Origin of the sequence: Vibrio sp. SCSIO 43137 (assembly GCF_028201475.1) — a bacterium.
GTDB lineage: Bacteria > Pseudomonadota > Gammaproteobacteria > Enterobacterales > Vibrionaceae > Vibrio.
Genome location: NZ_CP116384.1, coordinates 749727 through 807225, shown reverse-complemented (window position 1 = coordinate 807225; position 57499 = coordinate 749727). Strand labels below are relative to the sequence as shown.

Genomic DNA, 57499 nt, shown 5'->3' with positions numbered 1-57499 from the left:
CTTATCGCCGTCTCTCCCCAACTGAGAGCGCACCGTTGCGGCGTATTTTTTGCCGGCGGTATCACCGTCAGTAACGACATGCCAGTCAATTTCGTACGCTTTGGCCACCTTTATCAAAGATTTAAGGCCGGATTGGGCAAACTCAATTATCTGCACCCCTTCGGAGGCAAGGTTATAGCCACACAGTTTAGCCAGTTCGTTAAACAGCCAGACTTCGGTTTCACCTTCTACCAGCAACCAGCAGCGGGCAAACAGCGCACTGGAGCGGTGGAAACGGATATGAAAACCAACGCGGCGAACCTCATCCTTACTCAATAACTTTGCCGGAATGGACTTAGCAATGGTTCTGTCCGGTTTACGCACCAGTCGGCGAATAGATTGCAAAGGGACAGAGGCGAGCAGATCAGCACTGTTGGTGGTGAGTATTTTCTGGGTCGGAACCAATTGAAGTAAGCTCCACGCCCGTGAAAGATGAGTGGGATGAAGGCGCCCTTCCGGGTCTTCCAGAATCAGTATCGGTCTGGCGCAGCGTCTAAGCTCATTGGGTCCTTTCGCCTGCAGATAAGAGTTAAGCAGGATAAGAACCAGCAGCCGCGTTTGGTTATCTTTGGTTTCTTCTATTACCTGATTAAGGCCGCCGGAGTTATTGCCAGTAGTGGTCTGTAAAAGACTGTCCCGTTGTCTTCGCGGATTCTTACGGCTGGTATTTTTAAATGAGAAATAGTGATCCACCAGACTCTGCATTGAGGTCAGGCTGCTCTTAATTTCTCCTTTGTTAACATGGCCGGGTTTAGCCAGCAAGCGTCGGCAGGTGTTTTCGATTCTCCTTTCAATTCTGGAATTCTTTACTTCATCATTCGCACTTATGCTTTTACGATCAAACCGCCTTGCATCCCGCAGGCGAATCACAGGGTGCAGGGTCATTAGCTCCTGAGCCAGTTTTTCTGAATGATGCAACATCAAAGGGTTACCCTGATTATCTAAAAAGCTGTAACGGGTAGTGATTTTATATTGATCACGGGTAGCGCTTACCCGGTAGATAATACGCTTTTGTCCGTACTCATCTTCAATCCATATCGGTTTAAGACGCTTATAGCGGCCTGATAGTTCTTCTCCGTCAAAGCTTGGATAAAATGAGATAATGATTTGTAGATGTTGAGTCTGAGGATGGGCGATAGAGTAATCGACATGAAAATCCTGCATCTCAAACTCATAAAGTTCCGCCTCTGCTGGCAGAGCCACGGCTAAAGCGTCCAGCAAAGAAGATTTACCCCAGGTGTTTTCCCCGATTAGGGTGGTAAGTTCATCGAAGTTAAGTGAGAGCCGTTTAATTCCACGAAAGCCTGATATTTCTATCCGTTCTAACTGCATACATGCTCCTTCTTACACTTAAAGCATAACCGAGATCGTGAGATTTCGCCTAAGTGCCTATCACACTTCAAGTTTATGCCAAAAAATAAAAGTTGTGAAAAAGAGATGTGAAAGGAGTAAGATACCGGACTTAATAATCCGTGCGGCTATCATAAGCTTGTCACAAAAGGTTACCAACATAGCCCTCTTATCAGGGTTTAAGAGAAAACGCAGTAGATGAACGCAGCCAACAAGCCGGTAAAGATTACGCTGGCGCATATCAATGACACTCACTCCTACTTTGAGCCCCAGTCATTGCAGCTCTCTATGCAGATAGAGAGTCAGACCATTCAGCCATTTGTTAGTAATGGTGGTTTCGCCCGCATCGCAAGCCGTGCTAAGCAGTTAAAACAGAGCGCGACAGAGCAGGGGCGTGAGTTTATCTTTCTCCACGCAGGCGACTGTTTTCAGGGCACACTCTATTTTTCTCTATTTAAGGGCGAGGCTAATGCACGCTTGCTGAATGCTCTTGAACCGGATGCAATGGCGTTAGGTAATCACGAGCTGGATATGGGTAACCAACCGGTCGCTGAGTTCTTAAACCGCATCCGGTTTCCGTTACTGGCAGGAAACTGGGATTTAAGCAATGAAAACCCACATAAGCCTCTTCCTATCAAAGGGCACGACAAACTTTATGCTCTCGACTCTTCAGGCTGCGCGCGCTACCTGATTAAACAAGTAAACGACGAGAGGATAGCCATTTTTGGCGTGTCATTGGATTTAATGGCAGAGATTTCCAATCCTGATCCGGATACCTCTTTTGCCGAGGTTTATAGCGTAGTGAAAAGTACGGTAGAGCATATTCGCAGTCAGGGAATCAATAAGATCATCCTGTTGAGCCACCTGGGTTTCGAGGCTGATGTTGAGCTGGCCGGTAAGGTTGATGGCATTGCTGTTATTGTTGGCGGTCATTCCCATACTTTGATGGGTGATTTTTCTGATCTGGGTTTAGCAAAAGAGTGTGACTACGGTTTTAAGGTAAATAATACCCGTATTGTTCAGGCTGGGGGTCATGCGCAAGCTATCGGCCACTGCGAAATAGATTTTGCCGCTGACGGCAGTGTTGAAGCTTTCAGGGGCAAAAACGAGCTGTTAATCGGTCGTCGTCTCTGTCTGGATGCAACATTAACTCAAAGCCACGACGATGATGTTCATCAACAGGCTAAAGACAAATTAAGCCAACACCCCAATGTGCTTATCTGCAAAAAAGACGCTGATGTGCACGCTTTGCTGTGCGACCGGTACCAGCCACAGGTGCGTAAGCTGCAACAAACAGTATTAGCGGAAGCACGCTATCCGTTACGCCATGTGCGTATACCTGATGCTCTGGGTGGTAGTGAACTTGTTCCGCTGGTGGCGGAGTCTTTCCACTATATGATGGAGCAGCAGGGCTTTGAGGTTGAATTTGCCATTCATAACGCAGGAGGGATAAGAACATCTCTCAATCCGGGCAAAATTACAGAGGCAGATATTGCCGGAAAGCTATTGCCTTTTGCCGTTCCAATCGGTGTTTATCAGATAAAAGGCAAATACATTGCTGAGATGCTGGAAGGGGCGATCAACAATGCCACTAATAATGGCGTAGTCGGTACTGGTTCAGGCAGCTACCCTTATACCTACAACCTTGATTTCACTTACCATGCCCACCTTCCGGCCGGCGAAAGGATCTGTGATCTTAGCATTTACAAGCAAGGTGAGGGCTGGCAGAAAGTAGAGCCAGAGAAGCTATATAACGGCACCTCCTCTGCTTATACCATGAAAGGCAAGGAGGGTTATTCGGCCATTACTAAAATGGAAGGTGACTGCACCATTAGCGGATTTTCCATGGCAGATTGCTTTACCGAGTTTCTCAGGGCTAATCCCGACAGGTTAAACAGTGTTGCCGCAAAGCAGCGCGCTGGTGATAATCTGGCTTAATTAATTCTGGCACACAGTTTGCTTATTAAATAACCGTATTGAAACGGTTACCGGCATTAAGGGTAAAACCGAATAGCAAATTGATTCCGGAGTAGCTTATGTGGATTAAAGACTGGATGGATACCGCCGTGATAGTCGGCTGGGTAAGTGCATGGTCTGCACTGGTGTATTTAGTTCCCCTCGCAGGAATGTAAAAAGAGAGCCGTAAGGCTCTTTTTTTGTGTCTGATGGCGGTTGAATACTGCTCTCCTTGCTTACCTGGATAGAAAGACCATTGCAACAGCATTTAAAGCCAGTGGTTAATGTGTGAGATTGTGTCAAAAAGCAAATGTGATTTGGATAACCTTTTATTATCCAAATAAGTTTGGAAAGAAATATTTTAGGTTAATAAAATGTTTCTTTCTGGAGGTGTTATCAGCCAATAAATCGCAATATGCATAAAAATAACTAGATAATGAAAAAAAACAGCTTAATGGGAATATATATTCACTTGTGTGTTGCGTAATTGTAACATTAGAAAAACTTATCTGGATATCCAAATTTTGTCACTTAATTTTACCCCTGATTAGGCCTAAAATTCCTTTATCAAATCAGTAATCAGAATTAAATCAGAGAGGCGCTTATGGCTCAGGTAATGCACGCGAACGACATCGTAGTTCCAACCTCTATGGATAAGAAAACCTACGCGGTTAACATCAAAGGATTGATTGCTCATATACTAGATATTCTTGTAGGTAAGGGTGAAGTAGAAAAGTCTTACTATTCAAGTGAACTATCTGGTCACATGCAGAGAGATTTGGGTATTTACCGATAACCTGCATAAACTAATTTTAAAAGCCCCGTGCAATTGTTGTGCGGGGCTTTTTGCTTTTCAGGACAACAGCATTTAGTTTTTTGCTTAAAGCAATATAATGCCCGCTGATGCAAATAATCGAAAAATAAAATGGCACAAAAAATCATATTGATTCGTGGACTGCCGGGCTCAGGAAAGTCGACTTTAGCTAAAAAACTGGCAACTGAGCTGGATGCTGCTCATCTTGAAGCAGACATGTATTTTATAAATGAACAGGGAGAATATCTTTTTGATGCCGAGAAGCTGCCACAAGCCCACTCATGGTGCCAAACCAGCACGGAGCAAGAACTAACACGGGGCAGAACCGTTATTGTGGCGAACACCTTTGTGCGCAGATGGGAGATGGATGCCTACCATCAGTTAGCCGCAAAGTTAAATGTGCCGATTGAAGTAAGAGTCTGCACTGGTCGCTTCAAAAATATACACGGTGTAAGTAAGCAAACCATCAGCAAAATGCGCCAGAGATGGCAGAAATAAGTAAAAAGCCCGCAACGACAATGTCACTGCGGGCTTTTTGCGTTAGAAACCTTTGAGAGAAACTAACCAGGCAACTCTAACATACAATCTCATTAATAAGAAAGAGAAATGTCTTAAAAATGAAACTGTTGTGAGAGTTATCATTTGTTACGGGTAAACCTTCTGCTGGAAAATCTGCTTGAAACTTTATAAGTATAAGAAATACCCACTATGAAATGGGCATTTTGAAAAACTAGTTAGCTAAAATTAACAAGCGATTTTTTGGTACTTAACCTTTTCTGTACTAATTTCCATATCACTTCTGAATCTCAGCTTTTTGTGTTTGTGTCGATTCTTCAGATATTTCTTTTTCGCTTTTTCAGAGTCTTGGATTACTTTTTTAACATCGATTGGCGGAGCTTCTGGTGCAGAGGAAGTCGTGCAGCCAGAGAATTTCACTTTACTCATGTCTCCTCCCAGTTCGCCAGTTTGCATGGAAATAATAAGCTGTTCTGCTAATGAGTATATATTTTGCACAGTCTGATTTCCAGCTTGCTCTATGTGCTCAAAGTAATTGTCGCCATCTAGGGTATTGCGATAATAAGACACAGGTTCTGCTGATTGCGGGTCAATCTTTATCGCTTCATGTACCGACTCGACAACATTGTAGGAGTTTTGATAGTGGTGAATAGCATGGCCGCCTCCTGAACCGCCATAAATGGCTCCGTGACGATTTAGCACACCAATTTGATTAACTGGCTCCCAACCTTCGAGAATTATTTCGACATAACCAAACTCAACATATCCAAGATTAGCAGCGTTTTGAGACTGTACTTCATATTGGTCAGGATTAAGGATAACTAGCGAAAACGCTTGATGCAAAACTATCTGTTCGTATGATCCACAATAAAATATGACTTTCGGAGCACCTACCTTTTCAACTTGTTCATCGTTTTCGAACACATCGAGTGAAGGAACAAATAAATACTTGTTAAGCGTAACGTCTATAGGTTTTCCAAATTTATCCGACCACATGGAATCGCATGCGCCAGTGCTGTCATCGATAAGTAATGTTGTCATTGCAACTCCATAATTACCTACTACACATACCCTACGATACGGCGTTCACCTGAAATGGGAATATATCGGTAGGGCTCTTTCGGTTCACCTATCAACATGGAATGAAAAATACTACTTTGGTGAGCGGATTATATGATGGTTACTTTTTATTTTTTGCTCATTAGACGTACTGAATGCCTTCAAAATTCGTTAAAAAAGGCGCTAATCAGCGCCTTTTCTCTAATTTAGTTTTAGCTTAAGACTTAGGAGGCCCTGCGAGGCGTCCCTCTGTGGAAGGGGGGTTGACTTTAAGTGACTTGGAAAACTCATTCTTACTCTCAGACGCATGCTTACGCATACGCTTAAGTGCCTTGTCCAAGCTGAGATCATTATTGTCTTGTACTTTAGTAGTTAACATACGGTACCCCCTAGTTACCTTGACTATAACTGATAGATGTTATGTTTGGAAGTTTGTCGTTGCTCATCTGTAATTCGCTTAAATAGAGCTTTGTTTCTTGGGTCAAACGGGTCGGGCTGGTCAAACCCTAGTTCTCTGTAATACTTCAAGAGCTCATCTTCATCCAAAGGATCCTGAATCCCAATCCAGTCTGCCTCGATAGCAATCGCGAACAATTCTGCGCATCGGGAAGAGATTGGCACAATATGCCCTTTTATTGGATTTTTCAGGCCATTGCCTTGCATATAGTTTATTTTAACTACGAGCCTTCCTTCGCTTGCTTTACCAAGCATTAAACCGCAGAGTTGGTTATCGTACCAAACAGCCACTTCAACCCTAGCTGGGTAATTTCGACGATATTGATCTCTGATTACTCGCCAATTCCAGCCAACTTGCCTTTCTAAAGGTTGATGCCACATCTCTTGATACAGTAGGGCGGTTTCTGTTATCTCGGTTAAATTTACACGATTAATAAAATCGGGCAGTAACTCTAAATAATCTGCCTGAACCTGCCGGAGAGTTTCCAGCCTGAGTCGTCGATATAGATGAGCTATACAGGGGCTATTCATGCAAGTTAAAATTATTTTCACTGTGTGGTGAGATGTTTTGTTGCGGATATTGTAGATAACAGTTCGATATGTAACTACTCAATTTAGTTTGTGTTTTGCATGATTGTTCGAGTATTGAGTGTCCAATTCAATTGCGTCACGGATAATTACAAACTAGGTTTTCAAATTTTGTAATGGGTCGCAGAAATTGAATCAAAAAAGGCGCTAACCAGCGCCTTTTCTCTATTTCAAATTTAGCTCAGTGAGATTACTTCTTACGGCTGAATTCGCAACGTAACCAGATAGACTGACCGTCCACTTTGCCTGAGAACAGGTCAACATCATCTTTCGCCAGGCCAATGTTTCTCACTACTGTACCTTGTTTTACTACCATGCTGGAGCCTTTTACCGGCAGGTCTTTAATGATAGTTACGTCGTCACCTTTTTTAAGCTCATGGCCGTTGCAATCGACGTGTTTCTGGCCGTCTTCGTCCATACCAATCTCCGCCCACTTGGCCACGTCTTCTTCAAGATACATCATATCCAGCAGGTCTGTTGCCCATGCCTCTTTTTCAGATAGACGCTTTAGCTGACGCCATGCGGTAACCTGAACAGGGGGAACCTGGCTCCACATGCTGTCGTTCAGGCAGCGCCAGTGATTTACATCTACTGTCTCCGGGTTCTCGATTTGGCCCTTACAAGTGTCACAAAGCATAATTGCGTGGTCCACGGTTACCTGAGTGTGCGGTGCAACAACGTATGGGGTAAGAGAAGATGAAGAGCTGCATAACTCGCACGTTGAGCCGCAGCGCTCCAGCATAGTGGTTTCTGTAGACATAAAAATACCTATTAATCTATTTTAACAACAGGCCATAAGTACATGGGATATACCCTTGTTTACATATGGTCTTTAGTGGGCGGCATACTATATGACCCGCTTTCGTTTTTCCAGAAAAATCAGGATGAAAAAGCGGGTAATAATTTTACGGCTTTTTACATTGCGGCCCGCTACCTGCTTGTTTAGGCAAGGTGTTGGCTTTTTGGGTCAGATCCGCAATTCGTGTGCTGTGAGAAGGGTGAGTAGATAACAGCTCGGGTGGTTGGTTGCCGCCGGAGGCTTTAGCCATGTTTTTCCACAGGGAAATGCTCTGGTACGGGTCAAAGCCCGCTTTTGCCATTAATTCTAAGCCGAGAATATCAGATTCTGACTCCTGTGCTCGCCCATAAGGCAGTAACACACCATATTGCACGCCAAGGCCGAGAGCTGCCATGGTAGCGGATTTATATTTTGAGTCGTTTAACGCGATATTGGAGAGCTGCAATCCGGCGTTTGCCAATTGAGCCTGAGATATGCGTTCGTTACTGTGGTCGGCAAGAACATGGGCAATTTCATGACCGATAACGGTAGCAAGCTGATGCTGATTCTCTGCAACCTTCAGAAGGCCTGTGTATACGCCAATCTTACCGCCGGGCAGGGCAAAGGCGTTGACCTGATCACTGTCGAATACCACCACTTCCCATTCTGAAAAACCGGGTTGCTTAGGCACAAAAGGTAAAATGGCGTTAGTTACGCATTGAACATAGTTTATTGTGGCTTTATCCTGACTGATAAGCTGCTCTTTTTTCATCTGCTCAAAAGACTGAGAGCCAAGAGAGCTCATCTGCTGATCGGAAAACAGGATCAATTGATTTCTTCCGGTAGGAGAGGCAGTACAGGCCGCTAATGAAATGGCGAGTGCCGCAACGGAAAGGCTTTTGCATTTTTTCAATGTTAATCATCCAATTAAAATCAGGTGCTGAAAGAAATGATACCATTTTGTACCTGAACAGTTTATAGCAACTAAAACAATTAAGGTTAGAAAATGTCAATCTGGCAAAAAGAGATCAGCCTTCAGGCGCTGAACAACTCATCAAAAAACACCCTAATCGAACATCTGCAGATAGAGTATACCGAAGTGACCGAAAACTCAGTTACTGCCACTATGCCGGTTTGCAGCTTTACCCACCAGCCATTAGGCATGTTACATGGCGGAGCATCAGTTGTTCTGGCAGAAACGCTAGGCTCGGTAGCTGCCAACTTTTCCGTAGATGACGAGCACTTCTGTGTCGGGCTTGATATTAACGCCAACCATATTCGCGCTATGAGAAAGGGCTATGTAACAGGAAAAGCTGAACCCTTACATATGGGAGCGACAACGCAGGTTTGGCAGATCACTATCTGCGATGAAAGGGGAAGACTGGTGTGTACCAGCCGCCTTACCATAGCGGTCAGAAAACATAAGCGATCAAACTAGTGGTTATTGTATTTAAAGGCGGAAAGATCATAGCCAACGCGCTTGATCTTGTTGTTCGTCTGGAGGGTGAGCATCAGGCAAACCTTCAGGCTCATGTTGATGCGGTGCAGTTGATTGGGAGGGGTGCGAATGTTATTTCTGTTAACTCGGGTGAGTGCAAATGGTCATTAAAACTCGACTCTGAGCAGCAACTAAAACAACTGGCGGACGAGATGAGTCTGGATATCAATTAGTGCAATAATAAGCGTTTATATGGCATGGGTTGCCGTGATAAAATAGGGAAATTCTCTAATCCCATAACTTATGAGATTTCCCCTTTATGAGCAGCCCAAGACTCCGCAACCAGTTCGAAACTCTGTTTGAACACTTTAAAGGCAGAAACAGTGATATCCGTCTGGAGGATATTACTGAAATCCTTTACTGCACCCGCCGTAATGCCCGTATAGTTTTAAATAAGCTGGCTGATCAGGGCTGGATTGAATGGATACCGGCTGCGGGCAGGGGCAATCTCTCCCGCCTTAACTTTATTCAGAACCAAAACGATGTCAGCGAGAATCTGGCAAAACGCCACCTTGAAGAGGGAAGGATAGAGCAGGCCCTTGGGGTATTGGGCAAAGATGTTTCCCGCCTGACCCATATTATTCATGACTATCTTGGTATACAGCATGTAGCCGGCCGGCAGGTAGTCCGGCTACCTTATTATCGGCCTCTGTCTATGCTTAACCCGCGTAAGCCTCACCGCCGTTCAGAGCAGAATATTATCCGTCAGATTTTCAGCGGCCTGACAAAGCTCAATGAAGATGAGCAACTCGAGCCGGATCTGGCCCACTCGTGGGAAGCGATTAACGCCAGACATTGGCGTTTCTATCTTCGCTCCGGCGTGAAGTTTCATAACGGTAAGTTGCTGGCAACAGAGCATATCCGCGACTCCCTGCTCTCATTAACCGATTCACTGCTTTATTCTCATATCGAACAGGTAGAGACACCGGATGCCAGTGTTGTGGATGTCCTTCTTAACCGTGATGACTGGCATTTCCCACTGCTATTGGCAGAATCTATGGCAAAGATCCTTCCACCTCAACAGTGGCTAAGCGATGACTGTGATATCCGTCCTGTCGGCACCGGGCCATATAGGGTGGAAGTCAATGACGACAAACGTCTTATTCTGCAAGCATTTGACGGTTACTTTGGTTACCGGCCGCTGGTGGATCGTGTGGAAGTGTGGGTGATCGATGAATCCTACTCATCATTGGTGTTTCCAAGCCTGACAGACCCAACTAAGCCTGTGGTTCCCGCTGATAATGAAGTGGAGCTTGATCCCGGCTGTACTTATCTGCTGCTGAACAGAAAGAGCGGTATTGCCAGAGACGACAAAGCGGCGGCTTATATTGCTTCTGTACTAAACTCATTTGCGCTGTTTAAAGCCTTGCCTGAAGAGACGGTTGTAGAGTTGGGCTTGTTACCTGCCCACGGCCTGAAACCGGGTTGGTACCATTCGTTGCCGGACAGAATAGCCTATAGCCCGGAGGAGGGGCAGAAAGTCACCGTTGCTTACCTTGCTGAGCACCCGGTCTTTCCACTGCTTGCTAAGGCGATTAAGCGCCTCCTGAAACAAGCGGGCTTTAGTGTTGAACTATTAAAATATCAACATAAACCGGACAAGCCGGATGAAATCGACATCTGGTTAAAACCGATGGGCATAGGTACCTATCGTGATGATGCGTTAGCAGGCTGGTTGCTGGATTATAGTGATATACACCGTTTTAGTGAGACAACATCATTTGCACACTGGCAGGAGTTGGTAACTGAATGGAGAGAAACTCAGGATTCCCCTTTCCCTGCTAAAGAGCTGGGTAAATCACTGGTCGAAACGCGTCAGATTATCCCGATGTTTCACTGTTGGCTTGGTGTCAGTAAAGATCAGTGCGGAGCGCTGCAGAATGCAAAGTGCAACGCTCTGGGTTGGTTTGATTTCAGTAAAGTCTGGGTTAAACCTGAATTGAACTAACTTAGTAGAGGACGGGTTAGAAGAGTGATATCTGATTATTACTCGTCTTCTTTATCATGATCAGCTATAAACTGCTTAATGAAGCGTCTGACCTCTCTTGCTGCAGAGGTATCCATATCTTCACACAGAGAGACAAATTTATCCCGCTGTTCACCGTTGATACGAATGATCAACTGACTATCTTTTTTATTTGATTCTTTTTTTTTCTTAGTGCTCACAGGGACACCTTGAGTTACGAATAAAAGCGGCTAGAACTTTATATGCGTTCAACATTTAGAGTCAATACCGGAATGAAAGAAATGATGATTATGTATGATTTGCAAGCAAAATCAGATGAAATAACCATCAAAACACCTTTTTCTGTAGAACAAGATCGGGAAGATCTTCTTCATTATCTGAACCGTCCCGTTCTTCTACCACCTGAAAACCGTGCTGCTTATAAAACTGCTGTGCAGGCTGGTTCATCTTAAAGCAAACCACTTTAATATGCTGAAATTTGGCATAACTCACTGCAGAGTTAAGTAAAGAGCTACCTATGGTATTTCCAGTGTAACCTGGCAGGATATAGAGTTGATCTATCCAGGTACTAAAGCCACGACTACTGCTGGAACAGATTCCGACAATCAGCTTGTTAATAACTGCGACCCATACGTCGGACTTAGCAAGCAGGATCTCCCTTATCCAGTAACTGATTTCCTGTTCTGAGTACTTAATCGGCGCATAGGGCAGATATTCAGCCCGCGACTCCGTTAATACTTTCTGAATGCATTCTGTATCTTTGCTATTGGCTTTTCTTATTTCAAAATCCATAACAGTTTCAGTGTATAGACATTGTCTATATAACGTAAATCTCGTTTCGGCTTTTGTCAATTGAGTGAACGCTCAATTAAATGACGTTCACTCTATATAATGGCTTTGGTTACTTGGCAAAGACGTCTTTAAAGTCTCGTTTAAGCACCGCATCACGGCGGGCCTTTTTAACTTGCTTAACCATATCTTTTACACAGTTATGCAGAACTTGATCAAGTAATTGAGCGCGGTATTCTTCCTGCTCGCTGTCACTCATCTCTTTAGGAAGTTCAAGAGTTTGGTACTCTTCCATAAAGTTAACACCGGCAAACGCCTGACTGACAGAAATTAAAGCGTGGAACTGCTCGAAGTTATCAAGCACATTCTGTGCACTGGCTGGCATAGTATCCCATGACTCACGGACGGCTTGTTCGGAAACCTCATGGATTGAGACGACCATACTAAGCATCTGCTCAGGTACCTGATCAAACTCGATTACCTTTTTCAGTTCGGCAGAAATCTGATCTAGATCGACAGTCTCTGTCTGCTGTGGGCTGTTTTCGTTGCTCATAAATGGTCTCGTATAGATAAGTTGGCTGGTAATGCTAAAAAGAACAATAAAAATGTCAATGAATAATAGCGCGTTACTTGATGTAGCAGGGGATTGTGACAAAAGGTTGCTGAATAGGTAACCAATAAAAAAGCCATCTTATAAAAGATGGCTTCGATACTTGTATAACTAATCAGATGGCGCTGACGTCTTCTGCTTGCGGACCTTTTTGTCCATTAGTTACTACAAACGATACTTGTTGACCGTCCTGTAAGTTTCGACGACCAGTTCCATTAATCGCTGAGAAGTGAACAAACACATCCTTCCCACCATTTTCTGGTGTAATGAAGCCGAATCCTTTGTCTTGATTAAACCACTTTACAGTGCCATTGATTTTTTCACTCATAATAAAACTCTATTTCAGGTAAGTAACTGATGCAAAAAGCACATCAACAAAAATACGTTACATTAACTAAAGCGTATAAAATATGGTCAATTTATTAAGATGTGATCAATACATGCCCTGAGGTAACATTTTAATAAAATTGTTTGAATTCAATTCATTATTGATAAAACAGCCAGAAACTCACAGCACAGTTATCTGGAGATTTTCTGATAAAGTTTAGCAAACTCATCATAGCGGGCACGGTTTAGGCCGGCATCACTGTAACCAACACGAGACTGGGATCGGTAATGAAGCTGTTTAGATGAGTCATCAAGGTAAAGCTCAAGATCATCTTTATACTTCATGGTTGGTGTGGTGAATACGACGTGCAGGTAGTTACCGTCGGAAACCACAACCTCATTTCCGGACATTTGGGAAAGAACGCGGTTGATGTCCTGTATCGCTTTGTCAGAATCCTGAAACGGGAGTGGTTCTACGAACTTCTCTTCCATATCAGTCTGGCTGGATACAGCGTTAGGGCTGGATGGCATTTCGGCGAACTTGCCGGAGTTAACACCCAGATAGCTAGGGGTGACACTGTTTTTATAAAACATATAAGCAACCAGTGCTAATACGACTGCAATGACGATTTTGTAAATCATTCGCCTGTTCCTGTAAGTTAAATTGTCTTGGCTTAACTTACCTTGTTTACTTTGATTTAACAATATTAAATCAAAATAATCACACTTTAAGTGGCGGATTTATAAAAGAAAATAGTACTAAGTGTTGGTTAAGACGCAACCCGGTTTCTGCCGGCCTTTTTGGCTTTATACAGAGCTTTATCAGCCGCTTTCATGGTGGACTGAGGGGATTTGTGATCGTAGCTGTCTGCGACACCAATACTGATGGTTACGGAAACACGTTTGCTGTTCTGACCTTTGCCGCGATTGATTAAACCGAGTTTGTTCTTCGGCCTCTCGTCGTACTTACGTATAGCCATCTGATAATTGGCGATATTTTCTCGCAGTTCATCAAGATGAATCAGGGCTTCTTCAATACACTTACCTTTAAACAGAACGGTGAATTCTTCTCCGCCATAGCGATAGACGCGCGCTTTACCGCCTATTTTACTCATTTGGCTGGCTACCAACCTTAGTACGTCGTCGCCGACGTCGTGTCCGTAGGTATCGTTGAACTTTTTAAAGTGATCCACATCCAGCATGGCGATGGTGTACTTTTTGCCAAGGTGTTTAAATTCAGCCTCCAGTGCGCGGCGGCTGGGGATATTCGTCAACTGATCATTGTAAGCCAGCTCATGGCTTGTGGTCATAATGCCGATAATCAATAGGAAGCCGGCCAGTGTATAGAGAATGGTCGATATATAAGGCATTTGTATCAGCAGCAGTGTTAGTGTTGAAACACACAAGGCGGTATAGATGGCCACATCTATGACCATATTTTTACGCAGAACAAAGACAGCAAATAACCCTACAAAAAAGGTGTTATACAGAATAACGATAAAAGGTAACTTAGATACCTGAGGAAGCTCGAACAGAAATTTCTGCCAGCCCTCACTTATCCCGTTAATTTCAATATGTTGTATAAACAGGCTGCTCCAGGCTAAAAGCAATACCAGTAAACCGCAGTAAACCAGCCCGCCTATGGAAAATATGCGCTTTTCAGGAAAGATATAAACGGCGATACAGGCGGTCGGAAAGGTAAACGCCAGAAGAACATACTCAATTTTTGTTGTGCCATAACTAAGAGGCTGTTGCAGCCGTGACTGGATAATCCAATAGGCGATGGCCAGAGCGGTGGCTATCATGCCCATGCGGCTTTGATTGAAACTCTGGCAAAGAAGAATACATACGGCAAACAGAAGATAAGGGAGTTGAGCTGCTAGATTAAAGTTGGTCTGAACCAGTAAGGCAATGTTATCCATATCCAGAAACAGGATACTAATAAGTATCAAAGGGAACAGAAGTCTGAATAGGTTGGTATGGATAAAGGACATCTTTTACAAATCACATGCTAATCTAAACTAAAAGTAATTACTTAAAGCTCGGTAGCATAGGATAACGGCTTTAAGGGGAATTAAAAACCTCTAACTGATTCAAATTGTGGTTAAAGCAGCAATAATTAAATAAAAGTGCTAATGAAAGTAGGCGATAACCTTTTGAGTTTCATATCATAGTGTTAGTTTTACTATGAATTATTCATGGAGATTGAACATGCAGATTAATGTCGACGTGCACAATTATATGGAAACCCTTGTAGGTAACAAGCTGGCGGAAGAGCGATACACAGAGCAGTACGATAATGATCAGCTTGCTGATTTAGCCTGTCTGACACTGAATCAGTTGAGGCCTATCTATATCCGGTTTGATATTGATTTCCTTTCACGGCTGGAAACGGGTAAGAGAATTCAGTATGAAGAGCAGGTTGCTGTTGCAGTTGAAGCGGCGGAGACAATGATCAAGTCAGATCGTCGCACAGAGCGCACAGAAGAAGAGGTGATCTTCGCCGATAGTGACGAAGAAAAAGAGAACCGCGAGTTAGAGTGGTATGAAGAGCCGATTTTAAAACCCAGATCACGATAGAAGTAAGGAGTTCTGAGTGGGATTTTTTTCTAATTTATTCTCTTCAAAAGAGAGTAAAGCAAAACAAGTTGAACCCGTAGAGTACAAAGGTTTTTTGATCTATCAGGAATCCATTGCTGAGTCTGGTCAATACCGGATTGCCGGCAGAATCACCCAAGAAGTTGACGGTGAGGTGAAGGAACATAGATTTATTCGTTCTGATGTAGTGAGTTCTGAGACTGATGCCAACGATCTGATGCTAAATAAAGCAAAAATGTTTATTGACCAGATGAACGGTAAGATCTTCAGTTAAAAGTTTGGCGTTGGGTCACGACTTTTACACTAAACAGTTTGATATTTATCATGATTGTGAGAGCCATTAGCGTTTATGCTGATGGCTCTTTTTATAATAGCTCGCGAAAAATACGTAATAATTCGAGCGATAAATAACCTCTATTTTTATCCGTTATCTGGTTTGACCTCAGCCCAGTAGTGAACTTGTTGTTTTTTCACTGACTTAAAGAGAGAATTCAAGGCTATTCAGGATTAGATGTAATCAAATAATGTATTTTTATTACAAAAAACTTGAAGTTATACGTGTCGTTAGATAAAAACAGATTATTCATTGTGCCAATAGTAGGGAATAACTATGCAAATTGGTGTACCTAGAGAGATACTCGCAGGTGAAACTCGAGTGGCTGCTACGCCGAAATCGGTAGAACAGCTGTTAAAACTAGGATTCGACGTTGCCGTTGAATCCGATGCTGGTCTGTTAGCCAGCTTTGATAATGCTGCTTATGAAGCAGCAGGGGCTTCAGTAGTTTCTGCTGAAGAGATATGGAATGCAGACCTGATATTTAAAGTGAATGCACCTTCTGATAATGAAATTGAATCAATTAAAGAAGGCGCTAGCTTAGTTAGCTTTATTTGGCCGGCTCAGAGCCCTGAGTTGATGGAAAAGCTATCAGCTAAGAATATCAATGTTATGGCGATGGACTCAGTACCGCGTATTTCTCGTGCTCAGGCACTTGACGCGTTGAGTTCTATGGCAAACATAGCCGGTTATCGTGCAGTGGTAGAAGCCGCACACGAGTTTGGTCGATTCTTTACCGGTCAGATTACCGCAGCGGGTAAAGTACCCCCTGCAAAAGTTCTTGTTGCAGGTGCGGGTGTTGCCGGCCTTGCTGCTATCGGTGCGGCCGGTAGCCTTGGCGCTGTTGTTCGCGCATTTGACGTACGTCCTGAAGTAAAAGAGCAAGTCCAGTCCATGGGTGCTGATTTCCTTGAAGTTGATTTCGAGGAAGATACAGGCGCTGGTGACGGCTATGCCAAAGAGATGTCTGACGAGTTCAACAAAAAAGCAGAAGAGCTTTATGCTGAACAAGCGAAGGACGTGGATATCATCATTACCACGGCTCTTATCCCAGGCCGACCAGCTCCAAAGCTGATCACCAAAGAGATGGTTGATAGCATGAAGGCCGGCAGCGTTATCGTTGACCTTGCTGCGGCTAACGGTGGTAACTGTGAGTACACTATCGCTGATAAAGTGATTACTACTGAAAATGGCGTAAAAGTTATTGGTTACACCGACATGGTGGGTCGCCTTCCTACTCAGTCTTCTCAGCTTTATGCGACTAACCTGGTTAACCTTGTAAAACTGCTTTGCAAGGAGAAAGACGGCAATATCGATATCGACTTTGAAGATGTTGTTCTTCGCGGTGTTACGGTTGTCAAAGAGGGTGAAGTGACCTGGCCGGCTCCGCCGATTCAGGTATCTGCACAGCCTCAGGTTAAAGCCGAGCCTGTTAAACCGGCGGAAGAGAAGGTTGAAGAACCTGCTTCTCCGGTTAAGAAAATTGTCGGATTGGTTGCTGCGGTAGGTGCGTTCGCATGGGTTGCGAGTGTTGCTCCGGCTGCATTCCTTTCTCACTTTACGGTGTTTGTTCTGGCCTGTGTAGTAGGTTACTACGTGGTATGGAACGTAACTCACGCTCTGCACACCCCGCTAATGTCAGTGACCAATGCTATTTCAGGCATTATCGTTGTGGGTGCGTTACTTCAGATAGGACAGGGTAATACTGCTGTTTCCGTTCTGTCGTTTATCGCCGTGTTAATTGCAAGCATAAATATCTTTGGTGGCTTTACCGTAACCAAACGTATGCTTGAAATGTTCCGTAAAGACTAAGGAGATTGAAATGTCTGCAGGATTAGTACAAGCCGCATACATTGTTGCTGCGGTTCTCTTTATCATGAGTCTAGCGGGACTTTCTAAGCAGGAGTCTGCCCGTGCAGGTAACTACTACGGTATTACCGGTATGGGAATTGCGTTGATCGCGACGATCTTCTCTCCTGACAGTTCAGCATTTGGCTGGATCATCCTTGCTATGGTGATCGGTGGTGGTATTGGTATCCACTATGCCAAGAAAGTTGAAATGACCGAAATGCCGGAGCTGGTTGCTATCCTACACAGCTTTGTAGGTCTGGCTGCGGTTTTGGTTGGTTATAACAGCTACATTGATCATGGTGTTTTCACCGATCAGGCACTGCTTAATATCCACCTTGTAGAAGTATTCCTTGGTGTGTTTATCGGTGCGGTTACCTTCACAGGTTCTATCGTTGCTTTCTGTAAGCTAAGAGGTCTGATTCCTTCTTCACCACTAAGTATTCCACATAAGCATAAGTGGAACTTAGCGGCTGTTGTTGTTTCGTTCCTGCTAATGCTTCATTTCGTCAACGTTGAAGGCAGCATGTTTGCCCTTATCGTGATGACCCTGATTGCCTTTGTATTCGGTTACCATCTGGTTGCATCAATTGGTGGTGCGGATATGCCGGTTGTGGTTTCCATGCTGAACTCATACTCTGGCTGGGCAGCGGCGGCCGCAGGTTTCATGCTGGCCAACGATCTGTTGATCGTAACTGGTGCACTTGTTGGTTCATCAGGTGCCATTCTTTCCTACATCATGTGTAAAGCGATGAACCGTTCGTTCATTTCTGTAATCGCTGGTGGTTTTGGTCAGGAAGTGGTGTTGGACACTGACACTGAATACGGTGAGCATCGCGAAACCAACGCAGAAGACGTTGCTGATATGCTGAAAAACTCTAAGTCAGTAGTGATCACTCCGGGATATGGTATGGCGGTAGCGCAAGCGCAATATCCGGTATATGAAATCACTGAGAAACTGCGTGCTCATGGCGTTGATGTTCGCTTTGCTATTCACCCTGTAGCGGGAAGGTTACCGGGTCACATGAACGTACTGCTGGCGGAAGCTAAAGTACCATATGATATCGTTCTGGAAATGGACGAAATCAATGATGACCTGTCTGAGACGGATACTGTTCTGGTTATCGGTGCTAACGATACGGTTAACCCGGCAGCACAAGATGATCCTAACAGCCCGATCGCAGGTATGCCTGTTCTGGAAGTATGGAATGCCAAAGATGTTATTGTCTTCAAGCGTTCTATGAACCCGGGCTACGCAGGTGTTCAGAACCCGCTATTCTTCAAAGAGAATACACAAATGCTGTTTGGTGATGCGAAAGAGAGTGTAGAGAACATCTTTAAAGCACTTTAAATAACCGTTGAAACAACAGATAAAACCAGCCTTTATTAAGGCCTGTCTCTTGATCACAAGTCCTGCTCAAGAGACAGAGCGAGTTCGTAGCCTTCAAGGATGGCTTGTAGTTTGAGCCATCCTTCCCAGAGCGTCTTAACTGACGCTCTTCCATTTCTTTTGCTGTCTTTCCAACCGCCAAGTCTTGCGAGGTGTTCATAAGCCCATTTTGCTGTTGGAACCTCCTTTGGAAGTGGTGTCTTTACTCTTTTCAGCCAAAGCAACTTCCATGCTCTTGAGGACAAGATTTTCTCACAACTAACGTCTTCGATTTGCTCATTGGCAAATTTCAATTGGAAAATTCTTACTGCTAAAAACGCATAAATTGTTGCTAACCTATCTAAGTTATCTTTACTTTGTAACCGAAGCTCTTCAACTCCTGTCCCTTCAGTTTTCCAGACCTTGTGATACTCCTCAATCAACCAGCGTTTTTCGTAGTAACCAATAATTTTTAATGCATCTTCTGCACTATTAACTGGCTCATTAGTTAAAATATGCCAATTGAGCCTCTTTTCTCCATCACCGATTTCGGAGCAGCCAACATAGTTGAGAGAAATAGGAGCTCCTTTTTTGTTTGAGGGTGTTTTTAAAGTCACTGCTGCATATTTTACATCCAGAGTGACTTCACGAGCTTTCCGGCCACCCCTTTGAGCTATTTGGATTTGACGTTGCTTCACACTTTGAAGTTCTGATGCAAAGTGATAAAGCTTGTCTGAGCCTTCTTCTATATGACGGCTCATCATCGACCGCACAACAAAACGTTGCTGATTCGCCATTTTATAAATGAGGTAATCGTAGATATCGGCCTCGCGATCGCAAACTGATATTACGTTAACCATCGAGGTACCTAAACGGGCTGCCATATTGCGTGATGCTCTTTCCCATTTATAACCTTCTTTTTCTTCATAAGGTCGTTTCAACCCCTTACGACGGATACCTCGAGTCTTGATATCTCTCGTCCATCGTTGTTGTTCAACTAACCCAATAACGTCGAGAGTTTCAGGAGCAAACAGCAAAATACTATGGGCAAACAACCCCCTATAACGATTACCTTGGTTTACATGTCCTAAGTCCGCTCTAATAGAGCGATGTTTGTAGCTTAAGGTAGTTGTATCTTCTAACGCGAGAAGGAGAGGGTAACGATGAACTTGATCTGCAGTTGCTTTAAAGCCTGCTTCGGCAATATCGTCTGATGAGACATTGTCGTTCCGAATAAATCGGTAAGCGCCCTCCATACTTGCTGGAGAATGAGATGATTTCACTACCGATTTACCTGGATGCTGAGCTAAGTCTGATGCCATTTTTACAAGTCTAGCCGTTCTTCTTGGGTCTCCAAGTTTAGCATGACCAAATTGCTCTTCAGCCCAATCACTATTGCTTTTAATCATCTCAAAACCCTCAACTAAGTCCGTTAAAGATCTGATCGTAAACCAAGAATTAAGTTCAAAAAAAATCCCTCACATTATGCGAGGGACTTCTGTATAAAAGACAGGCCTTTATTAAGGCTGGTTTTTTTATGTCAGCAGTTTGCAAAATAATGGCTATCTGATTGAGTGATATGTGATTTTGCTAAGATATTGGGCTATATTGAACTACATATAATAATAACTCCGGCAAAGTTTTTTGGCTATTCGCACCCTTATCTTTTTGACTCTGGTTCTGGCGCACTTTTCAGCGTCAGGCGCGACGTTGCCCGAAAGATTAGCCGGCTTTATCAATTTGTTTGATGAGTCATCTGCTACTGAAAAGTATGATATCAGGGTTCTTCAGACAGACTTCCCGACCAAACTTATTGCTCCTGAGTACATGTTGCCTCAGACATCCCGTTATCCTTTAAAAGACCTTCAGCAACTCTACCGGCTTGCAAAATCCTGCTCTGGAAAACTGCCGCTGAGTCCTTTGGTAACTGAACCGTTAGTATTTATCCGTGCGCTATGTAATAACACTCCATTGTCGGTTAAGTGGTTTGCCCGTACCGGATTAATTCATCCGGGAGGTGGAACCTATGCATACCGGTATGCCAAACGGAACCCGGCTTCTTTTGAAAGACTTCAGTCATATATGCATATTAAAGAACGCCCTCTTGCGGATAAAGCGACCATGTTAGGCCGGTTACAGAGAATGCCGTATGACGCCCTTGAATCGTTAATTGCCGGAGAAAAGATGTTTCTGGAAAACCACCGAATCTGGATCAGGAAAGGAGATACTTATTATATTTACCCTTCATCAGTATGGAAGGTGCATGCGGAGGCGGTCGAACTAAAATATAAACTGGTTTCTGCAGATGATTACTGTTTTGTACGCAGGGGGAATATTTGCTGGGAGGCGGAAGGGGGCTCACAACTAGTCCGCTACAGCATGATTGTACTGGCAGTTCTGGATATTTTCTTAGTGTTTGGTTGGTTTGCTTACCGTTGGAACGTTAAGCGTCAGGAACTTAAAAAGCGTGTGTTAGTGCTGCAGATTCTTACTCATGAGTTGCGGACTCCTATAGCCAGTTTATCCATGACCGTCGAAGGTTTCAGGCGTGAGTTTGAACATCTACCTGAATCAGTCTACGAAGAGTTCAGAAAGTTATGTGAGGACACCCGAAGACTAAGGCAACTGGCTGAAGCGAGTAAAGATTATCTTCAGTCGGAGCATGAGAGTCTGGCCACCGAATGGATACCATCACTGAGGGAGTGGATTGAGTACCGTTTAGAAGAGTATCAGCAAAATATTAACCTGGAATTTGCAGAAGACTGTGCGGTAAAAGTTAATATCTATTGGTTAGGCACATGTATAGATAACTTGATTTCTAATGCGGTGAGATATGGAGTGGAACCGATCAAAATCAGGTTAGTTGTGATAGAAAAACGTTTGACTGTTTATGTAATTGATCAAGGCGGCCTGAGCCAGAAAGAGTGGCGAAAGTTAAAGCAACCTTTTGTCAGTAAATCAGGTCTTGGCCTTGGACTGACGATTGTTGAATCTATGGTAGGCCGAATGGGAGGGACATTAACCCTTCAGGGGCCACCAACAACGTTTAAAATGGAGATACCTTGTGAAACAGACGTTACTACTGGTTGAAGATGATAAGAATTTAGCTGATGGACTGCTTGTCAGCCTAGAACAGGCCGGTTACCACTGTTACCACGCGGAGACGATTGCTAAAGTTGCGGGCTTGTGGGATAAGGCAGATCTGGTGATACTGGACCGCCAGCTACCCGACGGTGACGCTGTCACCATGTTGCCTCGATGGAAAGAGATCAAAGCTGTCCCTGTGATACTTTTAACTGCTCTGGTGACAATAAAAGATAAGGTATCCGGCCTTGATGCCGGCGCAAATGACTACCTGACTAAGCCTTTTGCCGAAGCGGAGCTGTTTGCCAGAATCAGGGCTCAGTTAAGATCGCCTTCCGGTGAGGAGACGCACAGCGATAGTCAGGTTATTTGCAATAATCTGACTATCGATAAATCAACCCGAGAAGTATTTTACCAGACTGAAGCAGTGAGCCTGACACGTACTGAGTTCGATTTGCTGTTATTTCTGGCCAGTAACCTTGGTAAGGTTTTCACCCGTGACGAGTTGCTCGATCATGTATGGGGTTATAACCACTTTCCGACAACCCGAACTGTTGATACCCATATACTTCAGCTAAGACAAAAACTGCCCGGACTGGAAATAGAAACACTACGGGGCGTTGGCTATAAGATGAAAGCAGAATGAGCAAGTTAATCTGCGTTGGCATTACTGTTTTATTCTCCCTGTTGAATGTTCAGCAGGCTTATGCCTGGTTTGAAGATAAGACGCCTTTAAGCCGGGCTCACCAAATGATGTTGGAGAAAAATTATAGCGCAGCGTTTTCCTCAATAATCCAAGTGTGGCAAAGTGAGAACGATGAATACTTTAAGAGCCATCTTAATGATTTACTTGATACTTCTCTTGAACATGATTGCGGCAAAAGCTTAACGACAGAACCATTGGCTTTCTGGCTTCAGGGAGTAGTGATACGCCGCCAGTCACTGCAGAGCCCCGGTCGGATTGCTTCTAAGCTGGTTGTTGAAACAAGTAGCTCGGAAAAAGTGAGCTCAATTACGCTGTTAAATAAATCCGGCAGAGAAATATCTGATGATAAAAGCATAGAAGAAGACGGAAACGGCAGGCGTAACACCTATCAAGTCCAGTATGACCTGAACCAACCTCTGTCCGCAGGGTTATATAAAATTATCGTGGAACGGAAAAAGGGGGTTAGCTGGAGCTCATGGGTAGTAATGGGCAAAGAGCAGAATACTCAGGTGGTAAGGTGGGAATCTCAGGATTCCTGGGCGGTAGACCGAAATGGTTTACTAAATCCATATTGTTCCCTTCCAACTCTGTCCGCGTCGCTATATGACTTTGTTGATGACTCGTATGTACGGGTATGGAACCGGGAATATGAAAAAAATTATCCGAAAAGGCTGCCGCCGGGCACTCTTAAACCTGATCGTTATGTACTCGCTATTTCGTTAACGTTAAAACGTTGGCAGGGTGTGATTGCGATAGAAGATCAACAGGTTATCAGCAAAACCTATGATATATCTGCAGATTAATATATAAAGTTTATGTAATAATAGCCGACATAAGATTAATGGATTACGTCTGGGCACAGAACTATGAAAAATATTCGTTTACCGATTGCTATTGCAATCGCTGTATCATCTTCCGCCGCTTATAGCGCAACTTATGCCGTAGATGCCCGTGGTGCCGCTATGGGTGGAGTCGGTGTTGTCGCAGGTACTTATTTAACTTCTCCTTTTTATAACCCTGCGCTGGCTGCTATTTATCGTCGTAATGATGATGCCGGTATGCTTCTTCCCGGAGCGGGACTCATGTATAACGATGAGCAAAAGCTGATCGAAAATGTAAAAGATACCGCCAGCTTGCTGGACGGGATTGATTTTGGCAATCCGGCTTCGATAACAGCTGATAAAGTTACCAAGCTTGATAGTTTACTAACTGATATGACCGGGGATCGTGCTAACGTTGAAGCCGGATTAACTGCCGCATTTGGTATTCCTAACTCTTTCCTTTCTATGACCGCATTTGGTAAAGCCTATACAGAAGCATTTGTCGCGCCAGACATTTACAATGGTAGTACCGCTACAAATGCTGATCCTACAATCCAGAATGCTTTGCGTGTGTCTGAAAACGCGCAGTTAAGTGCTGTTAATGTTGTTTCAATCGCAGTACTTGAAGCCGGCTTAACCATGGCCAAGTATCAGACAGTTCTGGGACAGCATATGTCATTTGGTGTAACGCCTAAGATTCAGCGAATTAACACCTATGTATATACTGCATCAATGCAGAAGTATGAGTTAAAAGACATTCTGGAAAACAGCACTTCCGATGCAACGTTTAATATTGATGTAGGTGCCTTGTGGTTCTACGGACCATTCCGTATCGGCTTTAGTGGTACTAACCTGATATCACGAGATTTCGAGACTAAAGAGATCACCACCACACTTACCAGCTCACTTAACAACACAAGACCGGCTATTGTGACTAACTACACTTATGAGTTAAGACCGCAATATACCATTGGTGCCGGTTTTGTTTCTGACTACTTCTCTTTGAGTGTTGATTATGATGTTAATGAAGATGAGAAGTTTGATCAGTTTGAAGATAATACTCAGTGGTTAAGAGCCGGTCTTGAAATTGATGTGATGAGACAACTTCAGCTTCGTGGCGGTTATAAAAAGAACTTAGCTTACAGTGACAGCGAAGATACCATCACAGCAGGGGTAGGGATCTCTCCTTTAGGTTTGTTTGAGTTAGACCTAGCCGTGAGTTACACCAATGCGGATGCATTGGGAGGATACGTTAACTTCCTTGCGACTTACTAATAAAAACTTTATATTCAGCCCTTCGATTAGAAGGGCTTTTTTATGTTTGATGACTTTCCACCATTAACTCACCAACAGCAACAAGAGGCTGTAGAACAAATTCAGCAATTGATGAAGCAGGGGATTAGTACTGCAGAAGCGATTAGAATCGTTGCGGAACAAATACGAAAGGAAAACAGTGAGCGGCCAGAGTAGCCGCTTATTTTTTACCTCCAAATGCACTATAACTAAATTAATTTGACTCAACAAAACACTACTTCCTTACCTAAATTTCCCTACATATCAAAACCCCCTTGAGCTACTTACGAAAGTAGCTTGTTATCCTATTGAATTACAAGGCTTTTATTTCTACTTGAAAGGGTAGTCAAAGCGCTCTTTACGTATTTTTTGTAAGAATATTACAAGCCGAAAATGTTCAGAGAATAATATTCTCCTGCTAAAGTTGGTTGGCGCTTACTATTCCTTAGGGGAATACTCTGCGTGGAAGAGTGACAAATCTTGATATGATCTGTAGGAATAACAGCGCTTCTTTAGGCAAATTCAGGTTTTCTGACTGGTAACGACTCTTATCGTCGCCTTAGACAGGCTATCAAAGGTTAAGATTAAATCAGGCTGGTAGTCAGGCGTAGCAATCCTTTTGCTTCTACAATGCCTATAAACTGCATACTGTCGTTAACGACAACCCAGGGTAATGTGGCTTGCTCATTCACTAGCTCTAACACTTCATAAGTAGACATATTTTCATTGACGGTGACAAACTTTGTCTCCATAACCTGACTGACTTTCTTTTTCAGCACGTTGCGATCACGGGTGTTCTCTACAGGAGTATCAAGAGTCGGAGGGATTGCTTTACTGTAATTAACTCTGTTTACTAGCCCAAGACACCGCTTTTTCGATATGACAGGTAGATAGTTAATATCTGTGTGGTCAAATAGTTGTTTAACGTCTTCTAAATCGTTGTCCGGAGTCAATGTCATCGAGCTGTCAATAATCGTATCTATCTCTTTAGCACCGACTTCTTTTTTGATTTTGTACAGTAAATTGCTGATAGAGTTACATTTGTTAAGAGGCATAGGCTTTGAAAATAAGTAACCCTGTAACATATCTACGCCCATCGAGTGTAGCAGCAGAGCTTCCTGTTGTGACTCTACACCTTCAGCGACGGTTTTTACATTCAGTACCTTGGCCAGTTTTACTATCATTCTGATGATATGGTAGTTTCTGGTATTTTCCTTAAGGCCAGAGACAAACTCCTGATCGATTTTCAATACATCGAATGTTTGTTCTTTAAGATAGCTAAAGGAAGAGTAACCGGTACCAAAATCGTCTATTGCTACGCGGATATCGTTTTTCTTCAATAGTTCGGTAATGTCTGAATCATCGCTGTCCTGATTAAAATAGGCACTCTCAGTAATTTCTATGGTGACGTAGCGGAACTTATCCTTCTCTCTATGAATCAACTTTTTAAGATTTAGCAGCAGAACCTCTCTTTTGTTGCTGCTATCTAACGAAATATTGATAGTTATGCCGATATCTTTGCCGAATTTCTCAGCAAGTACTTCTCTGTCTTTAATCGCTTTTTCTGCCACTATCAGGTCTAACTCATGAACCAAGCCGAGAGATTCGACAATTTTTACCACTTCCTGTGTGTTCATAATGGCGCCATTGCGATCCCTAAAGCGACATAGAGCCTCAAATTTGGCGATGCGCCAGTTAGACGCATCAATGATAGGCTGATAGTAAACTTCTACCAGTCTGCCTTTGATGGCCTTTCTGGCAATGATTTCGAGTTTTCTTCTGCGCAGATACTGGTGATGTTGTACTGGGTCATACACATGAATCTGCCCATAAGCACGGTGATTTTCCTTTAAACTACAACACGCCTCAAATATAAGTTTTCCACCATCGCTCAAGTTTTCGTCTCTGTAGGATATGCCGATTTTTGACTTAGTAAAAATGCGTACAGACTCGGGCGACAACTGCTGTTTAAGATGAGCATTAAGTTGGCGAACCTGACTTAGTATTACTTTAAGGGTGTTTTTGGCGTTCTTTTTCAATGAAACAGAACCGGACAAGGCAAATTTATTGTCACCCAGATAACCAAAGCTAAAATGTTTGCCATATTGCTGTATGCACTTTGAGGTTTCACTTTTAAAATTGCCGGACGCACTGTTGCTTATATCTGGTTCCAAAATAGCCACATAAACAATCTCATTTTGACTCTGATTTGATAGCGACCGGTTTAGATTTGCGACAAAATGCTTTTCGTCGGGTAGTTGAGTGACAAGTTCTACACCGCCAAATACTTGTCCGGTTAGCTTGTCAGCGACACCGGAGAGATCACGTGTGATACCCAGGTAGTAAACGGAATGCTCTGAAAAATTTAGTGCTTGTAATGTAAGTTGCTGAGGAATAATCGTGCAAGCTACTCCACATGTCTGTGTAAAACGTGTCATCAAGCTTTTCAGACTTAAATATACTGGTTTTTTTACCAAGCAGTTCATCAAGCTCATAACCCATGGTTTTTTCGTAAAACTGATTGGTGGCAACAATGTGAGAGTTTTTATCCGTCACTATCATGCCATGGTGGTGATTATTAAAAATGTTTAGGAACAGGGCAGAAAGCTGGCTGTTTTTCGGTAGTGTAAATAGAAGAATAATTGAGCCTTTAAGTTGCTCTGAATTTTGTTTCTCTGCTCTAATTACACAGTACATCATATCAACTTCATCAAAGCTAAGGATCACCCGGATAGGCTGAGCGGGCTTATCATTCATTACAAACCTGAGGTAGTTGTTGATCCTGTTTTGATCGACTTTTCCAAAGCACAGTAACAGGTCTTCGTATTCTGTAATCGCTTTAATTTGGTTGAGTTTACTATCGTAACACGTAGCGGAAGTCGCAAAGGCACCTGTTTTATAATTGAGGTTCCAGGTTATAACAGAGCCATTTAACCCAATCTTAGAACTGGATTGAAACTCCCTTGTTTCACCAAGCAAACTAGCCATGACATATTCCTTTATTATGCGGGTATAAATGGGATATCGCTTCCATCACCCATATGAAACAAGAGTAGTAGCCAGATTATGATTACACAAGGAATCGCTAATAGAACATTGAATAAGCTCAAGAAATCTTTCCGTCAAGAGGTAACTAGTGCATCTTTAATAATTATTTGGTCGATAAATTGAAATCATATTGTTAAATATCAATAGGATGGGAGGATATAAGAGTTGTCGGTATCAACTGCATGGCAGTTTGTTTAAAGGCTTATATTTCAGTTAGCATCTGATGATTTATTTAAGTGCGTATTATGTGTTTTCGAATTATGTTGAGTGGTTTGTCGTCAGTACTATTGCGCCAGCACTGACGACCTTGAAGCGGTAAAGAGTGGGTGAGGAACTTACTCATTGTCGTAGCTTGCTACGTACATGTTAGTAACGAGAATCGCTTTGCAATGAAAGCCCGTACACATAATTTGCATAATGCGTCACTGTAGATTGTATAAACTCAATGCATATTCTCTAAATAGCTTTTCAGACTCTGCTTTGAGAGCTCTAGCGTTTAGGTTATTTATGCTTACAAATGCGCTGCGCTCGTCATAAAAAAGATCTGGATACTTGTGTATAAAGTATTGCTTTGTAAGAGTTATATTTGTTTCGTACAAACATAGTTTTCCAACAAGTGCTTGATAATCTTCTTTACTTAAATAACGTCTTAATAGCTTAATTTTATGTTTATGCTCTATTATTTCATCAACTAGCTTTCGGTACCTATCCTGATAAGTTTCGGCATGAGGCTCCCATTCCAAAGCATCCTCTTCATACCTCATGTGCATAGCTAAAACTGAATGGGAACATGCTAACTGAATTTTTTCTAATGGTGATAAAGTCTCTAACACTTGATCTATCTTTAGATTCTTAGCTTGAGCCTTCCAATTATTGAGTGCTAAAACTGCAATTAAAACAGTACCTAAGCTACAAAGAGTCATCGTTAAATCTTTGATAACTGTCCACTCTGCAGTGTTATTGCTATTTGTTGCGCGTCCTGCCCAGAAAAATATTAATAGCAGGAGGACAACAATAGCGCATTTTACTCTATCAATATTTATGTCCATTGTTTTCCTTATGACGACGAGTAGCGCCGACGAGACTGAGGAGAAGTTACGAGGAGGAAGGCTGGCTGGGAGGTGCCTTTTAGGAGGTATCCGCGCAGCGGATGGTACCTAAATGGAGGGTACCAGACAGAACTGACGAACCAGAACCCCCGTCTAGTAATACGGGGGTTTATTCCACGTAACAATCAGGCCTGAGAGGGCTATTCGCTTTGATTTACAATATCTATAGCCTTTTTGTAACCATGGGCAGATATCTTTTCATCCTCACTTAAGTACTTAATTTCATCACCTGTAAATCCGTGAGTACTCTTAATTTCCTCTTCGAGTTTGTCGATAAAGTCACTTTTATCTTCTATGTAATCAAAAAGTATTGATGTGAAGGTGACGCTATCTATATATCTTTGATATTTAGCAATATTTTTCATGAATTCTATAGGGTGATAACTTTCCGAATTGCGTTTTCCTCTACACATTTCAATTTCAGATACCTTGAGGATCTCAGCTAGTTTTTTCAGGTGGCTCGCTTTGGGTTCATTCTTCCCGTTTTCCCATTTCATATAGGTTTGAGGAGTTACACCTACATACTCAGCGATTTCACTTTGTTTTAATCCTCTAATCTCTCGTGTTTCTTTAAGTACATCTTGAAGCATGATTTTCATCTCTTAGGTTTCCTTTTCTGTAATTATACATATGGTTTTTAACACCCAAGACTTTACATATCCATTTGTGTTGTTTAAAGTATGAAAAATCATACTTGACAGAATTTTAGAGTGACCAGAGTTTTCTACGACATGATGCCCGATTACACCGTCTCGGTTTTCCTTGACGGTCATTGGGATTTTTCAAGTCGATGCCTAATCTGGTTTCTTACTGTGATTCTGAATACGCTGATTATGAGCTGATATCTATTGATGATATGACTCGTGAAGAGCGCGTTGATGCGGGGCTTCTCAATGCACATGAATGAGGCTCAGCAAATCCAAGCTAATTTAACAGGGCAGGGTAACCATAATGATTCCGGCATACAGCTCGATTGGTTGGCTTTTACCTTCAAGATTAAAGACCTTCGCCACTGTGAACGTGCTGGCTTTATTGGCTTCACCAGACAGACTCAACCTCACTTTCCTCAGGCTCCGGTTATTAATCGTCAGATAATCAGGGATGGTCAATCCTATGAGGACTATAAGGCATACACCGATTTTGTCATGCGTCAGTACTTTGAGGAGTGCTTGCGTGTGTTCGTCAACAAGGTGCTTGGACTATCCATGTCTGCACCACTGGATAAGCAATTTCAGTTCTATGAAAACTCTTTTAACTTACTGTCTCCATGTGGAGAGTCTTACTGTGGCCGCATCGGCATTGGCGGTAATAACGATACTATACATATCTCGATAAACGGCACTGGTTGTAAACATGTGCTGGCTGTCCGCTCCCTGTTTTCTCTGTATCACTGGCTTAATAACGTTTTGCACATTACGCATGTTAAACGTGCGGATTTAGCCTTTGATGACTTCCACGGCCTTTTTGATTGCAAATACGCGCTAACAGCCGCCTATGAGGGCGCATTCAAGCCTTCTGTCAGGGGCAAAAATCCCAAGGTCAAAGAGGACTATGAGTATTCATGGTTGCCTGACGGCTCCAGAAAGTATGTTAAAGAGCAAATCAGCGTTGGCTCCCGTAGCTCTCGTATTTATTGGCGTATCTATAACAAGGCTCTTGAGCAGAATCTGACAGATACGACCGTTATCTGGTATCGCTCTGAGGTAGAGCTGAAAGAATGGTCTATAGAGATACTGCGTAACCTTGCAGGGGCTTTTGCAGCAATCAACGCCTATGCCGCTTCTATCGAGTCTTCAGAGCCATTTGATACTAAACCAAAGCCTGAAAAACGTGCCGCTTTGGAAGTCCTTTCCTCTACCTATTGGCTTCGCCGCCAGTGGGGTCGGGTAATCTCAGACCTTTCTCGTCTTTACAACGGAGACGCAAACAAGGTCATAGAAACCATTGCAAGGGGAGACCCTAAGCTTGGTTATCCATGTACATACAACCGTTTGGTTGATGAAATATTAAGTAGCTATTAGGTGACATTATGAAAAAAGGTTTATTCGTTCTGGGTATCACGTTTATGGATGGTGAGCGTGGCAAATCTGCCATTCTGAATATCAGCCGTCCGCTTAGAGACCTTGATACTGGTTCTTTTAAGCGTCAGGTGTTTGGTGAGTCCGGAGAAATCAATCTCAAGTATGACCAGCCGTTGTATATGGATTACAACTACGCTTGTCAGCTTCGTGATACTGGTGCTTTGGTTCCCAGACGTGAATATGAAGTTGATACCGCGCTGGATTATGACGACCCGCTTGCAGGCTCCAAGGTTATTGAGCTTATCCCTGTTGATGAGGATATAAAGGCTCACTTCAAAGCATCCATGAAACAATAATAAAAAGGATCAGCTATGGATAACGTCAGTACGGCAACAACAGAACTACAGGCCAGCGAATGCTCTTTCTCTGATTTGCTGGTCAAGCGTCCCATAGATACTTCAGAGCCTAAGCAAACTAGGTCATATCGATATTGGACGGATGAAGATAATAAGACTCTCGAGTCGATGTATAAAAAGGGCTGCTCTCTTGATGAGATTGGGGCGTTTTTTGAAAAGTCTCCCAATACAATAGGTGACAGGTTAAGAAAGTTAGGGATTAAACGCTGCAAGGCTTTGTCAGTCAAACAAGAGCTTTTTCTTATCAAAAACTACTGGCTTCTCGGTACAAAGGGCTGTGCTAAAAGGCTTAATCGTAGCTGTAGTTCTATTGCGTACTATGCTCGGCTTTTAAAACTCAAAATTCCGACCAGAGACCAGTATGACCCACCAATTTACAGAAAACTGTTGCCTTACGATATGGCGAAACGTATTTGTATTCTTGAGCGTAAATCACCGACATCAAAAGATAGAGTAGAGGATTCAATAGTCATTCTCTATGATAAATACCGTCCATCTAAACACATGGCGGCTTTCCATCTGGATGAGTTGTGCTTGGCTTTGGATAGACATTTCGGTCGTCGTGATGGGGTGACTGCTTCAGCACTTACCCATGGGTGGAAACGATGAGCAGAGATATCAATAATAATCGAACCCGACGCTTTAAACGTCGGGATTGCTGTCCTCTTTGTGGAGACATTGACTTTCTTTGCACTGAATACATTTCCAACAATCAAATTTTTCTTTATGAAGAACAATGTCCTAGGTGCCATGACTTTTGGCAGATTGGATTAGATGATACTCTCAGCAACTGCGATAAGTATCTGAATAAGGACTTGATATGAAGGTTTATTATGATGCCTCTTGTGAGGAAATGATTTCTACTTTTACTCCGGATGAAGGCTGGTATACATTCAAATCATTAGGGGAAATGCATCAAGTATTGTCATTTGAACATGGTGACGATTTGGAGTTGATTGAGCTAACACCTGAGCTTCATAAAAGCATGTTGGATGCCGGTGATTTCGATGGTTATGAACCATAATTAAAACTTCATTTTGATTCATCAAATATCGATTTTGATTTATGTGACTTCCCAGGTCCTGAAAGCTGTGACAACTGGGCATCGCCCCGAGCGCAGCGAGTCACCGAGATATAAGGGCGCGTGATACTGTCTGTAGGTTCGACAGACAGTGAACGCCCGAAACAGTCTTTTGCCAGTCTTGGCCATTCCAAAAAACACCTTCTTTCTGCTAGGCCATAGCGAAACTCCAAGTAAACACCAAAATGAAAATCTGTGGTTCGGAATGTACCGGAGCATCAAAATTCAGTGTGCGTCACTGGTGACGCTTAAATATCTCATTGATTTAATTAAATAAAGCAACTATTAAAGTGCGCATTATGTGTTTTCGAATTATGTTGAGTGGTTTGTCGTCAGTACTATTGCGCCAGCACTGACGACCTTGAAGCGGTAAAGAGTGGGTGAGGAACTTACTCATTGTCGTAGCTTGCTACGTACATGTTAGTAACGAGAATCGCTTTGCAATGAAAGCCCGTACACATAATTTGCATAATGCGTCACTGTAGATTGTATAAACTCAATGCATATTCTCTAAATAGCTTTTCAGACTCTGCTTTGAGAGCTCTAGCGTTTAGGTTATTTATGCTTACAAATGCGCTGCGCTCGTCATAAAAAAGATCTGGATACTTGTGTATAAAGTATTGCTTTGTAAGAGTTATATTTGTTTCGTACAAACATAGTTTTCCAACAAGTGCTTGATAATCTTCTTTACTTAAATAACGTCTTAATAGCTTAATTTTATGTTTATGCTCTATTATTTCATCAACTAGCTTTCGGTACCTATCCTGATAAGTTTCGGCATGAGGCTCCCATTCCAAAGCATCCTCTTCATACCTCATGTGCATAGCTAAAACTGAATGGGAACATGCTAACTGAATTTTTTCTAATGGTGATAAAGTCTCTAACACTTGATCTATCTTTAGATTCTTAGCTTGAGCCTTCCAATTATTGAGTGCTAAAACTGCAATTAAAACAGTACCTAAGCTACAAAGAGTCATCGTTAAATCTTTGATAACTGTCCACTCTGCAGTGTTATTGCTATTTGTTGCGCGTCCTGCCCAGAAAAATATTAATAGCAGGAGGACAACAATAGCGCATTTTACTCTATCAATATTTATGTCCATTGTTTTCCTTATGACGACGAGTAGCGCCGACGAGACTGAGGAGAAGTTACGAGGAGGAAGGCTGGCTGGGAGGTGCCTTTTAGGAGGTATCCGCGCAGCGGATGGTACCTAAATGGAGGGTACCAGACAGAACTGACGAACCAGAACCCCCGTCTAGTAATACGGGGGTTTATTCCACGTAACAATCAGGCCTGAGAGGGCTATTCGCTTTGATTTACAATATCTATAGCCTTTTTGTAACCATGGGCAGATATCTTTTCATCCTCACTTAAGTACTTAATTTCATCACCTGTAAATCCGTGAGTACTCTTAATTTCCTCTTCGAGTTTGTCGATAAAGTCACTTTTATCTTCTATGTAATCAAAAAGTATTGATGTGAAGGTGACGCTATCTATATATCTTTGATATTTAGCAATATTTTTCATGAATTCTATAGGGTGATAACTTTCCGAATTGCGTTTTCCTCTACACATTTCAATTTCAGATACCTTGAGGATCTCAGCTAGTTTTTTCAGGTGGCTCGCTTTGGGTTCATTCTTCCCGTTTTCCCATTTCATATAGGTTTGAGGAGTTACACCTACATACTCAGCGATTTCACTTTGTTTTAATCCTCTAATCTCTCGTGTTTCTTTAAGTACATCTTGAAGCATGATTTTCATCTCTTAGGTTTCCTTTTCTGTAATTATACATATGGTTTTTAACACCCAAGACTTTACATATCCATTTGTGTTGTTTAAAGTATGAAAAATCATACTTGACAGAATTTTAGAGTGACCAGAGTTTTCTACGACATGATGCCCGATTACACCGTCTCGGTTTTCCTTGACGGTCATTGGGATTTTTTCAAGTCGATGCCTAATCTGGTTTCTTACTGTGATTCTGAATACGCTGATTATGAGCTGATATCTATTGATGATATGACTCGTGAAGAGCGCGTTGATGCGGGGCTTCTCAATGCACATGAATGAGGCTCAGCAAATCCAAGCTAATTTAACAGGGCAGGGTAACCATAATGATTCCGGCATACAGCTCGATTGGTTGGCTTTTACCTTCAAGATTAAAGACCTTCGCCACTGTGAACGTGCTGGCTTTATTGGCTTCACCAGACAGACTCAACCTCACTTTCCTCAGGCTCCGGTTATTAATCGTCAGATAATCAGGGATGGTCAATCCTATGAGGACTATAAGGCATACACCGATTTTGTCATGCGTCAGTACTTTGAGGAGTGCTTGCGTGTGTTCGTCAACAAGGTGCTTGGACTATCCATGTCTGCACCACTGGATAAGCAATTTCAGTTCTATGAAAACTCTTTTAACTTACTGTCTCCATGTGGAGAGTCTTACTGTGGCCGCATCGGCATTGGCGGTAATAACGATACTATACATATCTCGATAAACGGCACTGGTTGTAAACATGTGCTGGCTGTCCGCTCCCTGTTTTCTCTGTATCACTGGCTTAATAACGTTTTGCACATTACGCATGTTAAACGTGCGGATTTAGCCTTTGATGACTTCCACGGCCTTTTTGATTGCAAATACGCGCTAACAGCCGCCTATGAGGGCGCATTCAAGCCTTCTGTCAGGGGCAAAAATCCCAAGGTCAAAGAGGACTATGAGTATTCATGGTTGCCTGACGGCTCCAGAAAGTATGTTAAAGAGCAAATCAGCGTTGGCTCCCGTAGCTCTCGTATTTATTGGCGTATCTATAACAAGGCTCTTGAGCAGAATCTGACAGATACGACCGTTATCTGGTATCGCTCTGAGGTAGAGCTGAAAGAATGGTCTATAGAGATACTGCGTAACCTTGCAGGGGCTTTTGCAGCAATCAACGCCTATGCCGCTTCTATCGAGTCTTCAGAGCCATTTGATACTAAACCAAAGCCTGAAAAACGTGCCGCTTTGGAAGTCCTTTCCTCTACCTATTGGCTTCGCCGCCAGTGGGGTCGGGTAATCTCAGACCTTTCTCGTCTTTACAACGGAGACGCAAACAAGGTCATAGAAACCATTGCAAGGGGAGACCCTAAGCTTGGTTATCCATGTACATACAACCGTTTGGTTGATGAAATATTAAGTAGCTATTAGGTGACATTATGAAAAAAGGTTTATTCGTTCTGGGTATCACGTTTATGGATGGTGAGCGTGGCAAATCTGCCATTCTGAATATCAGCCGTCCGCTTAGAGACCTTGATACTGGTTCTTTTAAGCGTCAGGTGTTTGGTGAGTCCGGAGAAATCAATCTCAAGTATGACCAGCCGTTGTATATGGATTACAACTACGCTTGTCAGCTTCGTGATACTGGTGCTTTGGTTCCCAGACGTGAATATGAAGTTGATACCGCGCTGGATTATGACGACCCGCTTGCAGGCTCCAAGGTTATTGAGCTTATCCCTGTTGATGAGGATATAAAGGCTCACTTCAAAGCATCCATGAAACAATAATAAAAAGGATCAGCTATGGATAACGTCAGTACGGCAACAACAGAACTACAGGCCAGCGAATGCTCTTTCTCTGATTTGCTGGTCAAGCGTCCCATAGATACTTCAGAGCCTAAGCAAACTAGGTCATATCGATATTGGACGGATGAAGATAATAAGACTCTCGAGTCGATGTATAAAAAGGGCTGCTCTCTTGATGAGATTGGGGCGTTTTTTGAAAAGTCTCCCAATACAATAGGTGACAGGTTAAGAAAGTTAGGGATTAAACGCTGCAAGGCTTTGTCAGTCAAACAAGAGCTTTTTCTTATCAAAAACTACTGGCTTCTCGGTACAAAGGGCTGTGCTAAAAGGCTTAATCGTAGCTGTAGTTCTATTGCGTACTATGCTCGGCTTTTAAAACTCAAAATTCCGACCAGAGACCAGTATGACCCACCAATTTACAGAAAACTGTTGCCTTACGATATGGCGAAACGTATTTGTATTCTTGAGCGTAAATCACCGACATCAAAAGATAGAGTAGAGGATTCAATAGTCATTCTCTATGATAAATACCGTCCATCTAAACACATGGCGGCTTTCCATCTGGATGAGTTGTGCTTGGCTTTGGATAGACATTTCGGTCGTCGTGATGGGGTGACTGCTTCAGCACTTACCCATGGGTGGAAACGATGAGCAGAGATATCAATAATAATCGAACCCGACGCTTTAAACGTCGGGATTGCTGTCCTCTTTGTGGAGACATTGACTTTCTTTGCACTGAATACATTTCCAACAATCAAATTTTTCTTTATGAAGAACAATGTCCTAGGTGCCATGACTTTTGGCAGATTGGATTAGATGATACTCTCAGCAACTGCGATAAGTATCTGAATAAGGACTTGATATGAAGGTTTATTATGATGCCTCTTGTGAGGAAATGATTTCTACTTTTACTCCGGATGAAGGCTGGTATACATTCAAATCATTAGGGGAAATGCATCAAGTATTGTCATTTGAACATGGTGACGATTTGGAGTTGATTGAGCTAACACCTGAGCTTCATAAAAGCATGTTGGATGCCGGTGATTTCGATGGTTATGAACCATAATTAAAACTTCATTTTGATTCATCAAATATCGATTTTGATTTATGTGACTTCCCAGGTCCTGAAAGCTGTGACAACTGGGCATCGCCCCGAGCGCAGCGAGTCACCGAGATATAAGGGCGCGTGATACTGTCTGTAGGTTCGACAGACAGTGAACGCCCGAAACAGTCTTTTGCCAGTCTTGGCCATTCCAAAAAACACCTTCTTTCTGCTAGGCCATAGCGAAACTCCAAGTAAACACCAAAATGAAAATCTGTGGTTCGGAATGTACCGGAGCATCAAAATTCAGTGTGCGTCACTGGTGACGCTTAAATATCTCATTGATTTAATTAAATAAAGCAACTATTAAAGTGCGCATTATGTATCTTATGTTAAATAGGATTTTATAACCAAAGCCGACAAACGTCGGCTTTACTAATTTAAGGCTTAACCACCCGCTAGTTTAACGGTCAGTCCCTTCTTCTCAAGGTGAGCTTTGATTTTATCCCGGTTGTCACCTTGTATTTCAATATCGCCTTGTTTAACGGCACCACCACAACCACAGACTTTTTTAAGCTCTGCTGCCATTAGTTTTAGTGCCTTATCATCTAGGTCAAGGCCGGTAACAATGCAAACGCCTTTACCTTTTCGCCCTTTAGTCTGGCGTTGAATTCTAACGATACCATCGCCTTTAGGGCGAGCTACTTTTTGTTCTTCTGGCTTAATGCGGCCGGTTTCTGTTGAGTATACGAGTGTCATGACTTGTTTCTTGTTGCGTTAACTTCGCTGTGTTTATCGATATGCTTTTTGATCGCGTCTTTAGAGCCTTTCACTAACTTGCCATTGAAAAAGCAGTACCAGCTGTTTTTAGCTCCGCTGTCACTCTTAAGCAAGTGGCCATTGTAGTCTTCCTGCTGTTCGTTCACTTCTTCGTCTTTCTTCGGTGCCAGTGAAGCAAACTCTTTCGGATCAATAATTGTGGCAGTATCACACCACCAATCAATAGATTTCTTAACCGCGGGCAGGTTGCCGCTGAGAACTTGTTTTTTTACGCGTACGTGCCATACATCTTTATCAGCTCCAGATTGTATGCAGTACCCTCTGTGAAACGTAGTAGCCATTGATGTTTATTCATTAAGTATTGTTTTCTTATATAATAATTGTATTTATCGTATATTCAAGCGTATTATTTTGTTACGTTTATAGAGTTATAGTGCTTTAAAGATGAGAAAAAAAGTTTCGCCAATAGACAATCCCAAACACTGCGCATCAAGCGTAAAGCGTTGGTCTGAAACGGTTACAGAGCAAGACGTTGTTCAACTGACCCAAGGAAAATACTCCCGTAGCTCTGTTTTGGCGATGAGAACAGACTGGAATAGATTTGTGTTATTTTGTGAGTCAAAGCATGTACGCCCCCTTCCCGCTTCTGTTACTGCCGTAAGGCTTTTCTTAGAACATGAGTGCAGAGACCGAAAATTCGCGACTCTTCGGCGTTACAGTATCACAATAGGCATAATTCATTTTATTCACTGCTATAGTGATCCAACTAATCACAGGCAGATTAAGTTTACATTGCAGCAGTTAAGGCTTAAAAAGCATGGGGATGCAAAACAGTCATCACCATTAACAAAAGAACATCTGTTACAGCTAAACATAATGTTATCGTCATGCCCGGAGATAAGAGGCATCAGGGACCTTTCTATCTATTTCGTTATGTTTGAGTGCGCTTTAAAACGCTCAGAACTAAAAAAACTGCAAATTGAAGATATTTCGTTACAAAAAAGTCACGCTCTATTACGGGTTGGTGAGAACAAGTATCAACTCTCTGAACTTGCCTGCAAGGCAATATCAAAATGGGTACGGCTGTTATATGGCTCTCAAGGTGTTCTTTTCAGGAGAATTGATAAGCACAGCAATATAGGTACGGGGCAACTTGATGACTCCTCCATTTATCGCATATTAAGAAGAGCCAGTGACCTGCTAGGCTTACCAGAACATATGAAGTTTAACGGCCAGTCTGCACGAGTCGGTGCCACTAAAGAGTTGCAAACTCAGGGATATAAATTAAAAGAGATACAAGACTTCGGTCGCTGGATGAGTCCGGCAATGCCGGCTCAATACTTAGAGAAAACCAGCACTGCCGAAGGGGAAATGGCTAAATTCAGGGCGATTAAACCCTGGAGTTAACGGCTCTTCTGATAGCAGACGCCAGATAGTCACTAAACTTATGGCCATTATGTTCCATCATCTTAGGAAACATGGAAATAGGCGTCATTCCGGGGAAGGTGTTCACTTCGTTAAGGTATAGCTCCCCTTCTTCGGTTAAAAAGAAGTCGATGCGAGACAAATCTTTAAGTTTCATCTGGTTAAAGACCATCTTAGAATATGTTGCTATCTTGGCAGTCATCTCTTCAGACACCCCTTGAGCCTCAACTTCTGTTACAGAATGGCTGTCTGCACTGTACTTCTCTTCATAAGAGTAGAAGTCCCCTTCTGGCGCAATGACTTCCCCCGGAGCAGTGACATATAACTGGCCTTCGTATTCATAGGCAGCTACTTCTAACTCACGTGGTTTCAGTGATTTCTCTATTAGCACCTGATCGGAATAACCGAATGCGCTATCAATAATGTCTGAAAGCTCGTCAGAATTTGTGACACTGTAGCAACCAACTGATGATCCCTGACTTGCAGCTTTAACAAATAGCTTACCCCACTTATCAAAAGCGTTATAAGCACTCTGTTTGGATTGCGGGTTGTTTTCGGTAAGAAACAGGTAGGGAGTATTAGGTATACCCAGTGCGTCATACCAAAGCTTAGAAGTGATTTTATTAAAGCTATTCTTACTAGCTTCAGGATCACAACCGAGGTAAGGAACACCAGCCAACTCAAACATTGACTGAAGGTCACCGGTTTCACCGGGATAACCATGAACACAAGGCACGATATAATCTATTGCTATATCCAACTCTTCTGCCACCAGGGCTTTCTTACTGATATCAAAAACAACCTGTTGATCGTCGTAAATCCAGCCATCTTTGGTTATTTCAACACGGACAATACTGAAGTCTGAATGTTTAGAAAGTTGCTGGAAGATATACTCAGCTGAAATAAGCGATACTTCATGTTCAGAAGAACCGCCGCCACATAGAAGAGCTATAGTTGTTTTAGTCATCTACCTGTATCCATGGAACAACAAAAATAGTATCCGCACATCATAACCTTTTGACTGTTAAGGTACAGGAAAAACTGGCGTGTTCCCGTTTCGGGGGAGTTGAATGCGCGAATAATCACCAAAAAGAAAGGACCCGAAGGTCCTTGAATTATCTAAGTTTAATCAGTTTCGGATAAGGTGAGTTCTTCACCTCATCAAGACTCTTAACAAAAGGCTTCAGATCACGGAACATCTGTGGAAGGGTCTGAATCGCCGCTTTAGCTTCAGAGCGGGTTGCGTAATCACCGTAAAGTAAGGTGTACCATTGCGTTCCGTTTACTTGCTTGTAGTTTTCCCATACCGGGTGGTCGCTAGGTAGCTTCTTAGCCAGATTTGTCGCCTTTGCAGAGCTGTCGACCGCGATAACCTGAATAGTAAATCCGTAACGCTTGTTGCTTTCAACCTGCTTTCTGGTTGGGGCAATAATTCTAACCGTTTTATTGTTAGAGGCAGCCGGTGTCACCATTCTTGGTTGCTGTTGCATCTGCTGTTGCATTGGTTGTGTACGTGTTACACGAACCATATTTTGCTTTTGAGTCATGGCAGGTTCTGCCTGCTGAACAGGAGCCTGTTCCATGGTACTTTCAGTCATGCTATTTGCAGCAATCGCCTCCACTACCGGCTCAGTTTTATACTCTTCGCGGAAGCTGTCAGAAGTAACTTCCGTAACGTAATCGCCTGAAGTAGAACAAGCCGCCAGGAGTAATGAAATACTGATTATGGAAATCTTTTTCATAATTTATTTAATTAGCTGTATCAATAGAATCCTGTTGGCATCATGCCCTTGGATTTCAATAATATCAAGGGGCTATTTCTAATTTACCCTGATTTGATGTGAGCTATTGCACGTTATAAGTGATGGTTTAGCAAGAGTTACTTTACCTCATGCGCAATCGGTTAAAATTCGATTATGATTCTATTACGTGCATCTCTTTGAGGTATCTATGAACAATATCGCCAAGTTGCTAAAACCAACATCTGTTGCCGTTATAGGAGCATCTAATACCCCTTTCCGTGCCGGTAAGGTGGTGATGACCAATCTGCTGGAAGGAGGGTTTCAGGGAGCGATTATGCCCGTCTCTCCGAAATACAAGGCGGTATGCGGTGTGCTGGCTTATCCGGATATTAACTCTTTACCCATTGTTCCGGACGTTGCCGTTCTCTGTACTCACGCAAGCCGCAATAAACAGATATTTGAGCAACTGGCGGAAAAGAAGGTCTCCACCGCTATAGTGCTTTCATCAGATATGCATACCCCGGTTGAAGGGTCAAAAACCATTGAAGAAGAGTGTATAGAGATAGCGAAGAAAAACGGAATCCGCGTTCTGGGTTCAAACAGTCTTGGCATTATTCTGCCATGGAAGAACTTTAATGCGTCCTTTTCACCCGTCAGCGCAGCGCAGGGAAACATCGCATTTATCTCGCAATCGGCAGCTGTGTGTACCACAGTTCTCGACTGGGCAAATGACAAAGGCATCGGTTTTTCTTCATTTATCTCTATCGGTAACGGCAGTGATATCGATGTTGCCGAGCTTCTTGATCACCTCTGTACAGACAGTAAAACCAACGCAATATTGCTCTATATTGACTCAATTAAAGACGCACGCCGTTTTATGTCGGCTGCAAGGGCGGCTTCCCGTAACCGCCGTATTTTGGTACTTAAAGGTGGTAAAACCTACGCCGGACGTCAGGCCGCTATCCGTCATACCGGCGGCACAGACACCCTAGATATTATTTACGACTCTGCCATACGTCGTACCGGTATGCTACGGGTAAACAACACTCACGAGCTTTTTGCTGCTGTTGAAACCCTTACCCATTCAGTGCCACTGCGCGGAGAACGTCTCGGTATTATTACAAACGGCGGCGGCCCATCAATAATGGCAGTAGATACCCTTCTTCAATGGGGGGGGAAACTTGCGGATCTCAGCGACAATACCATAACCATGCTTGATGCTAAGTTACCCTCATCATGGTCGAGAAGTAACCCTGTCGATATGATTGGTGACGCCGATAAAAAACGTTATGTCGATACCATCAATACCATGTTAGATAGCGATGATATTGACGCCCTGCTTATTATGCATTCACCGTCGGCCATTGCCCATTCAACAGAAACGGCAGAAGCCGTTATAGAGTGCGTGAAAAAACACCCCAGACATAAGAGATTCAATATTCTTACCAACTGGACGGGCGAGAAGACCACCCGAGAGGCACGCCTGCTGTTCACACAGGCAGGTATACCTACTTACCGGACACCGGAAAGTGCGGTAGTGGCCTACATGCACCTCGTTGAGTACCGCCGTAACCAGAAACATCTGATGGAAACACCAACCACGTCAGAACAAGTGGATCAGGCCAGCGTTAAACAAGCGCGCGACTGGGTCATCGAGCAAACCACGCAAAGTGAAGTTACTCTGGATACCCACCAGATTTCTCCGCTACTCAAATACTACAAGTTTACCGTTCTTGACACATGGATTGCACAAGAGCCGGCGGAAGCGGTACAGATTGCCGATCAGATAAGTTACCCTGTAGCGGTTAAGTTGCGTTCGCCGGATATTGCCCATAAGTCCGACGTTAACGGTGTAGTACTTAACCTGCGAAACCCTGTTGAGGTACAGAGTGCAGCGCAGTCCATTCTTGATGGTGTACAACTCAACTATCCGTCTGCCTCTGTTCAGGGCCTGATTGTTCAGGCAATGGCCAGCCGCATAGGCGCTTATGAGCTAAGGGTAAAAGTAAAATCCGATGAGATTTTCGGACCAGTTATTTTACTTGGTGAAGGCGGCTCGGACTGGGATGAATCGATTGACGCAGCGGCCGCTATGCTGCCTCTTAATATGGCGCTGGCCAGATATTTGATAATACGGGCAATTAAAGGTAATAAAATACGTTCGCAAAAGGCGATGAACATCAATATCGATGACCTGTGCGAATTTCTGGTGCGCCTATCGCAGATGGTGGTTGATAATCCACAAATCCATGAGCTGGATATTCACCCTCTTCTCGCTGTTGAAGGTTCCCTGACTATTCTGGATGCAGATTTAAAACTTCGTCACTATCAGGGCGAAGCAAATGATAAGCTGGCTATCCGCCCCTATCCTGTTGAACTGGAAGAGAGTATCAAAGTTAAATCGGGTGAGGATATTCTGATCAGGCCGATTCTTCCCGAAGACGAACCTGAACACGCAACATTTCTGAGCAATGTGTCGAAAGACGATCTCTATAAACGTTTTTTCAGTGACGTGGGAGAGTTTAACCACGAAGCGTTAGCCAATCTGACTCAGATAGACTTTGACAGAGAGATAGCCTTTGTCGCCATCGATATGCAAGGTAATATTCTGGGCGAATCCAGGGCGCTAATTGACCCCGAAAATATAGATGCTGAGTTCGCCATTCTAATCCGTTCTGATCGTAAAGGGTGCGGACTAGGACGTATTCTGATGGAAAGGATCATTCGATATTGTAAAAACAAAGGTACCCGTCAAATGTCGGGGATGACCATGCCGACCAACCGGGGAATGTTGACTCTGGCACAGAAATTAGGATTTGAAATCGATGTTCAGTTCGCCGACGGGACAGCCGATATGTTACTGCCCTTAGACTAAACTTTTGAAGTATAAACTAAAAAAGTCGCTCCATATCGGGGCGACTTTTATTTAGAAAATGTTAATAAAAAGGCGTGTTATTTTTTCTGTTTGATTTCTTTTTTTACCATTATTGCCGCAGCAATAATAAAGGTAATGATCAGCGCTAGCTCCAACCCTATCTCCTCACTCTTAGAAACTTTCAACCGGTGAATATTAACAGTGTTTGACTGTTTTTTATACTTAATTGTTATTTATTTGTATAAAAATAGAGGCAAATCAATATCCCGTGTTTTTATCAAATGTGAGAAATATAACTCTGACTTTTGTACTTCAGCGCTATTTATCTGTTAGTACACAGAATTTATAAAATATTTATTGATTACATTGATAAATCAAAACTCTTTAGACATAGTTAACTCTATGTATCAAAAGCGTTATCCGGTGTTTTGATTAACGCGAAACACCAGAGGAAAAACGATTTATGGAATTTCAGAAAGTCAGTCTCAATTGCGATATGGGCGAAAGCTTTGGTATCTGGAAAATGGGCTGTGATAACGAAGTGATGCCGTGGATTGATTTAGCCAATATAGCTTGCGGCTTTCATGCATCCGATCCAACCGTAATGTCAGACACTGTTCAGCTCGCAATAGAACACAGAGTCAAAATTGGCGCCCATCCCGGCTATCCTGATTTACAGGGTTTTGGCAGACGTAGTGTCAAATGTTCAACCGAAGAGATAACACAGTTGGTGACCTATCAGGTAGGCGCCCTCGATGCCATATGCCGCCTGTATGGTTCTCAGGTAAAGTATATAAAGCCTCACGGCGCACTTTATAATGACATGATGAAAGATCCTTCTATCTTTCACGCTATTGTTAAAATTGCCCGCCTATTTTCAGTTCCACTGATGATACTCGCCAGCAGTGATAATTCAGCCTATCTTGAAATGGCTGATAAATATAATGTCCCGTTACTATTTGAAGCTTTCGCCGACCGTAGTTATCTGGACAACGGATTACTTACTCCGCGTAATCACCCCAGAGCAGTATATAAAAACAGCGACGATATCTTCCATCAGGTAATGCAGATCGCAAAATACTCAAGTGTTAACACAGTTTCCGGTCAGAAAATCCAGATTCAGGCCGATACAGTATGTATACATGGCGATAACGAGCATTCCATCGCTGCAATCAGAAAAATAAAAGAAGCCTTAATGACCCTATGAGGTGAATATGATCGACGATAAAGTCTCTATTGAAGCTGTATGTGAATCCTCAATACTTATTCGGTTTTCCCACCAGATAGATAGTGAGTTACCGCATTTTATCAATCAAGTTTCCGAGCTTATCTATGCCGAATATGCTTACAGCATAATGAACCTTACCCCCTCTTACACCACACTATTAATTGACTACCTTCCTTACCGGATACCTGAAGAAGAGATCCTTATTGGACTGGCACATATTATTCATCAGGTCGACAACCACGACAGTCAGATTGAAAGCAACCTAATTACTCTGCCCGTTTATTATCACAACGAAGTTGCCCCGGATCTTGATAACCTGTGCAGGCAAAAACATTTGCAACTTGATCAGCTAATCGCATTGCATAGCCAGCAAGAGTACAAGGTATGTGCCATTGGCTTTAGTCCCGGTTTCGGCTTTTTATCCGGCCTGCCTGAACAGCTAGCAACGCCCCGTCTTAGCACTCCGAGGCTTAAGGTGATGAAAGGAAGCGTTGGCATTGCCGATAATCAAACGGCTGTCTACCCATCGCAAACACCCGGAGGCTGGAACATTATCGGTAACTGTCCAACTAACCTGTTTGACCCGCATAGCGAAATGCTGTCACCACTACGAATTGGTGACTTAGTACGTTTTAAATCGATCAGCCGTGAAGAATATATGTCACTGGGAGGCGAGCTATGGGCAGACTAATTGTTAATAAACCCGGTCAGTTAAGCCTTATACAGGACTTCGGACGTTACGGAATTGCACCTCTCGGGGTGACACAAGGCGGGCCAGTTGACGAATATGCTTACTGTTGGGCTAACTACCTTCTGGGCAATAAGCCTAACTGCTCGACCCTTGAAATTACACTTGGGCAGGCTGAGTTTACGTTAAGTAACAATGCCATGATGGCCATATGTGGCGGAGACCTTCAGGCAAAGTTGGATGGCGAGCCGATAACAAACTGGAGTTCGTTTTACGCCCGAAAAGGTCAGGTTCTTACTTTTTCTCTTCCGATAAATGGGCTTCGCGCATATCTAGCGGTATCCGGAGGTTTTCAGGTCGCAGAACAATTAGGCAGTAGCGCTACGGTAATGCGGGAAGAGCTTGGCGGGCTTCATCAGGATGGTCAGCCACTGCAGTATGGGGACGAAATTCAGTTCGGTGACGAGCAGAAGAAGTTACCGGTACGACAACTCACCTTCCGTTTTACCCCAGACTATAACTTGCCATTAAGATTGAGAGTTCTTGAGTCCTATCAGGCAAATGAGTTCAGTAAAGAGCAGAAACGCGCTTTCTATCATCAGACTTATCGCGTAGGGCAAGATTGTGACCGAATGGGATACCGGCTTGAAGGTAAACCAATTCAGCCACCTTCAAACGGCATTATCTCTGAAGGCATCGCGTTGGGTTCGATTCAAATACCTCCCGACGGTCAGCCGATTATTTTACTGAATGATCGTCAGACGCTGGGCGGCTACCCTAAGATTGGTGTTCTGGCCAGAATCGATCATCCGAGACTGGCACAGGCAAAACCCGGTCAGGATATTAAGTTTATCCGTGGAAACCGCAGGCATCTTCAGGAAATATGGTGCTCCTGGGCATTAAGATTTGGCTATTAAAAACGCTTGTTAAAGTACAAATCTAAAATATTTACTTGCTGTTTAAGAGGCCTTTACTTAGGCCTCTTTAATTAGAATCTCAGTAAATTTTTGCTAATTCTTGCGGATAACCACGCTGTACGGCAAGTTGACAGGCGAGTGATTCTACCTGCTCCGAACCGTGTGACGGCGTCACTCCATCACAGTTCACTTCGATAGCAAATGTAGTTTGTATATGCTTAATCACCTTTCTTGCCGCTTCAATGGCAGAAGAACCCTTTACAATTTCCAGTCTTGCATAACGTTCTCCATAGAAAGAGACGTCTGATGCCCGCAAACTGGCATCGCTACCGGGGATCTGTTGTGCACCAAACAGTGGCTTTCCGCCATATTCAGCCTCACAAAAAGATGGGATAAAGCGGCTCATATGGCGGATAGCAGCGTCCGTTCGTTTGCTCTTTACTTCATCGCTCCAGCCCAGTTTGATCTTGTTCAGCAACTCTTGTGGCAGTTGTGGCTGAGAGTTTCCACCGCCGCTGCTTACCAAACCGTTTTTAAACAGAGTAATCTCATCGGTCATACCGTGTAGCTGAAATACATCATCGGGATAAGGAGTAAGTTGTGCCATTCCGTCCGGTGTACCTCTTTTACCGTGAAAAACCACTTCGGGCCATTTATATCCACTCTGCCAGCGGGAAACATAAGCAGCCTTAAACTCCACCAGCCGGCTCTTATGCATATCCAGCCAGTTATCCAGAGTCCCTGTTTCAAATCCACACGCATTTATCAGGTAATCGACCTTTTCACTGTGATCGCTACCATCACGGCTATAGTTGATGGTCCAGCCATTACCATTGTCTTTTGTACTGTTTACTTGCGATGATAAATGAACACGGCACAAAGGTTGCTGTTCCAACTCCAGTTGTGCCGTTGCTGCCAGCCTGAACAGGCTCCAGCCATATTCCTGAACCAGAACAACCGGATACTTTAATCTGTCCAGATCAACAGTCTTGGCGAACGGAATCACCCAGTCCTCATCCGTCAGTAAGCCTGAACTCTGGCTGCATAAGGACAACTCGATAAGTTCCTCTCTGGAAAATAGCTTGAAGTAGTTTTGCGGCTCGCCGAGTACCTTATTGCTCTCACACTGCTCAACAAGTAACTGATACTCACTCTGGATAGCCTTTAGTCTGCTAATAACAGAAGCAGGGTCACCTTGATCAGAGTCAGGCACGGCTATGATGGTTGGACGGACGTTGATGGTGTTAGGGTACAACTTAACAGAATCAATAGACTGCCTTAACAGCTCTTTACACTGCGCGAGAGAGATATCACGGTATAGGTTACCGCCGGCATGCAGGTGACAAATTGGCGGACCGTAAACCAGACCGGGCTTCTTATCAAACAAACTTACTTTGACCCCAGACTGGCCTAGCAGAATAGCGGCTGTCACGCCGGCAATTCCTCCGCCGACGATACCTACATGAAGTTGTTCTCTTTTCTCTGTGTTGTTGCTCATTATTATCTTAATAGCAGATAGGACTGAGGTAATTATACCTATATTACCTCATTAAAAAATCACACATTTTTTAGGGTTTGTAGATAACTCAACACTACATGCCTTTCCGGTTTATGGGATTCAGGACATACCCAGTTGTGCAGTATTCGTCTCTAAAAAAAAGAATAAAAAGTTTGTAAAAAAGCCTTGACTCAAATTCTTCACAACACTGATTTTCGACCTTTGTGAATAAGCAATTTCCTCAATCAGACGCCCGCTCTGGTATGCAGAATGATAGCTCTAAAATGGTGCTGAGTTATCCCAAACTTTATCCACCGAATTTGTGGATAACTACCCTTTTGCTTTGGATAACGTTTTAACAATGTATCGTCTAATAAAAAAGTAGTAAAAAACCAAATATTAGAGCTCTCTTAAATTTACCCTATATGCCCTATAAATCCCGCCGGGGCTGGCTATATACAGATGTATATAAACCCAAAGGAAAATAGGACGATATTTATGCCATTAAACGCAGTAATACCTTTTGATTAGAACCTATATTCTATTGGTCAAAATTTGATCTGGATAACATCAAGGGGGGAGAGTTTGAGCTAAAACTTTTATTCAGGAAAAATGCAAACACGGAAGTCTGGTTATGAATGTAGAAATTGTTGTCGATTATCTTTTTGACGGTGTGGTGCACAGCTTAAAAACCGATAGCGATAAACTCAACCTTGAGCGCATTGATCCACTGGATCAAACTACCTATGAACGTCAGGTTATTGAGCAGCTGATAGAAACCCACTACACCAGTGAAGATAACGTTGCCGTTAGTGTCTCTTCAATCCGGGCACTGATTAACGGAGACAGCAAACCAAACGCCTATACCAACGCTGAATATGCACACCTGTTTAAGCTGGAACAGATAATTGTGCACATTCAGGGTTACTGCTTCCCGCTGGCAGCCTGATAACGGCCACCAGCATTAAGACATAACTCGGGGGAGCTTAATCGGCTCCCCTGATTGGTTTCAGAAGCCTGGATAGCATTGAACTCACTACTAAAGCCAGCACCACAAAAGCGATAACAGGTAAGGCTATCCATAGATATCCGTGTAGCTTTCCTTCAAGCTCAAAACCATAGCTCATCACTCCGGCAACACTCACCTCTGCCCCCAGACTGGCTACAATACCTGCCGTTAGCGCCATAAGGCCATACTCACTCCAGATGGTACTGGTGATTCGCTTTTTCGACGCGCCGAGAGTCCGGTACAGGCGTATCTCATCCTGACGCTGAGAAAGGCTCAGGCGTAACAAGGTAAAGATCAGCAACACACCGGCAATCACGCCAAGACCGGCTAACAGGGTTATCGACCAGACGATCTGCGTTAGCAGACTCCTGATCTTGTCTCCCATAGTTCTGATGTCCAGCAAACTGACAGTGGGAAAGTCACGTGACAACTCACTCAGGAACGCAATCTGTTCATCGTTAATCCTAAAACTGACCATCCAGGTGGCCGGTAGTTTTTCCATGACATCGGGAGTAAAGATAAAGTAAAAGTTCGGCTTCATCTCGCGCCACTCTACATGACGGATGCTGTTTACTTCGGCTGAAACCTCTTGACCGGAAATAACAAAACCAAGGGTGTCACCAACCTGAATATTTAGCTCTTCTGCAACTTCCGCTTCTACTGACACTCCGTTTTCTTCACTCCAGCTCCCTTGCAGAATCGGGTTACGTTCTGGTATCGAGGTGACCCAGGTAAAGTTAAGCTCCCTACTCAGTGAGTCACTCTCCTTATCAATACCCTCCCTTGATTTTGCCTCTTCACCGTTTATCTGCGCTATTCGTCCCCTGATAATTGGGTACGCTTCAGAGCGGTCAACCCGGCTGGCATCCAGCTTTTCCAGATACTCTTGCTGCTCATATGGTGCAATATTAATTGCAAACACGTTAGGCGCATTATCGGGAATGGTTTGTTGCCAGTCTTGTAACAGATCAGAACGAACCAGCCAGATCACCGCAAGCAACATTAATGAAATCGCCAGAGCACCAAACTGCAACATACTTGCCAGCGATGAACGCTTAATCCGGCTAACGGCAAGTTTCATAGCGGTATTCAAAGGTAACCGGTTAATCAGGTGGATTAACAACACGCTAAGCAAACCAAGCACAATAAACAGCGCCACAATGCCGCCTAATACAATCCAGACCAAGGTGTTACTGCTATAGACGAGCAACATAGGCACAAGAGGAACCAGTATTAATGCATAGGAAGCCAGACTTCGTTTCTGCTGATGCTCCTGCATGACGTTGACCGCAGAGGTATTAACAAGGCTGAGCAAAGGGATTCCTAAAGCCGGAACGCCGATAAGCAGACAGGTCAGAATGGCAATCACTGTCGGCGCAATGCCATAACCTGGCAGAGGATCCGGCAGTAATTCATTGATAGGTATCCGTAGCAGGATTTCCAGAGTAACGCCAAACAGCAAGCCGAAAGTAATACCAATGGTGAACAGCAGCAATATCTGCATAGAGAGCCACTTAGCAAGCCACTTTTTACTGGCACCTAAGCTTTTTAACATAGCTACGGTTTTTCTCCGGCCGGCCACATAATTCTGGCAGGTCAGCACAAGGGTGGTTGCCGCCATAATAATTACAATTGCGACGGTCAGGGAAAGGTACTGCGAAGTTCTCTGGAACATATCATTGCTGCGCGATGCACTATCCTGATCCCGCCAGCGATCACTTGGCGTGAGCTCCACTGAAGATTTAATACTATTCAATCCCTGCTCTTCGCCTGTCAAAAACAGGCTAAAACGAACACGGCTACCTAACTGAAGGGCTCCGGTTTTATCAATATCAGAGCTATGGATAAACACGGTCGGCATTTGCTGGAAAGGATTAAAGCTGATGCCCGGTTCCTGCACAATTTTCCCACTGACAATAAAGTCTGCATCGCCAAGAGTAATGGTGTCTCCGTCTTTTACCTCTAACAGAGAATACACTCTTTCATCCAGCCAGAGTTCACCGGGATTAACCTGATTAATCTGCTTCTCACTGCGGTTTAGGATCAGCTCGCCACGAAGAGGATAATTGCTCTCTACCCCTTTAACGGTCACCAGTTGCATCTGTGCCTCGCTAAATGCCATGGTGGCAAAGCGGGTCATAGATGAACTCTGTATGGATTGAGCCTTCAGCACAGCGTCAGTTAAAGGCTGAGGTATCGGGTTGGAAGAGCTATAAACCAGATCGGCGGTTAACGCGTCTTTTCCCTGCTTTACTACCACCTGCTCCATTCGTTCTGCCAACGCAGATAAGGCAAACACACAGGCAATAATCAAAGTTAAGGCGATAGAGATAGGCCATAGTTGCCCGTGTCTGATCTCCTCTATGCTCCAGCTAAACAATCTCTTATTAAGAGTCGCTCCGGTATAGGTCTGTTCTGGCATTAGGCTACCTCCAGATGACCAGCCTGCATATGGATGGTTCTGTGACAACGTGACGCCAATTCAGGATCATGAGTCACCAGCACCAGCGTTGTTCCGTGTTTTTCGTTTAACTCGAACAGCAGCTCCACGATACGTGCTGCCGTCTGCTGGTCGAGGTTGCCTGTCGGTTCATCGGCAAACAAGATTTTAGGCTTGATCATAAAGGCACGGGCAAGGGCAACCCTCTGCTGTTCACCACCGGATAACTGAGACGGCAGATGAGTCAGACGGTGAGAAAGCCCTACCGACTCAAGTAACTCTTTTGCCCGCGCTACATCCTCTTTTTCACCTTTTAACAGGCATGGAAGAGTCACATTCTCCAGTGCAGTCAGGCTGGGAATAAGCAAAAAACTCTGGAAAACAAATCCGACAGAATCACTGCGGATAGCCGCACGCTGTTCATCATCCATTGCAGAAATAGTTTCACCCAGCAGCCTGACTTCCCCTGATGTCGGTGTATCTAACCCCGCCAGTAAGGTCATCAAAGTTGATTTACCCGCCCCTGACGAGCCGACAATAGCGACCGTCTCACTTTCATTAATTTGTAAATCGACACCATTTAGGATTGTTAAATGTTCCTGATTAGTAGAGACTACTTTTGTAATTGATTCAGCTTCAATGATAGGTTTGGCCATGACTCGTTTAATTTCCTTCTTCTTTCTCATTTTTTCCTGTGTTGCAAGTAGCAACACAATTCTTGTACTTGGTGACAGCTTAAGTGCCGGCTATCAAATGCCGGCTGAAAGTGCCTGGCCAAATTTGCTGCCAGACAACCTTAAGGCAAAAGGTTTTGACTATCAGGTCATAAACGGCAGTATCTCCGGAGACACTACCGGCAATGGTCTGGACCGTTTACCGGCTCTTTTAGACCAGAGTAAACCATCGTGGGTGCTTGTTGAGCTTGGTGCCAACGACGGCTTAAGGGGCTTTCACCCTAACCTTATCCGAAAAAACTTATCAAAGATAATAACTCTTAGTCAGCAGGCAGACGCAAAAGTTGCACTGATGCAGATTCAGGTGCCGCCAAACTATGGTAAAAGATACAGTCAGGCGTTTGCAGATGTTTATCCCAAGATCGCCAGTGAATTTGAGTTACCCCTGATTCCATTCTTTCTTGAACAGATCATTTTGCGTGATGAATGGATGAAAGAGGATGGGCTTCACCCTAAAGAGGTAGCTCAGCCTTGGATCGCCGGTTTTATTGCCGACAATCTGGCACTTTATCTTGATTAGTCACTAAAAAATGCCCTAGCGCAAAGAGTCATATTCTTTTCAATTATATATTGAGCCGACTTTATCAGAAAGAAGGCTCCTTTTCCGAATGATTATTCAGCCAGTAATTCAAGGTGTTATCGCCAAAAGTGCCCATCCGCATGGGTGTGAAGCTGCTGTTCAGCAGCAAATCGACTATGTTCGTTCCGCTAAGCAAATTACCAACGGTGCAAAGCGTGTGTTAATTCTCGGCGCTTCTTCAGGATTTGGTTTAGCCGCGCGTATTGCCGCCACTTTCGGCGGAAGCGAAGCCGATACCATTGGTGTTTCCTTTGAAAGAGGCCCTTCAGAGAAAGGCACCGGCTCTGCCGGCTGGTACAACAACATCTATTTCAAAAAGCAGGCAGAAGCTGAAGGACGTATCGCCATTAATATTGTCGGCGATGCATTTTCCCGCCGGGTCAGAGAGCAGGTTGTTGAAGCCATTGAAACCTATTTCGAAGGCGAAGTTGACCTGATCATCTATAGCCTTGCTACCGGTGTTCGTCCAAAGCGTAATGGTGAAGGTATGTGGCGCTCAGCCATTAAGACCATCGGCGAGTCAGCAAGCGGTGCCACTATTATGCTGGAAGACGATAGCTGGCAGGAAACTATCGTGGAACCGGCAACAGAAGAAGAGATTGAGTCCACCATTAAAGTAATGGGTGGCGGCGACTGGGAAGAGTGGATTGATACCCTGATTAATTCAGATTCCATTGCTCCTGGCTGTAAAACTATTGCTTTCTCTTATATTGGTCCGCAGGCCACCTATCCTATCTACCATGAAGGTACTTTAGGCCGCGCCAAAGTCGATCTTCACCAGACAAGCCATGCACTGAATATGAAAATGGCTAACTTTGGCGGTGGTGCTTACGCAACAGTTTGTAAAGCCTTGGTCACCAAAGCAAGTGTGTTTATTCCGGCTTTCACTCCTTATATTCTAGCTTTGTATAAGGTGATGAAAAAACACGGTACCCATGAAGACTGTATCGGCCAAATGCAGAGACTGTTTGCCGACAAGCTTTATCAGCCATTTGTCCCTGTTGACGGTCAGAGACTTTTACGAATGGACGAGTTTGAACTGGATGAGAAAATTCAGCGTGAAGTGGCTGAATTGATGCAGCATATGGATAAAGATAACTTCCATGCTGTTGCGGATTATCAGGGGTATAAGAATGAGTTTCTGAAGCTGAACGGCTTTGGTTTTGAGCAGATTGATTATGACCAACCCGTTGATATGGATGAACTGATAAAGCTTACACCGTAAAGCGATTGCCCACAGAAGCCATCTTACCGCCATTTTAACAGTTGTAAGTCTGGTAAACTAAAGCCCTGTTGTCACAGGGCTTTTTAATACAAAGTTCTATTTGATGCTGCTGAGACCATTGAGCAGCAATTGATAAAAGCGATCAACACTGGCGATATTGATCCTTTCGTCCGGCGAGTGAGGGTTTTCAATATCCGGCCCGATAGAGATCATATCCGCACCACCCAACTCTGCACCGATAATGCCGCACTCGAGCGCAGCATGAACCACTTCTACCTGAGCAGAATCACCGTTAACCAGTTTGTACTCTTCCGCCAGAAGATCTAACAATGCAGAAGCAGGTTCTGGTTTCCAGCCGGGGAAAAACCCTCGACGCTCTACTTTTGCACCCGCCAGTTCAAACTGTCCGGCAATCTTTTCACCGCTATCCTGCGTTGCACTGTCTACCAGACTCCGGACAAAGCACTCGGCGTATAGTTGACCATTTTCCAGCTTTAGCACACCCAGATTACTGGATGTCTCCACCACACCTTTAAAGTCGTCGCTGAATCTATGTACCCCATTCAGGCAGGCGTGCAGAGCGTTAAGCAGGTTAACCTGATCATCCGTGCGCATTACCGCTGAAATGTCGGTAGTTTGCTCAAGGGAGAAGCACATTTCGGCATCAACACTTCTTAGCTCGGTCTTTATTTCTGCAATCAGACGGTCAAAAGCCGACAAAAACTCCGCTCTGTTCTCTTCTGGCAGGGCAATCTCCGCTGCAGCACTGCGTGGAATCGCGTTATCGACGGTTCCGCCTACAAACCGGCAAATACGCAGCCCATAACTCTGTAACCTTGCCAAGACCCTTGCCATAAGCAGTATTGCATTACCGCGTTGCAAGTGAATATCGCAACCAGAATGGCCGCCTTTAAGACCGGAAAGTTTGATGGCGTAACGGCAATACCCGTTGTTTACTTGTTCAAGCTGATAGGTTTGACTAATATCCAGATTAACTCCGCCGGCACAGCCTACCGTTAGCACTCTGCTATCTTCGGAATCCAGATTAATCAGTGTTTTTCCTTTAAAAAGCTGCCCTTCTACTGCCATAGCACCAGCCATAGTGGTCTCTTCTTCAAGGGTAAACAACGCTTCAATTGCGCCATGGTTGATCTCCCGGTTTTCCAGAACAGCCAACATGGCCGCTACGCCTATACCGTTATCGGCTCCAAGGGTAGTACTATCTGCCTTCAGCCATTCACCATCACAAAGCCACTGTATCGGATCACAACTAAAGTCGTGACTGCTGTCATCGGTTTTCTCTTCAACCATATCAACATGGCTTTGCAGTATGGTGACGGGTCTATGCTCCGACCCGCCAGTAGCTGCTTTATATATAACTATGTTGCCGAAACTGTCCTGACGCCACTTCAGCTGATGTTGCTCTGCAAACTCAATCAAAAAACGGCAGATGGCCTGCTCATTGCCTGAGCCTCTCGGAATCTGACTTATTGAGTAAAAATGTTGCCAGACTCTGGCTGCAACACTCTGTTTAAAATCATTAGCAGTTAAGTTCATAACACTCCTCAACCTGATTACGTATATGGCGATATCAGGGTTAGTTATTTTGATTGCGCTGACATTAGCACAGACCATACCGGCATTATGTTATACAGCTAACAATATCTGCCCTATTTTTCACTGTCATTACCAATATATACAGCTATATATCGCATCAACATTAGTTTATGCCAGATATTGCGAAGCAATAGTACTGAAAGTCTTCCTTCTAGCAGTTGTTTGCTGTCAGCTCAATATCCTGCCGAAAAGAATTTATATAACATAGTGTTGTTCTCATTCTGTTGAGCTTAATATCAGCATTTACTGACATTCAGGCAAATCGTCATATACTTAATGTACCTAAGTTTCCTCAGTGCGCAGAACTCAGCCCCCCATCTGCACACCACTTGGGTTGTTAGACTCAGGCTAATCAGAAACAAGGGATGTCGCTGCTATTAGCCTGATTGCACACGGATAAGGTGCTTTATGACGACAATAAAAACAGATGAGTTAATCATCTCAGATTCAGTTATTGAAAACTGGCAGCGGATCGTAAATGTGCTGGCACAAACAACACAGATTCAGAGCGCTGCTATTATGCGGTTAGTTAATAACCGTAATCTTGAAATATTTTGTACCAGTGAGAACAGCAATAACCCGTTAACACAGGGAGACTCTGTGTCCCTCTCTGAAGATATTTATTGCGAAACGGTTGTGCGCAATAAACAGGGCTTGTTTGTTGAAGATGGTTTAAAGACAGAACGCTGGAACCACTCCCCGGAGGTCAAATCCGGTGCGATATCTTATCTGGGAGAACCTCTCTGCTGGCCTGACGGCTCGATATTTGGCACTCTCTGCCTTATTGGCAGCACAAGCTCGTTATATAATGAGCACTTTCACTCTATGCTTCTCGCCTTCCGGTATTCGATCGAGGCGGAACTCACCATCATTTACCAGCAAATAAAGCTTCTGAGGCTAAACGAAAAGCTAAAGCAAAGGGTTAAAAAACGCACCGAAGATCTGGCGACGTTAAGTTATTCATTAAGTAAAGAGATAGATAAACGTAAAGCCGCCGAACAAGAAATTTACTACCAGCGCAACCACGATCTTTCCACCGGTTTTCTTAATCAATCAGCCCTCACCAGCGGAGTCAAGGCGTTACTGGGTGAGGCTAATACAAGCGAAAGCCAGGTAGCTATATTTCATATCGTATTTACTAATGGCAGAAAAATTCAGGAGAGGTATGGCGACCAAGTTCTCAGTGACATTCTTATCGCCTTCCGGGAAAGGGTCGGCAACATAGACGCTCTCGCGTCACTTACCTGCAGAAATAGTATCTCTAATCTGATTATTGCCGTGAAATCATCTCATCTGGCTGGCTTTATAGATACATTCCGCCAGAAACTCATTGAAGTTGCCCATTCAGAATTTAGTCATAATCAGGAGAAAATTCACCTGCACGCCTTTGTTGGCATTGCCACCAGCGAAAGCAGTAACAATGCAGAACAGATGCTCTTTTACGCCAATGAGGCCGCTTTCTCCTGTAAGGAAACCGGCCAGAAATTCAGTTACTACTCTCATGCCAGTAATGAAGAGCAGAAGCAAAGAAATGAAATTGAGAGCTATCTGCTACAGGCAGTAAGAAATGATGACTTGATCCTCTATTTTCAGCCAAAAGTAAACCTGAAAACCGGCAACTGGATTGGTGCTGAAGCTTTGATACGCTGGAATCACCCTATTCTGG

Annotated in this window: 59 protein-coding genes (2 of these 59 only partly in view); 33 read left to right on the top strand and 26 right to left on the bottom strand. The window is 43.6% G+C overall.

What is annotated here, in order from left to right:
• Positions 1-1371, bottom strand: partial view of an ATP-dependent endonuclease gene (locus PK654_RS19510; protein ID WP_271698965.1) — the 5' portion only. Its footprint begins 270 nt before the window's first position; only the first 1371 of its 1641 coding nucleotides appear in the window; the start codon lies at positions 1369-1371; its stop codon lies off the left edge, out of view.
• 216 nt (positions 1372-1587) lie between these two features.
• Here PK654_RS19510 and PK654_RS19505 point away from each other — a divergent pair, with 216 nt between their 5' ends.
• The 3 genes from PK654_RS19505 (at position 1588) to PK654_RS19495 (ending at position 4657) form a co-directional block, all read left to right on the top strand.
• A complete protein-coding gene (locus PK654_RS19505) occupies positions 1588-3327 on the top strand; it encodes a bifunctional metallophosphatase/5'-nucleotidase (protein WP_271698964.1) in 1740 nt (579 codons plus the stop codon).
• Between the two features lie 622 nt (positions 3328-3949).
• On the top strand, positions 3950-4141 hold the full coding sequence (locus tag PK654_RS19500; RefSeq protein ID WP_271698963.1) for a hypothetical protein: 192 nt from the start codon (positions 3950-3952) through the stop codon (positions 4139-4141).
• Between the two features lie 129 nt (positions 4142-4270).
• Positions 4271-4657, top strand: a complete 387-nt coding sequence (locus PK654_RS19495) for an ATP-binding protein (protein WP_271698961.1) — start codon at positions 4271-4273, stop codon at positions 4655-4657.
• 246 nt (positions 4658-4903) lie between these two features.
• Here the strand turns inward: PK654_RS19495 and PK654_RS19490 are convergent, their stop codons facing one another.
• The 4 genes from PK654_RS19490 to PK654_RS19475 all read right to left on the bottom strand — a co-directional run bounded on the left by PK654_RS19490 (position 4904) and on the right by PK654_RS19475 (position 8469).
• Positions 4904-5716, bottom strand: coding sequence for a hypothetical protein (locus tag PK654_RS19490; RefSeq protein WP_271698960.1), 813 nt, complete (start codon positions 5714-5716; stop codon positions 4904-4906).
• A gap of 420 nt (positions 5717-6136) precedes the next feature.
• Complete coding sequence (locus tag PK654_RS19485; protein ID WP_271698958.1) at positions 6137-6742, bottom strand: hypothetical protein; 606 nt, start codon at positions 6740-6742, stop codon at positions 6137-6139.
• Positions 6743-6968: 226 nt separating this feature from the next.
• Entirely contained in the window at positions 6969-7538 is a 570-nt protein-coding gene (locus PK654_RS19480) for a PhnA domain-containing protein (RefSeq protein WP_271698957.1), read from the bottom strand.
• Between the two features lie 145 nt (positions 7539-7683).
• Positions 7684-8469 (bottom strand): M48 family metallopeptidase, encoded by a 786-nt coding sequence (locus PK654_RS19475; protein ID WP_271698955.1) that lies wholly within the window; start codon positions 8467-8469, stop codon positions 7684-7686.
• A 93-nt stretch (positions 8470-8562) separates the two neighbouring features.
• On the opposite strand from PK654_RS19475, the gene PK654_RS19470 reads away from it, so the two are divergent.
• From PK654_RS19470 to PK654_RS19460, 3 genes are all read left to right on the top strand, one after another.
• The gene (locus tag PK654_RS19470; protein ID WP_271698953.1) at positions 8563-8994 is read left to right on the top strand and encodes a hotdog fold thioesterase; all 432 of its coding nucleotides are present in this window, start codon (positions 8563-8565) and stop codon (positions 8992-8994) included.
• A complete protein-coding gene (locus PK654_RS19465) occupies positions 8994-9227 on the top strand; it encodes a DUF3389 family protein (RefSeq protein ID WP_271698952.1) in 234 nt (77 codons plus the stop codon). The genes PK654_RS19470 and PK654_RS19465 overlap by 1 nt, the downstream gene beginning before the upstream one ends.
• 86 nt (positions 9228-9313) lie before the next feature.
• Positions 9314-11002 carry an SgrR family transcriptional regulator gene (locus tag PK654_RS19460; protein WP_271698951.1) on the top strand — a complete coding sequence of 563 codons (1689 nt, stop codon included), beginning with the start codon at positions 9314-9316 and terminating at the stop codon, positions 11000-11002.
• A gap of 38 nt (positions 11003-11040) precedes the next feature.
• Here PK654_RS19460 and PK654_RS19455 read toward each other — a convergent pair whose 3' ends face one another.
• From PK654_RS19455 to PK654_RS19430, 6 genes are all read right to left on the bottom strand, one after another.
• Complete coding sequence (locus PK654_RS19455; protein WP_271698950.1) at positions 11041-11220, bottom strand: hypothetical protein; 180 nt, start codon at positions 11218-11220, stop codon at positions 11041-11043.
• Between the two features lie 127 nt (positions 11221-11347).
• Positions 11348-11812 carry a GNAT family N-acetyltransferase gene (locus PK654_RS19450; protein WP_271698948.1) on the bottom strand — a complete coding sequence of 155 codons (465 nt, stop codon included), beginning with the start codon at positions 11810-11812 and terminating at the stop codon, positions 11348-11350.
• 109 nt (positions 11813-11921) lie between these two features.
• Positions 11922-12362: a DUF3069 domain-containing protein gene (locus PK654_RS19445; protein WP_271698947.1), complete on the bottom strand. Its 441-nt coding sequence runs from the start codon at positions 12360-12362 to the stop codon at positions 11922-11924.
• A 172-nt stretch (positions 12363-12534) separates the two neighbouring features.
• A complete protein-coding gene (locus tag PK654_RS19440) occupies positions 12535-12747 on the bottom strand; it encodes a cold-shock protein (protein ID WP_271698945.1) in 213 nt (70 codons plus the stop codon).
• Positions 12748-12938: 191 nt separating this feature from the next.
• On the bottom strand, positions 12939-13388 hold the full coding sequence (locus PK654_RS19435; RefSeq protein ID WP_271698943.1) for a DUF1499 domain-containing protein: 450 nt from the start codon (positions 13386-13388) through the stop codon (positions 12939-12941).
• 128 nt (positions 13389-13516) lie between these two features.
• Positions 13517-14740: a GGDEF domain-containing protein gene (locus tag PK654_RS19430; protein ID WP_271698942.1), complete on the bottom strand. Its 1224-nt coding sequence runs from the start codon at positions 14738-14740 to the stop codon at positions 13517-13519.
• A 217-nt stretch (positions 14741-14957) separates the two neighbouring features.
• On the opposite strand from PK654_RS19430, the gene PK654_RS19425 reads away from it, so the two are divergent.
• The 4 genes from PK654_RS19425 to pntB all read left to right on the top strand — a co-directional run bounded on the left by PK654_RS19425 (position 14958) and on the right by pntB (position 18877).
• The gene (locus PK654_RS19425; protein ID WP_271698941.1) at positions 14958-15326 is read left to right on the top strand and encodes a late competence development ComFB family protein; all 369 of its coding nucleotides are present in this window, start codon (positions 14958-14960) and stop codon (positions 15324-15326) included.
• A gap of 16 nt (positions 15327-15342) precedes the next feature.
• On the top strand, positions 15343-15618 hold the full coding sequence (locus PK654_RS19420; RefSeq protein WP_271698940.1) for an HlyU family transcriptional regulator: 276 nt from the start codon (positions 15343-15345) through the stop codon (positions 15616-15618).
• A gap of 336 nt (positions 15619-15954) precedes the next feature.
• Positions 15955-17490 carry a Re/Si-specific NAD(P)(+) transhydrogenase subunit alpha gene (pntA, locus tag PK654_RS19415; protein WP_271698939.1) on the top strand — a complete coding sequence of 512 codons (1536 nt, stop codon included), beginning with the start codon at positions 15955-15957 and terminating at the stop codon, positions 17488-17490.
• A 10-nt stretch (positions 17491-17500) separates the two neighbouring features.
• On the top strand, positions 17501-18877 hold the full coding sequence (pntB, locus tag PK654_RS19410; protein ID WP_271698938.1) for a Re/Si-specific NAD(P)(+) transhydrogenase subunit beta: 1377 nt from the start codon (positions 17501-17503) through the stop codon (positions 18875-18877).
• A 53-nt stretch (positions 18878-18930) separates the two neighbouring features.
• Here pntB and PK654_RS19405 read toward each other — a convergent pair whose 3' ends face one another.
• Complete coding sequence (locus PK654_RS19405; RefSeq protein WP_271695076.1) at positions 18931-20304, bottom strand: IS4 family transposase; 1374 nt, start codon at positions 20302-20304, stop codon at positions 18931-18933.
• A gap of 235 nt (positions 20305-20539) precedes the next feature.
• Between PK654_RS19405 and vxrA the strand changes: the two genes are divergently transcribed.
• The 5 genes from vxrA (at position 20540) to PK654_RS19380 (ending at position 24976) form a co-directional block, all read left to right on the top strand.
• A complete protein-coding gene (vxrA, locus tag PK654_RS19400) occupies positions 20540-21985 on the top strand; it encodes a sensor histidine kinase VxrA (protein ID WP_443088753.1) in 1446 nt (481 codons plus the stop codon).
• Positions 21960-22625, top strand: coding sequence for a response regulator transcription factor VxrB (gene vxrB / locus PK654_RS19395; protein WP_271698937.1), 666 nt, complete (start codon positions 21960-21962; stop codon positions 22623-22625). Before vxrA ends, vxrB begins: the two co-directional genes overlap by 26 nt.
• Positions 22622-23488 carry a DUF2861 family protein gene (locus PK654_RS19390; protein WP_271698936.1) on the top strand — a complete coding sequence of 289 codons (867 nt, stop codon included), beginning with the start codon at positions 22622-22624 and terminating at the stop codon, positions 23486-23488. The genes vxrB and PK654_RS19390 overlap by 4 nt, the downstream gene beginning before the upstream one ends.
• Before the next feature lie 63 nt (positions 23489-23551).
• Positions 23552-24781, top strand: coding sequence for a conjugal transfer protein TraF (gene traF / locus PK654_RS19385; protein WP_271698935.1), 1230 nt, complete (start codon positions 23552-23554; stop codon positions 24779-24781).
• A 42-nt stretch (positions 24782-24823) separates the two neighbouring features.
• Positions 24824-24976, top strand: a complete 153-nt coding sequence (locus tag PK654_RS19380; RefSeq protein ID WP_271698934.1) for a YoaH family protein — start codon at positions 24824-24826, stop codon at positions 24974-24976.
• Between the two features lie 407 nt (positions 24977-25383).
• On the opposite strand, the gene PK654_RS19375 is transcribed toward PK654_RS19380, so the two are convergent.
• The 4 genes from PK654_RS19375 to PK654_RS19360 all read right to left on the bottom strand — a co-directional run bounded on the left by PK654_RS19375 (position 25384) and on the right by PK654_RS19360 (position 29555).
• The gene (locus PK654_RS19375) at positions 25384-27237 is read right to left on the bottom strand and encodes an EAL domain-containing protein (RefSeq protein WP_271700707.1); all 1854 of its coding nucleotides are present in this window, start codon (positions 27235-27237) and stop codon (positions 25384-25386) included.
• Complete coding sequence (locus tag PK654_RS19370; RefSeq protein ID WP_271700706.1) at positions 27122-27787, bottom strand: PAS domain S-box protein; 666 nt, start codon at positions 27785-27787, stop codon at positions 27122-27124. Before PK654_RS19370 ends, PK654_RS19375 begins: the two co-directional genes overlap by 116 nt.
• Positions 27788-28269: 482 nt before the next feature.
• Entirely contained in the window at positions 28270-28896 is a 627-nt protein-coding gene (locus PK654_RS19365) for a hypothetical protein (protein ID WP_271700705.1), read from the bottom strand.
• Between the two features lie 200 nt (positions 28897-29096).
• Positions 29097-29555 (bottom strand): helix-turn-helix transcriptional regulator, encoded by a 459-nt coding sequence (locus PK654_RS19360; RefSeq protein WP_271700704.1) that lies wholly within the window; start codon positions 29553-29555, stop codon positions 29097-29099.
• Positions 29556-29849: 294 nt separating this feature from the next.
• Between PK654_RS19360 and PK654_RS19355 the strand changes: the two genes are divergently transcribed.
• The 4 genes from PK654_RS19355 (at position 29850) to PK654_RS19340 (ending at position 32417) form a co-directional block, all read left to right on the top strand.
• On the top strand, positions 29850-30977 hold the full coding sequence (locus PK654_RS19355) for a replication initiation factor domain-containing protein (RefSeq protein ID WP_271700702.1): 1128 nt from the start codon (positions 29850-29852) through the stop codon (positions 30975-30977).
• A gap of 8 nt (positions 30978-30985) precedes the next feature.
• On the top strand, positions 30986-31333 hold the full coding sequence (locus PK654_RS19350; protein WP_271700701.1) for a DUF1293 family protein: 348 nt from the start codon (positions 30986-30988) through the stop codon (positions 31331-31333).
• A gap of 15 nt (positions 31334-31348) precedes the next feature.
• On the top strand, positions 31349-32002 hold the full coding sequence (locus tag PK654_RS19345; RefSeq protein WP_271700700.1) for a gcrA cell cycle regulator family protein: 654 nt from the start codon (positions 31349-31351) through the stop codon (positions 32000-32002).
• A 211-nt stretch (positions 32003-32213) separates the two neighbouring features.
• Positions 32214-32417 carry a hypothetical protein gene (locus tag PK654_RS19340; RefSeq protein ID WP_271700699.1) on the top strand — a complete coding sequence of 68 codons (204 nt, stop codon included), beginning with the start codon at positions 32214-32216 and terminating at the stop codon, positions 32415-32417.
• Positions 32418-32950: 533 nt separating this feature from the next.
• Here the strand turns inward: PK654_RS19340 and PK654_RS19335 are convergent.
• Together PK654_RS19335 and PK654_RS19330 are read right to left on the bottom strand one after the other, a co-directional pair.
• The gene (locus tag PK654_RS19335; protein WP_271700705.1) at positions 32951-33577 is read right to left on the bottom strand and encodes a hypothetical protein; all 627 of its coding nucleotides are present in this window, start codon (positions 33575-33577) and stop codon (positions 32951-32953) included.
• Positions 33578-33777: 200 nt separating this feature from the next.
• Entirely contained in the window at positions 33778-34236 is a 459-nt protein-coding gene (locus PK654_RS19330; RefSeq protein WP_271700704.1) for a helix-turn-helix transcriptional regulator, read from the bottom strand.
• Positions 34237-34347: 111 nt separating this feature from the next.
• Here PK654_RS19330 and PK654_RS19325 point away from each other — a divergent pair, with 111 nt between their 5' ends.
• From PK654_RS19325 to PK654_RS19305, 5 genes are all read left to right on the top strand, one after another.
• Complete coding sequence (locus PK654_RS19325; RefSeq protein WP_271700703.1) at positions 34348-34545, top strand: hypothetical protein; 198 nt, start codon at positions 34348-34350, stop codon at positions 34543-34545.
• Positions 34532-35659, top strand: a complete 1128-nt coding sequence (locus PK654_RS19320) for a replication initiation factor domain-containing protein (protein WP_271700702.1) — start codon at positions 34532-34534, stop codon at positions 35657-35659. Before PK654_RS19325 ends, PK654_RS19320 begins: the two co-directional genes overlap by 14 nt.
• Positions 35660-35667: 8 nt before the next feature.
• A complete protein-coding gene (locus tag PK654_RS19315; RefSeq protein ID WP_271700701.1) occupies positions 35668-36015 on the top strand; it encodes a DUF1293 family protein in 348 nt (115 codons plus the stop codon).
• Positions 36016-36030: 15 nt separating this feature from the next.
• Positions 36031-36684, top strand: coding sequence for a gcrA cell cycle regulator family protein (locus PK654_RS19310; RefSeq protein ID WP_271700700.1), 654 nt, complete (start codon positions 36031-36033; stop codon positions 36682-36684).
• A 211-nt stretch (positions 36685-36895) separates the two neighbouring features.
• A complete protein-coding gene (locus PK654_RS19305; protein ID WP_271700699.1) occupies positions 36896-37099 on the top strand; it encodes a hypothetical protein in 204 nt (67 codons plus the stop codon).
• A gap of 423 nt (positions 37100-37522) precedes the next feature.
• Here PK654_RS19305 and yciH read toward each other — a convergent pair whose 3' ends face one another.
• Entirely contained in the window at positions 37523-37834 is a 312-nt protein-coding gene (gene yciH, locus PK654_RS19300) for a stress response translation initiation inhibitor YciH (protein ID WP_271700698.1), read from the bottom strand.
• Positions 37831-38196: a DUF3319 domain-containing protein gene (locus PK654_RS19295; RefSeq protein ID WP_271700697.1), complete on the bottom strand. Its 366-nt coding sequence runs from the start codon at positions 38194-38196 to the stop codon at positions 37831-37833. The genes yciH and PK654_RS19295 overlap by 4 nt, the downstream gene beginning before the upstream one ends.
• Positions 38197-38299: 103 nt before the next feature.
• On the opposite strand from PK654_RS19295, the gene PK654_RS23070 reads away from it, so the two are divergent.
• Entirely contained in the window at positions 38300-39262 is a 963-nt protein-coding gene (locus PK654_RS23070; protein ID WP_443088763.1) for a tyrosine-type recombinase/integrase, read from the top strand.
• On the opposite strand, the gene PK654_RS19285 is transcribed toward PK654_RS23070, so the two are convergent.
• On the bottom strand, positions 39246-40247 hold the full coding sequence (locus PK654_RS19285; RefSeq protein WP_271700695.1) for a D-alanine--D-alanine ligase: 1002 nt from the start codon (positions 40245-40247) through the stop codon (positions 39246-39248). The two genes, PK654_RS23070 and PK654_RS19285, sit on opposite strands and share 17 nt — an antisense overlap.
• 148 nt (positions 40248-40395) lie before the next feature.
• Positions 40396-41022, bottom strand: a complete 627-nt coding sequence (locus PK654_RS19280; protein ID WP_271700694.1) for an SPOR domain-containing protein — start codon at positions 41020-41022, stop codon at positions 40396-40398.
• Between the two features lie 208 nt (positions 41023-41230).
• Between PK654_RS19280 and PK654_RS19275 the strand changes: the two genes are divergently transcribed.
• From PK654_RS19275 to PK654_RS19260, 4 genes are all read left to right on the top strand, one after another.
• Entirely contained in the window at positions 41231-43897 is a 2667-nt protein-coding gene (locus PK654_RS19275) for a bifunctional acetate--CoA ligase family protein/GNAT family N-acetyltransferase (RefSeq protein ID WP_271700693.1), read from the top strand.
• Between the two features lie 463 nt (positions 43898-44360).
• Entirely contained in the window at positions 44361-45104 is a 744-nt protein-coding gene (locus tag PK654_RS19270) for a 5-oxoprolinase subunit PxpA (RefSeq protein ID WP_271700692.1), read from the top strand.
• Between the two features lie 7 nt (positions 45105-45111).
• Positions 45112-45816, top strand: a complete 705-nt coding sequence (locus PK654_RS19265) for a 5-oxoprolinase subunit B family protein (protein ID WP_271700691.1) — start codon at positions 45112-45114, stop codon at positions 45814-45816.
• A complete protein-coding gene (locus PK654_RS19260; RefSeq protein WP_271700690.1) occupies positions 45804-46730 on the top strand; it encodes a biotin-dependent carboxyltransferase family protein in 927 nt (308 codons plus the stop codon). Before PK654_RS19265 ends, PK654_RS19260 begins: the two co-directional genes overlap by 13 nt.
• 79 nt (positions 46731-46809) lie before the next feature.
• On the opposite strand, the gene PK654_RS19255 is transcribed toward PK654_RS19260, so the two are convergent.
• On the bottom strand, positions 46810-48228 hold the full coding sequence (locus PK654_RS19255) for an FAD-dependent oxidoreductase (RefSeq protein WP_271700689.1): 1419 nt from the start codon (positions 48226-48228) through the stop codon (positions 46810-46812).
• Between the two features lie 634 nt (positions 48229-48862).
• Here PK654_RS19255 and PK654_RS19250 point away from each other — a divergent pair.
• Positions 48863-49177, top strand: a complete 315-nt coding sequence (locus PK654_RS19250; protein ID WP_271700688.1) for a hypothetical protein — start codon at positions 48863-48865, stop codon at positions 49175-49177.
• A 37-nt stretch (positions 49178-49214) separates the two neighbouring features.
• Here the strand turns inward: PK654_RS19250 and PK654_RS19245 are convergent, their stop codons facing one another.
• Both PK654_RS19245 and PK654_RS19240 read right to left on the bottom strand, forming a co-directional pair.
• Positions 49215-51659, bottom strand: coding sequence for an ABC transporter permease (locus PK654_RS19245; protein ID WP_271700687.1), 2445 nt, complete (start codon positions 51657-51659; stop codon positions 49215-49217).
• Positions 51659-52333, bottom strand: coding sequence for an ABC transporter ATP-binding protein (locus PK654_RS19240; protein WP_271700686.1), 675 nt, complete (start codon positions 52331-52333; stop codon positions 51659-51661). Before PK654_RS19240 ends, PK654_RS19245 begins: the two co-directional genes overlap by 1 nt.
• Between PK654_RS19240 and PK654_RS19235 the strand changes: the two genes are divergently transcribed.
• Positions 52332-52931 carry an arylesterase gene (locus PK654_RS19235; protein ID WP_271700685.1) on the top strand — a complete coding sequence of 200 codons (600 nt, stop codon included), beginning with the start codon at positions 52332-52334 and terminating at the stop codon, positions 52929-52931. The two genes, PK654_RS19240 and PK654_RS19235, sit on opposite strands and share 2 nt — an antisense overlap.
• Before the next feature lie 88 nt (positions 52932-53019).
• The gene (gene fabV / locus PK654_RS19230; RefSeq protein WP_271700684.1) at positions 53020-54216 is read left to right on the top strand and encodes an enoyl-ACP reductase FabV; all 1197 of its coding nucleotides are present in this window, start codon (positions 53020-53022) and stop codon (positions 54214-54216) included.
• A gap of 96 nt (positions 54217-54312) precedes the next feature.
• Here the strand turns inward: fabV and PK654_RS19225 are convergent, their stop codons facing one another.
• Positions 54313-55773, bottom strand: a complete 1461-nt coding sequence (locus PK654_RS19225; RefSeq protein ID WP_271700683.1) for an aminoacyl-histidine dipeptidase — start codon at positions 55771-55773, stop codon at positions 54313-54315.
• Between the two features lie 468 nt (positions 55774-56241).
• Between PK654_RS19225 and PK654_RS19220 the strand changes: the two genes are divergently transcribed.
• A protein-coding gene (locus tag PK654_RS19220) for a sensor domain-containing phosphodiesterase (RefSeq protein WP_271700682.1) crosses the window boundary here: on the top strand, positions 56242-57499 show its 5' portion. The gene runs 620 nt beyond the window's last position; 1258 of the gene's 1878 nt are visible here — the first part of the coding sequence; the start codon lies at positions 56242-56244; its stop codon lies off the right edge, out of view.

What these genes read in the sequence shown, in the direction of transcription:
- PK654_RS19250 (WP_271700688.1), top strand. Translation starts at nt 48,863, where the DNA reads ATGAATGTAGAAATTGTTGTCGATTATCTTTTTGACGGTGTGGTGCAC.
- traF (WP_271698935.1), top strand. Translation starts at nt 23,552, where the DNA reads ATGAAAAATATTCGTTTACCGATTGCTATTGCAATCGCTGTATCATCT.
- PK654_RS19365 (WP_271700705.1), bottom strand. Translation starts at nt 28,896, where the DNA reads ATGGACATAAATATTGATAGAGTAAAATGCGCTATTGTTGTCCTCCTG.
- PK654_RS19235 (WP_271700685.1), top strand. Translation starts at nt 52,332, where the DNA reads ATGACTCGTTTAATTTCCTTCTTCTTTCTCATTTTTTCCTGTGTTGCA.
- PK654_RS19390 (WP_271698936.1), top strand. Translation starts at nt 22,622, where the DNA reads ATGAGCAAGTTAATCTGCGTTGGCATTACTGTTTTATTCTCCCTGTTG.
- PK654_RS19305 (WP_271700699.1), top strand. Translation starts at nt 36,896, where the DNA reads ATGAAGGTTTATTATGATGCCTCTTGTGAGGAAATGATTTCTACTTTT.
- PK654_RS19500 (WP_271698963.1), top strand. Translation starts at nt 3,950, where the DNA reads ATGGCTCAGGTAATGCACGCGAACGACATCGTAGTTCCAACCTCTATG.
- PK654_RS19320 (WP_271700702.1), top strand. Translation starts at nt 34,532, where the DNA reads ATGCACATGAATGAGGCTCAGCAAATCCAAGCTAATTTAACAGGGCAG.
- PK654_RS19430 (WP_271698942.1), bottom strand. Translation starts at nt 14,740, where the DNA reads ATGTCCTTTATCCATACCAACCTATTCAGACTTCTGTTCCCTTTGATA.
- PK654_RS19225 (WP_271700683.1), bottom strand. Translation starts at nt 55,773, where the DNA reads ATGAACTTAACTGCTAATGATTTTAAACAGAGTGTTGCAGCCAGAGTC.
- PK654_RS19425 (WP_271698941.1), top strand. Translation starts at nt 14,958, where the DNA reads ATGCAGATTAATGTCGACGTGCACAATTATATGGAAACCCTTGTAGGT.
- pntA (WP_271698939.1), top strand. Translation starts at nt 15,955, where the DNA reads ATGCAAATTGGTGTACCTAGAGAGATACTCGCAGGTGAAACTCGAGTG.
- PK654_RS19240 (WP_271700686.1), bottom strand. Translation starts at nt 52,333, where the DNA reads ATGGCCAAACCTATCATTGAAGCTGAATCAATTACAAAAGTAGTCTCT.
- PK654_RS19280 (WP_271700694.1), bottom strand. Translation starts at nt 41,022, where the DNA reads ATGAAAAAGATTTCCATAATCAGTATTTCATTACTCCTGGCGGCTTGT.
- PK654_RS19480 (WP_271698957.1), bottom strand. Translation starts at nt 7,538, where the DNA reads ATGTCTACAGAAACCACTATGCTGGAGCGCTGCGGCTCAACGTGCGAG.
- PK654_RS19285 (WP_271700695.1), bottom strand. Translation starts at nt 40,247, where the DNA reads ATGACTAAAACAACTATAGCTCTTCTATGTGGCGGCGGTTCTTCTGAA.
- PK654_RS19350 (WP_271700701.1), top strand. Translation starts at nt 30,986, where the DNA reads ATGAAAAAAGGTTTATTCGTTCTGGGTATCACGTTTATGGATGGTGAG.
- PK654_RS19470 (WP_271698953.1), top strand. Translation starts at nt 8,563, where the DNA reads ATGTCAATCTGGCAAAAAGAGATCAGCCTTCAGGCGCTGAACAACTCA.
- PK654_RS19360 (WP_271700704.1), bottom strand. Translation starts at nt 29,555, where the DNA reads ATGAAAATCATGCTTCAAGATGTACTTAAAGAAACACGAGAGATTAGA.
- PK654_RS19340 (WP_271700699.1), top strand. Translation starts at nt 32,214, where the DNA reads ATGAAGGTTTATTATGATGCCTCTTGTGAGGAAATGATTTCTACTTTT.
- PK654_RS19335 (WP_271700705.1), bottom strand. Translation starts at nt 33,577, where the DNA reads ATGGACATAAATATTGATAGAGTAAAATGCGCTATTGTTGTCCTCCTG.
- PK654_RS19505 (WP_271698964.1), top strand. Translation starts at nt 1,588, where the DNA reads ATGAACGCAGCCAACAAGCCGGTAAAGATTACGCTGGCGCATATCAAT.
- PK654_RS19260 (WP_271700690.1), top strand. Translation starts at nt 45,804, where the DNA reads ATGGGCAGACTAATTGTTAATAAACCCGGTCAGTTAAGCCTTATACAG.
- PK654_RS19445 (WP_271698947.1), bottom strand. Translation starts at nt 12,362, where the DNA reads ATGAGCAACGAAAACAGCCCACAGCAGACAGAGACTGTCGATCTAGAT.
- PK654_RS19375 (WP_271700707.1), bottom strand. Translation starts at nt 27,237, where the DNA reads ATGACACGTTTTACACAGACATGTGGAGTAGCTTGCACGATTATTCCT.
- PK654_RS19270 (WP_271700692.1), top strand. Translation starts at nt 44,361, where the DNA reads ATGGAATTTCAGAAAGTCAGTCTCAATTGCGATATGGGCGAAAGCTTT.
- PK654_RS19435 (WP_271698943.1), bottom strand. Translation starts at nt 13,388, where the DNA reads ATGATTTACAAAATCGTCATTGCAGTCGTATTAGCACTGGTTGCTTAT.
- PK654_RS19275 (WP_271700693.1), top strand. Translation starts at nt 41,231, where the DNA reads ATGAACAATATCGCCAAGTTGCTAAAACCAACATCTGTTGCCGTTATA.
- PK654_RS19310 (WP_271700700.1), top strand. Translation starts at nt 36,031, where the DNA reads ATGGATAACGTCAGTACGGCAACAACAGAACTACAGGCCAGCGAATGC.
- PK654_RS19345 (WP_271700700.1), top strand. Translation starts at nt 31,349, where the DNA reads ATGGATAACGTCAGTACGGCAACAACAGAACTACAGGCCAGCGAATGC.
- PK654_RS19370 (WP_271700706.1), bottom strand. Translation starts at nt 27,787, where the DNA reads ATGGCTAGTTTGCTTGGTGAAACAAGGGAGTTTCAATCCAGTTCTAAG.
- PK654_RS19330 (WP_271700704.1), bottom strand. Translation starts at nt 34,236, where the DNA reads ATGAAAATCATGCTTCAAGATGTACTTAAAGAAACACGAGAGATTAGA.
- PK654_RS19495 (WP_271698961.1), top strand. Translation starts at nt 4,271, where the DNA reads ATGGCACAAAAAATCATATTGATTCGTGGACTGCCGGGCTCAGGAAAG.
- PK654_RS19315 (WP_271700701.1), top strand. Translation starts at nt 35,668, where the DNA reads ATGAAAAAAGGTTTATTCGTTCTGGGTATCACGTTTATGGATGGTGAG.
- PK654_RS19255 (WP_271700689.1), bottom strand. Translation starts at nt 48,228, where the DNA reads ATGAGCAACAACACAGAGAAAAGAGAACAACTTCATGTAGGTATCGTC.
- PK654_RS19460 (WP_271698951.1), top strand. Translation starts at nt 9,314, where the DNA reads ATGAGCAGCCCAAGACTCCGCAACCAGTTCGAAACTCTGTTTGAACAC.
- PK654_RS19450 (WP_271698948.1), bottom strand. Translation starts at nt 11,812, where the DNA reads ATGGATTTTGAAATAAGAAAAGCCAATAGCAAAGATACAGAATGCATT.
- PK654_RS19265 (WP_271700691.1), top strand. Translation starts at nt 45,112, where the DNA reads ATGATCGACGATAAAGTCTCTATTGAAGCTGTATGTGAATCCTCAATA.
- PK654_RS19295 (WP_271700697.1), bottom strand. Translation starts at nt 38,196, where the DNA reads ATGGCTACTACGTTTCACAGAGGGTACTGCATACAATCTGGAGCTGAT.
- PK654_RS23070 (WP_443088763.1), top strand. Translation starts at nt 38,300, where the DNA reads ATGAGAAAAAAAGTTTCGCCAATAGACAATCCCAAACACTGCGCATCA.
- PK654_RS19440 (WP_271698945.1), bottom strand. Translation starts at nt 12,747, where the DNA reads ATGAGTGAAAAAATCAATGGCACTGTAAAGTGGTTTAATCAAGACAAA.
- pntB (WP_271698938.1), top strand. Translation starts at nt 17,501, where the DNA reads ATGTCTGCAGGATTAGTACAAGCCGCATACATTGTTGCTGCGGTTCTC.
- PK654_RS19490 (WP_271698960.1), bottom strand. Translation starts at nt 5,716, where the DNA reads ATGACAACATTACTTATCGATGACAGCACTGGCGCATGCGATTCCATG.
- yciH (WP_271700698.1), bottom strand. Translation starts at nt 37,834, where the DNA reads ATGACACTCGTATACTCAACAGAAACCGGCCGCATTAAGCCAGAAGAA.
- fabV (WP_271700684.1), top strand. Translation starts at nt 53,020, where the DNA reads ATGATTATTCAGCCAGTAATTCAAGGTGTTATCGCCAAAAGTGCCCAT.
- PK654_RS19405 (WP_271695076.1), bottom strand. Translation starts at nt 20,304, where the DNA reads ATGATTAAAAGCAATAGTGATTGGGCTGAAGAGCAATTTGGTCATGCT.
- PK654_RS19245 (WP_271700687.1), bottom strand. Translation starts at nt 51,659, where the DNA reads ATGCCAGAACAGACCTATACCGGAGCGACTCTTAATAAGAGATTGTTT.
- PK654_RS19355 (WP_271700702.1), top strand. Translation starts at nt 29,850, where the DNA reads ATGCACATGAATGAGGCTCAGCAAATCCAAGCTAATTTAACAGGGCAG.
- PK654_RS19380 (WP_271698934.1), top strand. Translation starts at nt 24,824, where the DNA reads ATGTTTGATGACTTTCCACCATTAACTCACCAACAGCAACAAGAGGCT.